This is a genomic window from Paenibacillus sp. SJS-P3, assembly GCF_056711585.1.
Window position 1 is genome coordinate 1318209 of the sequence record NZ_CM160043.1, and the last position, 57115, is coordinate 1375323.

A 57115-nucleotide genomic window follows, 5' to 3' on the forward strand; every position below is an offset into this window, starting at 1 on the left:
TGCGCTCGATCTCGAAGCGGAAGCTGGCCCGCTTGAGATCGCCCGCGGGGCGGTCGATCCTTTCCATGCGGTCAAGCGCCTTGCGGCGGCTCTGCGCGCGCTTGGTCGTGGATGCCCGCACGATGTTGCGGCGGACGAATTCTTCCATGCGGGAGATCTCGTCCTGCTGCTTCTCGTACTGCTTCATGGCCGATTCGTATTCCGCCGCCTTGAGATCGATATAGCGGGAGTAATTGCCCGCATAGCGCCGGGCTTGGTGCCGCTCGATCTCGATGATCGTGCCGACCGTAGCATCCAGGAAGTAGCGGTCATGGGAGACGATGAGAATGGCGCCCGAATAGCTGCGCAAATAATCCTCCAGCCAGGTCAGCGTCGCGATGTCCAGATGGTTGGTCGGCTCGTCCAGCAGCAGCAGGTCGGGGGCTTGAAGCAGGATCCGGGCCAGCGCGAGACGGGTTTTCTGTCCTCCGCTCAGCGTCGAGACCGGCGTAGCGGGATCCGTGTCCCCGAAACCCATGCCGTGCAGCACGCTTTTGATGCGGGTCTCCATCTCGAAGCCGCCTTGATCCCGGTACCAGTCGGATCTGCGGGCGTAGCGCTCGAGGGTGTCGTTGTATTTTTTTTCATCCCCCTGAAGGGAAGGATCGGCGATTTCATGCTCAAGCCTGCGCAGCTCCTGCTCGGCTTCCACCAGATGGGCGAAGACCAGACGCATCTCCTCGCCGATGCTATTGCCCGACTGCAGGCCGCTGTTCTGGGCGAGGTAGCCGATGCGGGTTTCCTTGGCGCGATGAATGACGCCGCTGTCGGCCGATTGGACACCGGCCAGAATCTGGAGCAGCGTCGACTTGCCGGCGCCGTTCACCCCGACAAGTCCGATGCGCTCGCGCTCCTGGATCTGCAGGGAGATGCGGGAGAGTATGGTTGTGATGCCGTAGCTTTTGGTCAGATCGTTTACTTGCAGCAGCATAGAACCCTAGTTCCTTTCAATCGTTCTTCTTCTATTAAGAATACCGCAATTGATTGCCATAATCGACCCTTATTGGCGAAACAAAGGTCTCGGTGGTAAACTATAGACAATTATGACCAAGAGCCTGCGAGGGGTTACTTCGAACGATGGGCAATAATCCAGACGACAAATCATCGGTAAGAGCACGGCTTCTTCACATTCGGGATTCCGCCTCTCCCGAAGCAAGAATGGCCGCATCGGCGGCTGCATGCTCGCGGGCGGCGGAATGGCTGCAGGGACGGAGCTGCACAAGCTTGGCGGCCTATGCGGCTTTCCGCTCCGAGCTGGACCTGTCGCCGCTGATCGAATGGGCTTGGCGAGCCGGAATCGATGTCCTCGTTCCTCGCGCCTCGGTGTCCGATCGGTCGATGACGCTGCATCGCCTTGCCTCCTGGAAAGAGCTGAAGCCCGGCGCCTATGGGATCATGGAGCCCGACCCGCTCGCAACGCCGGCACTGCCGGATGGGTTCGTGCCGGATGCGGTGCTGGTGCCGGGATCCGGCTTCGACGGCAAGGGAGGCCGGCTCGGGTACGGCGGCGGTTATTACGACCGCTACCGGGTCAAGCTTCAGCATGCTGCCCGGTCGGCCGGGAGGGAGCCTCCTCCATGGATCGGCATCGGGTTCGCGTTCCAGATTGTCGATGCCATACCGATGGAGCCGCATGACGCCAAGCTTGACGGCCTCATTACGGAAGAGGGCATTCAATGGTTCGCTCGGCAGGCTTGACGGCGGATATCGGTCAGTTGAAGGGAGTTGGGGGAGCGGATGACGACTGCAGATGACAGGTCGCCGGCTGGCGAGGATGGCGGCAAGGCGGACAGCCTGAGCCATTTCAATGGACAGGGACGGGCCCGGATGGTGGATGTGACGGACAAGGAGACGACGTCAAGAACGGCTGCGGCGCGGACAACCGTGCAGATGGCGGAGGATACGCTGGCCAGGATCAAATCCGGCGGCATCTCCAAGGGGGATGTGCTGGCCGTGGCTCAAGTGGCCGGAATCATGGCGGCCAAGAACACGTCGTCATGGATTCCGATGTGCCATCCGCTCCCGCTCACGGGCATTGACATCGCCTTCTCGGATAATGGCGAGGACAAGCTCTACATCGAAGCCACAGTGAAGACCAAAGGCGTGACCGGAGTGGAAATGGAAGCTCTTACGGCGGTATCCGCCGCTGCGCTTACCGTGTACGACATGTGCAAGGCGATGCAAAAGGATATGGTGATCGGTCCGACCGAGCTTGTATCCAAGTCAGGCGGCAAAAACGGGGATTTCATGCGAGGATAAGAACGGCGACAGGGGACGGGAGGAACGTCAATGCGTTGGAAGGTAGCGGTTCTCACAGCAAGCGACAAGGGCTTCAGGGGAGAGCGGGAGGACACGAGCGCGCAAGTCATCCGCGAGCTGGTCGAGGAGGAGCTGCACGGGGATATCGTGGATTACCGGATCGTGCCCGACGAGCAGGACGAAATCATGGCGGCCATGATCGAAATGACGGATTATTATCAGGCCGACCTGGTGCTTACGACCGGAGGCACAGGGCTTGGACCGCGGGATGTGACGCCGGAGGCGACGCTCAAAGTCGTCGAGAGGCTGGTTCCCGGCATATCGGAAGTGATGCGCAGCAGCACGATGTCGCGTACCCGCAAGGCGATGCTGTCTCGGGGCGTCAGCGGCATCCGTGGCCGGACGCTGGTCATCAATCTGCCGGGCAACCCCAAAGGCGTCCATGAATGCCTGATGGCGGTCATCGACCAGCTGCCTCATGCTCTCGGCATCGTATCGGGCCGGGAAGGGGAGCATGAAGGGTGACCATGAAAACCAAGCTGCGCGAAGTGCCTGTTGAGCATGCGCTCGGCCTCCGGCTCGCCCATGATTTGACGCGGATCGTTCCCGGAAGCTTCAAGGGCAGGCTGTTCAAGAAAGGCCATGTCATTGAAGCGACCGATATACCGGCCTTGCTGGATATCGGCAAAGCCCATATCTATGTCATGGAGCTGGCCGAGGACGAGCTGCACGAGGACGATGCGGCTCTGAGGATGGCCAAGGCTCTTCAAGGAGAAGGAACGCGGATCGGCGAGCCGCACGAGGGCAAGGTTGCGGTCAAGTCCTTGATGCAGGGCCTTGCCAAGATCGATTCCGAATATGTGAACGCCGTCAATGCACTCGGGGACATCGCCCTTGCCACGATCCGCAGCAACAGCCTTGTCGAGGCGGGCGGACAGCTCGCGGCGACGCGCGTCATTCCGCTCGTGGTATCCCGATGCAAGATCGAGGCCGTGGAAAGCCTCGCTGCCGACTATCGTTCCGCTACCGGCAGGGCTCCGATCGAGGTGAAGCCGCTTCGTCCGATGCGGGCCGGCCTCATCACGACGGGCGGAGAAGTGCACAGCGGACGGATCCAGGACCGGTTCGGGCCGGCGGTCCGGGCGAAGCTCGAGGCGCTCGGCTCGGCGGTCGCCGAGCAGGCGATCATGCCGGATGACAAGGACGCCATCGCAAGGAAAATCCTTGAGTACAAAAATAAAGAGTATGATATGATACTGCTTACAGGCGGCATGTCCGTCGACCCCGACGACCGCACGCCAGGCGCCATCAGCTCGGCCGGCACCGACATCGTCAGCTACGGAACGCCGATGCTGCCGGGATCGATGCTGCTCATCGGCTATCTCGGAGGGACGCCTGTGCTGGGCCTTCCGGGCTGCGTCATGCACGACCCCTATACGTCATTCGATGTGCTGCTTCCCCGGATATTGGCCGGGGATAAGATCGTCAAGGAAGATATTACCGCGATGGGCTACGGCGGCCTGCACGGCTGCTGAAGCTTCCGCGGCGCGCAATACCGATCGTCTTCAGCATCCTTCCCTTCAGGCATGATGGCTCCTGGAAGGAAGGATGGCTGGAGACGCCAGACATCCAGCGAGATTCTCGCGAAATCCAGAGGAGGAATCATTCATCATGTTTAGTGGAATTGGAGCTACAGGCTTCCTGCTGCTCGCCGTTATCGCTCTCCTGCTGTTCGGACCCAACAAGCTCCCGGAGCTCGGCCGCGCTTTCGGCCGCACGCTGAAGGAATTCAAGGCCGGCGCCCGCGATCTGATGGAAGACGACAATCAGCAGCAGCCTGCGCGCCGCGACGCTGCGTCGCGCATCGAAGTAGACGGGGAAGTATCCGGCAGCGAGCCTGTCCGCGCGGATTCGAAGCGTCTTCCGGAATAACCGGCGGACAGCCGGAATGATTCAACATGTACATGTAAGGAGGATCACGTATGGCCAGCCCCACAGGGAATAAGGCAGGGCAGCGCACGCGGCTGCGGGAAGAAGGCCTGATGTCCCTCATGGACCATCTGGGAGAGCTGCGCAAGCGGATCTTCGTGATTTTGCTGGTGCTCATAGCGGGATTGATACTGGGCCTCTTTTTCGCCGAACCGATGTACAACTACTTGACGTCCACGGAACAGGCCAAGGAGATCGGAGGCTTCCATACCTTCTCCCTCTGGGACGGCATCGGAATCTACATGAAGTTCGCTTTCATCATCGCGCTCGTTCCGGCGGTTCCGGTCGCTTTCTTCCAGCTTTGGTCCTTTGTCAAGCCGGCTCTTCGCGTGCCTGAGCAGCGGGCCGCGCTCCGGTACGTTCCTTATGCGCTGTTCATGCTGCTGCTCGGCTTGGCGTTCTCCTATTACGTCGTGTTCCCGATGGCTTTCCACTTCACCTCCAAGGTCGCCCGAAGCCTGGGACTTGAAGAAACGTACGGCATCGTGCAGTATCTGACGTTCATGGTCAACATCATCGTGCCGATCTCGCTTCTGTTCGAGCTGCCGCTCCTGCTCATGTTCCTGACCGCGATCCGGATTCTGACGCCGGGCGGTCTGCGGAAGATGAGAAGAGTCGCCTACTTCATCATGGTGTTCATCGGCGTCACGGTCACTCCGCCCGATGTCGTCTCGGATACGCTGGTGGCGATTCCTCTCATCCTGCTCTACGAGCTGAGCATCCTGATGTGCGCTCGGATCTACAAGCGCCAGCAGGAGAAGGACGCGCGCTTCGAACAGGAATACGCTGTCGCTGCAAGCAAATAGATCGCCTGCATCAAGCCTGCCCATGCGGCAGGCTTTTTTTGTTGCCTGCTTTCCAGAACGTCATGAAACGGACATGAATTGGACAAAATGGAGAGGAATCGATGATTGACTTTGGCTTCGTCAAGCAGCGCAGCAAAGTCTTTTAAGCCATATGAGACAGATACATGTCCAATATTTGATCAAAAAGTGAAAAATATTTGAACATATTTGGGCGAAACGTGGTATAGTATAGATATGAAACCACTTACAACTTTGAACGGGATGTGACATTCATGGCCAAGATGATTTCTGTCAAGCCAATCGAGCAAAGCAAGACCGCGGTCGATCGTCTCTTCCAATTCATGAATATAATGGCTTGGACCTGCTTGTTGATCGGCGTTGTAGCTTGCCTGTGGGATATCACCCACTTCAGCGACACGAATATGACCCTTATGGTCGGCATCGGATTCCTTATCGGCAGCGTCTTCATCTACACTTCCGGAGCGGCGCTTCATCTCGTCTCGGAGAAGCTTGAAGCTCTCGACGATTCCTCCAACAAATGACGTTCATTCTCTTCTGTCAGCCGTCGGCCCCAGCCGGCGGCTATTTTGTTTGGGTGGAAAGGGGTGTGATGTAAACTTCTCATAAAATCGATGCCTCCCACTTGAAATCCTGTCTCAAGTTGAGTATCATAAAAACATGTTGTTAGCACTAAGGGCTTACGAGTGCTAACAAAATACGACAAATTTAATTAAGGAGGCTATTTTTTCATGATCAGACCTTTGGGTGAACGCGTATTGGTAGAACCGATCGCTAAGGAAGAGACTACCGCCAGCGGCATCGTGCTGCCGGACACGGCGAAAGAAAAGCCGCAAGAAGGCAAAATCATCGCTGTAGGAAGCGGAGCGCTGAAGGACGGCGTGCGCGTTGAGCTGGAAGTGAAAGTCGGCGACCGCGTGCTCTTCTCCAAATATGCAGGAACGGAGATCAAATACGAGGGCAAAGAGTATTTGATTATGAAAGAAAGCGACATCCACGCGATCTTCGGCTAAGCCCTTCTGGCTGCGAAGTTTCGCCATACATCGGATTTTCATACTTAGAGCATTCCATCCACAACTATATACCGGGAGGTAATGGACGATGGCAAAAGAAATCAAGTTCAGTGAAGACGCACGCCGCGGCATGCTGCGCGGAGTCGACGCTCTTGCAAATGCAGTTAAAGTAACGCTCGGTCCTAAAGGCCGCAATGTGGTGCTCGAGAAGAAATTCGGCAGCCCGCTGATCACGAATGACGGCGTATCCATCGCCAAAGAAATCGAACTGGAAGACCCGTTCGAAAATGCCGGCGCCCAGCTGGTCAAAGAAGTCGCAACGAAAACGAACGACGTTGCCGGCGACGGCACGACGACCGCTACGGTTCTGGCTCAAGCGATCATCCGCGAAGGCCTCAAAAACGTAACGGCCGGCGCGAACCCGATCGTTCTCCGCAAAGGCATCGAGAAAGCTGTCCGCGCTGCCGTGGAAGAGCTGAAGAATATCTCCAAACCGATCGAAGGCAAGCATTCCATCGCGCAGGTTGCGGCCATCTCCTCCGGCGACGACGAAGTCGGCCAGCTGATCGCTGAAGCGATGGAAAAAGTCGGCAACGACGGCGTCATCACGGTTGAAGAATCCAAAGGCTTCTATACGGAGCTTGAAGTGGTTGAAGGCATGCAGTTCGACCGCGGCTACGTATCTCCGTACATGATCACGGATACGGACAAGATGGAAGCTGTCCTCGACAGCCCGTACATCCTGATCACCGACAAAAAAATCTCCAACATCCAGGAGATCCTGCCTGTTCTGGAGAAAGTCGTCCAATCCGGCAAGCAGCTGCTGATCATCGCTGAAGACGTTGAAGGCGAAGCTCAAGCAACGCTGATCGTCAACCGCCTGCGCGGCACCTTCACTTGCGTAGCCGTCAAAGCTCCTGGCTTCGGCGACCGCCGCAAAGCGATGCTGGGCGATATCGCCGCTCTGACGGGCGGCCAAGTGATCACCGAAGAGCTCGGTCTGGACCTCAAGTCCACGACGGTCGAGCAGCTCGGCTCCGCTCGCCAAATCCGCGTAACCAAAGAAAACACGATCATCGTTGACGGCGCCGGCGACAAAACCGACATCGATGTGCGCGTGAAGCAGATCCGCACGCAGCTGGAAGAAACGACTTCCGACTTCGACCGCGAGAAGCTGCAAGAGCGTCTGGCCAAACTGTCCGGCGGCGTAGCCGTCATCAAAGTCGGCGCAGCGACCGAAACGGAACTCAAAGAGCGCAAGCTGCGCATTGAGGACGCCCTGAACTCCACGCGTGCAGCTGTGGAAGAAGGCATCGTATCCGGCGGGGGCACGGCACTCGTGAACGTATACGGAGCTGTTGCGGCTCTGAACGTGACGGGCGAAGAGAAAACCGGCGTCAACATCATCCTGCGCGCTCTGGAAGAGCCGGTTCGCACGATCGCGACCAACGCAGGCGTTGAAGGCTCCGTCATCGTCGAGCGTCTGAAAAAAGAATCCATCGGCATCGGCTACAATGCCGCTACCGGCGACTGGGTGAACATGTTCGAAGCCGGAATCGTCGACCCGACGAAGGTAACGCGCTCCGCGCTGCAGAACGCCGCTTCCGTAGCGGCTGTCGTTCTGACGACCGAAGCGGTTGTCGTCGACAAACCGGAAAAAGACAAACCGGCTATGCCTGACATGGGCGGAATGGGCGGAATGGGCGGCATGATGTAATAGGGTTGCCCAAAACCCTTATATAGCAAGGAAAACGGGACCTTTAGGGGTCCCGTTTTCCTTTAAAACTCACGAAAAACTCACATTTTCGGCAGAGCAAGCCTGCTGAGGATGTCGGCGAAGGAGGCACTAACCTTCTGACCGGCATCCTTTTTCATTTTATCCGTGACGTGCGTATAGATCTTCAGTGTGGTATCAGGATCATCATGGCCGACACGCTGCATAATCGTGCTGAGCGGAACCTCGGACTCCGTGAGCATGCTGATATGGGTGTGGCGGAAGATGTGCGGATTTTTGCCGAGGTATTAAAACGCGGTTTAACGAAAGTTTAACGGGAGCCTTTCATGAGTTCACTGAACTTGTGGGAGGCTTCTTTCTTATATATAGCCGAGTTCGTTCCAAAGGTCGTGCGCCTGGCGGACAACAAGCTGCTGGCGACCGGTAATCGAGGTATTAGACTGACCCAAGAAACAAAACAGCAACAGCCATGGACGTGAAATAAGTCCTAGACTGCTGCTGTTTTATTGAACAAACATTCTCAGTCAGCCTGTTCACTATCTTTATCCCTAGTTGAAGTGCATCTTTATTCCGGCACAGCATTTATGAAATCCTTATCTGCAATCATTTCCGATATTTTATCCAGCATTGATGAATGACCTGACCGTCCCGCACGTGCCGATCTGCGTGCAAAAGAATCGGTATATCATGCCCATTCGCGGCTTTCAGAAATAGGCTCATCTGTTCAACCCTGCCTTGCAATTTCATTAGCGGTTGAAAATGTAAATGAAGAAAAGTCGAGCTGGCTTGGGTAAGAATCGATTCAAACTGACATCCGAGCAAGCCTTTAAGATCATAGCCGAGCAAACAAAGAAGCGTGTCATCGGCATCCAAAATAATATGATCTTCACTAAGGCAAAATGTTGCGTTCAACTCTACTTTCACTTGTCCGTTGATTGTCATGCATCGTTCCTTCCGTGCCAGGATTTACGCTGTAGTCTCCAGGTATTCCTCAATCAGTCGTATCGTCTCCTCCGGATGGCTCATATGCGGGCAATGTCCAGTAGCCTCCATGAATCGCAGGGTGCTATTAGGGGTCTGGTAATGCACATAGGTGCCCACTTCAAGCGGAGCGATAATATCCTGCGAGCATTGAAGAATGAGGGATGGAACGGTGACCTGCTTCAAGTCTTTTCGATTATCGGCCAAAAAAGTAGTCCTGGCGAATTGCCGAGCGATCTCCGGGTTCATTGCGCAGAAGCTTTGTTCCAACTCATGAGCGAGCTGGGGGCGATCCGAATTCCCCATGATCGCTGGAGCAAGGTAGTTTGCCCAGCCGGCATAGTTTATTTCCATCAAAAGCAGCAATTCTTCTAGATCTTTCCGCTCAAATCCTCCAATATAATCGGGAAAGTCGTTCAGATAGCGAGGGGAAGGTCCGATCAGCACCACCTTGTCGAACAAGTCCACTTCCCTTATTGAAGCCAGAAGCCCGATAATGGCGCTGACGGAATGACCGACAAAGATGGCGTTTTTCAATTCAAGCGCATGGCAAATGTCGATTACATCTTGCGCATAGCCGTTCAAGTTTCCGTATCGGTCGGCGTCATACGCCTGAATTTCAGATTTCCCCGAACCGACATAATCAAACAATACTATGCGATAGTTTTCTTCAAAGGCCGGCGTTAAGTAACGCCATATAATTTGATCGCAGCCGAAGCCGTGAGCAAAAATGATTGTCTGCGTTCCGTTGCCCAATATGTTGACGTTATTACGGGCAATTATACTTCCTTTCATGGCAACCTCCTTATGGTGCGCCAACGCTCATCTAAGTTTTGAGTGAATTAAATCGCATGATTCAAGTTTATCACAACTTCTTTGAATACCAACATGAAGGTAAAAGTTAGCTGAGCTGTCCCAAGCTTCAAGGAGGATACCGAGACCATTCCAAAGAGCTTTTTAGTGGTTTCGACTGTCAGTAAGCTGCACGCTCGAACGGCGTGAAGCGGGTGAATCGGGAGCAGTTGATCGAAATGGCGCTGAAGCTCATCCTGGCTCAGCTCCTTCGGCAGCTGCGTTTGAGAATCCAAGGCCATTCCTGTACTATTCATAGTAATCCATTGAATCTGAACAAAAGGAAGATGCCAATGCCTCCTAGAATCGTAAATTCCGTCACGGAGCTGATCGGAGATACGCCGGCAGTCAGACTGAACCGGCTCGTCGGTCCCGAGGACGCCGAGGTATATGTAAAGCTGGAGAAGTTCAATCCGAGCGGCAGCGTGAAGGACAGGGCCGCCGCCAATATGATGCTGCAAGCGGAGAGGGACGGTCTACTGAAGCCGGGGGGAACGATCATCGAGCCGACAAGCGGCAATACGGGCATCGGCATCGCCATGAATGCGGCGGCGAGAGGATACAAGTCGATTCTTGTCATGCCGGACAATATGAGCAAGGAAAGGATCGGAATCTTGCGGGCTTACGGAGCCGAAGTTGTCCTGACGCCGGCCGCGGAGAGAATGCCTGGAGCGATTCAAAAGGCGAAGGAGCTGGCTGCAGGAATTGAAGGCAGCTATATTCCGCTTCAATTCGAAAATCCCGCGAATCCAGATGCGCATCGGGGAACGACGGCGCTGGAGATCATGGAGCAGATGGAGGGCCGGCTGGATGTATTCGTCGCTTCCAGCGGCACCGGAGGGACGATTACCGGCACAGGCGAAGAGCTTCGCAAGCTCCTGCCGGAAGTGCGCATTCTTGTCGTGGAGCCGCAGGGCTCCCCTGTCCTCTCTGGCGGCCAGCCCGGACCCCATAAGCTGGTCGGTACGAGTCCAGGCTTCGTGCCTCCGATCCTGAATGCAGATGTCTACGACGACATCGTGCAGGTCAAGGACGATGCGGCCATCACCGCTTGTCGGGAGCTCGCCGCCAAGGAAGGCCTCCTGCTCGGCCCATCGGGTGGAGCCTCTGTCTGGGCCGCCGTTCAGGAAGCTCGCCGCATCGGCAAGGGCAAGCGCATTCTGTGCATTGCGCCTGATAGCGGAGAGAGATATCTCAGCATGGATATTTTTTGATGCCGACAACAAAAAGTCTGCCCGTAAAAGGCAGACTTTTTTGCATCGTTTAAAATCATGAGCCGGTCCGTACATCTCCCAGCATCGCTGCAGGGCGGGTTCTGCGGAGCGGGGAGCGGCTGTAGCGGAATTCGCCGGCGCCGATGACGGTCAGGTTGTCATCGCTGCCCTCGATGAAGGAGCCGTCCGCGACATAAGCGCCTTCGCCGATGATGGCGCGGTGGATGCTCACGTTGTTGCCGATTCTTGCCCCCGGCATGATGATGCTATCCGTTACGGTGCTGCCCTCTCCGATCTGGACGCTGTGGAAGAGGATGGACCCTTCCACGTCTCCTTGAATCCGGCAGCCCCGCTGGACGATGGAATTGCTCACTTTCCCTTTGTCTTCCACGTAGATTGCTGGGCTGACCGAAAGGGAAGGGGTATACATCGGCCATTCGGGACGATTGAGGTCGATTGTGCCTTGGAGCAGATCCATATGGGCTTCCCACAGACTGCCCGGCGTGCCGACATCTTTCCAGTAGCCTTTGAATGGGAAGGCGATGACTTTCTCCTGCGAGGCCAGAAGGGAAGGGATGATGTCCTTGCCGAAATCATGGGAAGAATCGGCGCGCATGGCATCGAGAATGAGCGCTTCGCGCAGGTCGGCCCACCGGAAAATGTAAACGCCCATCGAGGCCAGATTGCTCTGAGGCTTGGCCGGCTTTTCTTCAAAAGCGGTGATGTTCAGCCGGTCATCCGTATTCATGAGGCCAAAGCGGGAAGCCTCTGTCCAAGGCACCTCTTTGACGGCGATCGTGGCGGCCGCGCCGCGGGCTTTATGGAAGCCGAGCATTTCTTTATAGTCCATTTGGTAGATATGGTCGCCGGAGATGACGAGCAGATGCTCCGGATGATGGGAATCGATAAAACCGATATGCTGGAAAATGGCGTCTGCCGTTCCCTTGTAGCCGGTCGTTTTATCTTCGGAATTGAGGATCGTAATGTTCGTGTTGTCCCAAGCAGAGCCATCGCCTACATGGCTGCTGATGGATTGCTTCATGTATTGGGCGAGAATGCCCACGCTGCCGATTCCGGAGTTAACGCAATTGCTCAACGGGAAATCGATGATGCGGTAGCGGCCGCCAAAATGAACAGCCGGCTTCGCCAACCGGTTCGTCAGCGGCGCCAGCCGTTTACCTTCTCCTCCCGCGAGGAGCATTGCCATGCATTCGTTGTTCTGGTTCATCTGTGTTACCTCCGTTGTCTCGATCGTATTTCGTTATACGGTATAAGTAAACGGCCTGAAAATCTTTGAAACCGAGATGAGAGAATTCCAATGATATCCTTTTTCCGTGTTTTTCCGCCGACATTTAAATCTGTAAAAAGTCCGAATGGCCTCCTCAGCGGCGTCAAGCGGAATGTTTCATCAGCATCGGGGCAGGGGTACTAATCTGTAAGCTTGAACGCCCTGCCACGGCGGGGCCGAACCGACAACAATGCCATTGGAGGGATAGTCACATGAAACCAAGCATTCAAGTTGTAGAAAGCGGAATGGACGCTATGTCGGCAGTACGCGAGCTTAACCGCCGCGGATATGGCAAGGACGAGATTTATGTGCTTGCCCACGATAAAGACCAGACGGATCGCCTGGCCGAAAATTCCGATGCGAACAGCATCGGCATGCAGGAGGAAGGCGTGTTCGACTCCATGGCGAATATGTTCCGCTCCCGCGGCGATGCGCTGCGCTCCAAGCTGGAGTCGGTAGGCTTGACCGATATGGAAGCCGAGCGCTATGAGGAAGTTCTTGACCAAGGCAAAATCCTGGTCATCGCCAAGCCTCACTGAGCCGCCCGCGAAGCTGGGACGTCCGGTTGGATCGATTCGATCCGGCCGGACGTTTTTTTTGTGCCGCCGGAACGGAATCCGGTATACTGGAAAGGTTCAAAGACGATTAGCGGAAGAGGATGGGAAAGCAAATGGAAGAACAAGTCACTCCTGTACCGGTCATCGTTCTGGCCGGATTTCTGGGCAGCGGCAAGACGAGCTTGCTGACACGCCTGCTGGATGGCTGCCGGGAAGCCGGCATGAAGCCGGCAGTCGTTCTGAACGAGCTGGGAGACCTTCATCTGGAGGGGGCGAGATTCGATTCCGGCATTCCGCTCAAGGAAATGCTGAACGGCTGCATCTGCTGCACGATGAAGGGCGATCTGGCCGGAGAGCTGGTCCTGCTGGCGAGGAAGGAGAGGCCCGGAGTCATTCTGATCGAAGCTACCGGAGCTGCGAATCCGCTGGAGCTGGTGGAAGGCGTAATGGACGCCGCCTTGCATGAATCTCTCTGCCTGTCCGCTGTCGTGACTGTCGTCGACGGCCCGGGCATGCTTCGCCTCAAGGGGAGCCGGCGTACGATGAAGCTGATGGAGGACGGAATCCGCTGCGCGACGAGGCTGGTGCTGAACAAAGCCGATCTGCTCCATCCCGAGGAGCTGGTCGAGGTTCAGCAGCGGATCCGGGAGCTCAATTCCCATGCTTCGCTCGTCACCGTCCGGCATGGCGGCGCAGATGCGGAATGGATCGAGGGCGTGCTGTCTGCTGGTCCTGGAGCTCCCCTGAGGCCGGAGGAGTTCGCCCCGAGAACCGACGAAGGGACAGGGTCTGCTTCCGCTGCCAAGAAGGAAGAAAGCCATGTGCATGCCCACGAACATCTGATGGCAGTGACTTATTATCCGCAGCGGCCCTACGACAGCATGGACTTCGAAAGCATGCTTCAGTCGCTGCCGGACAATGTGTACCGGGCAAAAGGAATCGTCACATTCGCCGACACGGCCAGCCGGTACCATTTTCAATTCGCATACAGGGAGACGGATTTCATTCCTCTTTCTCCGGCCGAAAGCATGCGCGACGCCATCGTGTTCATCGGAGAGCATTTCTCGCGCGGCGAAGTGCTGGAGCGGCTTGCCGCTCTGGAGGCAGGATATACAGGGAAAGCCGAATAAGACGACCTCCAGCCTGCCGGCTTCCGGCAGGCTTATTTGCTGTTTCGCGCGCGGAGCCGGTTGGTTAATGGATACTATTGGATCAGCAGCTTGTGGAAAGGGAGGAAGCAATGTGAAAAAGACGATCATTCTGGCCTCGATTGCATGCATATTCCTAGTTATGGCCATGGCGATTTCCTTGACCCGCTCCGTCGTATCCCTGCCGTCCGCCGCCGCGCCGGCCAAAGGTACGGAGACGGCTGCCGGTCAGCCTGCTCCTCCCGCTGTCATTGCTTTGCTGAAAGAGGATTCGGCATCCTCGAATAATGCCGTTCCAGAGACGATGGATTTCGGCACGATCAATGGAGTCCGCTTGACGGACGACAAGGAGCAGATCGTCTCCGAGCTTGGACTTCCGCTCGAAGCGGCTCAGGATGAGTTGCTTGTCGATCAGACGCGCTGGATTTATCCCGACATGAATATCGCTTTCACCGGCACGGAAGTCGATTATGTGAGCGTGCCTTCCTCGAATGGAACCGTTCAGGTCGGGGAGGAAGTGCTTCCCGTCACGCTGGAAGGCTGGGCAAGCCGCTACGGCGAGCCTCAGTACAGGGCGGAGGATGGAGTCGGGTATGTGGATGCCAACGGTTTTGCCGCCAAGCTGTTCCTGGATGAAAAGACGGGCCGTGTTTTATCGGTCGATTTCTTCTGGGCGGACATGGAATAGAAGAATAACCGATAATGAAAAAAACATAGATTTCTGTCGAACGCAATGTTTCAATCCGATTTCGATAGGGTAACAAAAAGAAAAGATTCACTTGTGATCCGGTCGCAACCCTTGAGGGAGGCGGCCGATTCGTGTGTTGACCAGGAAATGTTCCCCATACGTCGAGAGAAAATGAATCCCGGCTCTATTATTTGTGCAATTGTATTCATAGAGTGAATGATTAAGGTTCTCCGCATATACAGCTCATCCACTATTACTCAGAGAGGATCCGGTGATCGGCCAACATGAAAATAAGGACAAAAGTTCAACTGGGGTTCATCATCATGTTTGCCATCATGATTGTCCTCAGCAGCGCGGGAATACGCAATCTGTCCAATCTCAGCAAACAGCTGAACGAGATCTACGATCAGAGATACACCAAGGTGGCCACGACGACTGACATGCGCGGCAACGTGAACAACCTTGCCAAGTACATGGTCAATATTCTGACTGTTCCCACCAAGGAATCGGTAGACCGCAACATCGACGACATCGAGAAAAATAAAGAAATGGCACAAACCGCCCTTAAAAAGCTGGAAGGCATATCCTCTTCCGAATCCGAATATCAGATGCTCGACAAGATGGAGTCCGGGATGTCGGACTATTTCTCCTATATTGACCGGTCCATTAAGCTCGTCGAATCGAACAACGGAGCGGGAGCCGTCGCCCTGCGGGAAAGCGAAGGTCTCCGCTACCAGGAGACGCTTGTCAACAATGCCGACGAAATGGTTGCCTATCATCAGCGCGCCTTGGATCAGCTGGTCGAACAGACGAGAAATGACAACAAGGCGACAGTCAATATCATGATTGCCGTTGCGATTGCCGGCGAGCTGCTCGGACTCTTCGTTATGATTTGGAATACGAAGAGGCTCAACCGCGGCTTCCGGTTCATCTCCTCCGCAATCGTCGGGTTCTCTCGAGGAGAATCCACCCGGGAGACGCGTCTGGATGCGCTCGCCCAAGAGGGAGAGTTCAAGGAGGTCGCCGATTCCTTCTACAAGCTTGCGGACGATCTGGAAGAAAAGACGCGGGCCGAGAAAATATACAATCAGACGATGCAGGATCAGACCTGGCTTAAAACGAGCCTGGCCAACGTCATTGTTGGCGTGCAGAACATCACAGAGCTTGAAATCCTGGCGGAGAAATTCATCTCCGCCGTCGCCCCGCTTACGGGAGCGACCTATGGAGCCATCTATATCCGCGATCATTTGGGAGAAGGCAGGACCTTCACGCTGCGTGCTTCTTATGCAGGGACGGAGGGTCTTGAAGCGGCTTCTTCCTTCCGGTTCGGAGAAGGGCTCGTAGGCCAGAGCGCAGCGGACAACAAGTCGATGCATCTGACGGAGGTGCCGGAAGGCTACCTCAACATCCGCTCGGGCATCGGGCAGGCCCAGATCCGGGAGCTCTATCTGCTGCCGATCCATTATCAGCATTCCGTCGTGGCTGTGCTTGAGCTCGGCAGCCTGCAGTCGTTCACCGGCCTGCACCACGAGCTGCTGGAGCAGATGGGCGAATCTGCAGGGATGGTGCTCTACAATCTGTTCGGAAGGATCCGGATCGAGGAGCTGCTGCGCGAATCGCAGACGATGAGCGAGGAGCTCCAATCCCAGTCCGAAGAGCTGATGAGCCAGCAGGAAGAGCTGCGCAGCTCCAACGAGCGTCTCGAAGAGCAGACGAGAGCGCTCAAGGCTTCCGAAGAGCAGCTGCAGAGCCAGCAGGAAGTGCTGGAGCAGACGAACGAGGAGCTGCTGCAGAAAACCCATTTGCTGGAGCTTCAGATGAAGGAGACGAAAAGGCACAGCCAGCAGATCGAGCAGACGAGGGATGCGCTCGAGAAGCAGACGGTCCAGCTTGGCCTCGCTTCCAAGTACAAGTCCGAGTTCCTGGCCAACATGTCGCATGAGCTGCGGACTCCGCTCAACAGCCTGCTTATTCTGTCCCAAATGCTGTCGGACAACAAGGACGGAAATCTCACTCAGAAGCAGATTGAATTCGCGACGACCATTCATACTTCGGGCAGCGATCTGCTCAAGCTGATCGACGAAATTCTCGACCTGTCGAAGATCGGCGCTGGCAAGATGGATGTCGTAACCGAGCATGTGCCTCTGCGGGATCTCGAGCAATACGCCGTACGCAGCTTCCAGCCGCTCAGCATCCAGAAGGAGCTGCCGTTCCATACGAACACCGAGGAGGACGTGCCCGCGGAAATGTTTACGGACAGCCACCGCGTCAAGCAGATCTTGCGCAATCTGCTGTCCAACGCGTTCAAGTTCACGACCCAAGGCTCCATCAGCATGCTGATCCGCAAATCCACTCAGGCCGAGATGCCGGAAGGCGCTCAGGGAAGCTGGATTTCCTTTGAAGTCAAGGATACGGGCATCGGAATTCCCGAAGACAAGCAAGCGATCATCTTTGAAGCTTTCCAGCAGGTCGACGGGACGACGAGCCGCAAATACGGCGGTACCGGACTTGGCCTGGCGATCAGCCGCGATCTGGCCAGACTGCTGGGCGGAGACATCCATCTGACGAGCAAGCCGGGAGAGGGAAGCATCTTCGTGCTCGCGCTGCCGGAATTCCATCTCGTCAAAACGAACGAGGGGACCGATTTCGAAGTCTCAAGAAGCTCGTTCAGCGGCATGGACGAAGCGGCGGCGGCCCTTCCGTCGCCTGTCATCCCGGCGGTACGGCAGCCGATGAAGCCGGAGCTTGCCCGCCATGCGTTCGATGTGGAAGACGACCTCAAGGAATTGAAGGAGGAGGACAAAGTCGTCCTCATCGTCGAGGATGACGTCGCTTTCGCTAAAGTTCTCGTCGATATCGCCCGCTCGCGAGGCTTCAAGGCCATCGTGGCCGGACAGGGAGACAAAGGCTTGTCTTATGCAAGAACGTATCTGCCGGATGCGATTCTTCTGGATATCCAAATGCCGGTCATGGACGGCTGGTCCGTCCTCCATCATCTGAAGAACGATTCCAACACTCGCCATATCCCGGTCCATCTGATCTCGGTTATCGACGAGGTCCAGCAGGGCCTCGCGCTCGGAGCGATCGCCTATCTCAAGAAACCGGTCTCCAAGGAGCATCTCGACAATCTGTTTACGCAGATCGGATTGTTCATGGAGCGCAATATGAAGCGCCTGCTCGTGGTGGAAGACGACGAGATCCAGCGCCACGCCATCGAAGAGCTTATCGGCCACGACGATCTGGTCATTACGGGAGTATCGTCCGGACGCGACGCGCTCAAGGAGCTGAGCGAGCATCACTACGACTGCATGGTCCTCGATCTCGGCCTGCCGGACATTACCGGCTTCGAGCTGTTGGACCAGATCAGGCGCAACGAAGAGCTGCATGATCTGCCGATCATCATCTACACCGGCCGCGATCTCGAGAAGCGCGAGGAAATGATGCTCAAGAAATACGCCGAGACGATCATCGTCAAGGACGTCAAGTCGCCGGAGCGGCTGCTTGACGAGACGACGCTCTTCCTGCACCGGGTCGAAGCCGAGCTGCCGGAAGACAAGCGCAGCGTGCTGCGCAAGCTTCACAGCGTGGAGACCATTTTCGAAGACCGGAACGTTCTCATTGTCGACGACGATATCCGCAACGTATTCGCCTTGTCCAATGTCCTTGAAGGGTATAAGATGAACATTACGTACGCCGAGAATGGCCGGGAGGCGATCGAGCAGATCGAGAAAAATCCCGATCTTGATCTCGTTCTCATGGACATCATGATGCCGGAAATGGACGGGTACGAAGCGATGAGGCTCATCCGCGCCGACTCCCGGTACGACAAGCTGCCGATCATTGCCGTCACCGCCAAGGCGATGAAAGGCGATCGCGACAAATGCATTGAAGCTGGTGCCAGCGATTACATCGCCAAGCCGGTCAACGTGGATCAACTTCTTTCATTAATGAGGGTGTGGTTGTATAAATAACGTCAAGCCTCGTCCGAGCGATTCGGACGAAAGAGAACAGCTGGAGATCGAGATGCTGCTCGTGGCCATGTTCAGGCTCTATGGTTATGATTTCAGGAACTATGCCTATGCCTCGATCCGCAGGAGAGTATGGCATCGGGTGCATGCGGAACGGCTGACGACGATCACGGCGCTGACGGACCGGGTGATCCACGACCGCGGCTGCATGGAAAGGCTTCTGTCCGATCTCACGATCCATGTCACCGAGATGTTCCGCGATCCGGAAGTATTCAAGTCGTTCCGCAAAAATGTCGTTCCGCTGCTCAAGACGTATCCGTTCATTCGGATCTGGCATGCCGGCTGCTCGACCGGAGAAGAAGTCTACTCGATGGCGATCCTGCTTCATGAGGAAGGGCTCTACGATCGTACGAGAATCTACGCCACGGATATGAGTTCAACCGTTCTCGACGTGGCGAGGCAGGGCGTATTCCCGATCGAGCGGATGCAGCAGTATACGCGCAATTATCAGGACGGCGGCGGCAAGGAGTCCTTCTCGGACTACTACACGGCCAAGTACGAATCGGTTATTTTCCATAGCTTTCTGAAGAAAAATATCGTGTTTGCCCAGCACAATCTGGTCACGGACGGCTCCTTCAATGAATTTCATGTCATCCTGTGCCGCAATGTCATGATCTATTTCAACAAGGATCTCCAGAATCATGTGCATGGGCTGCTCTACGACAGCCTCAGCATGTTCGGCGTGCTGCTGCTGGGCACCAAGGAAAGCATCAACTTCACCCGGCATGCGGACCAGTTCGTTGAGCTGGACCTGTTCAACCGGATCTACCGCAAAGTGAAGTAAAGCCACAGACAAGGGAGGGGGGAAACCATGATCTCTTATGAGGGGCCAATCAACATCCTGCTGGTCGATGACTACCCCGAAAATTTGCTGGCCATAGAAGCCGTCCTTGGCGATCTCAACTACAATCTCGTCAAATGCCTTTCCGGCGAGGAGGCGCTGCGGGCGCTTCTCAAGGATGATTTTGCCGTCATCGTCATGGATGTCCAGATGCCCGGCATGGATGGTTTCGAAACCGCACGAATGATCAAATCCAGGGATAAGACCAAGGAGATACCGATCATTTTCGTGTCGGCGACGAGCAAGGAAGCCCAGCATATGTTCGCCGGCTACGCCGTCGGAGCGATCGATTATATGCTGAAGCCCTTCGTTCCCCAGATTTTCCGTTCCAAGATCGAAGGCTTTGTCCGGATGTACATCAGCAACAAGACCTTGCAGCAGCAAGCCGTCCTGCTCCAGCAGCAGACGCAGGAGCTTGAGCGCATGAACAAGGAACTGATGCGCACGGCCTACCAGCTGACCAAGTCGGAAGCCGTCAAGAGCGTCATCAGCTCGACTTCCATGGACACGATGATCACGTTCGACAAGAACGGGACCATTCTGACGGTGAATCCGTCCGTCTTTCCGATGTTCAGGTATCAGGAAAGGGAAGTGATCGGCAAGCAGATCGACGAGCTCATCCCGGGTATATGCGTCCGGCAGCTGGATATCATGGGCGAAGCCGCGATGGACGGCACCTCTTCCGGACGCCTGATCGAAGTCATGCCGCGCCGCAAGGACGCCACCGTCTTCCATGCGGAGATCAAGCTGGGCAGCACGCTGGTGGACGAGGAAGTCATCTTCGCCTGCACGGTCAGCGACATCAGCGAGCGCAAGAAGTCGGAGGCGGATATTCTTGCGGCCAAGGAAGCGGCGGAAGTGGCCGACAGAGCCAAAACGGAGTTCCTGGCCATGGTCAGCCACGAGATCCGCACGCCTATGAACGGAATTCTCGGCATGACCAATCTTCTCATGGAGACGGAGATGAACGAGGAGCAGAAGGATTTCGCCGAAATCATCCTGAAGAGCGGCGACAGCCTGCTCAGTGTCATCAACGACATTCTGGACTACGCCAAGATCGAAGCCGGCAAGCTGGAACTCGAAATGGTTCCTTTCGATCTGAAGAGCTGCGTGGACGAATCGCTGGATCTGTTCATCGCCAAGTCGCGCGAGAGCAACCTCGATATTCTTTGTTCGATATCCCCGGATTTGCCGGAGTATCTGTACGGAGACGTCACCAAGCTGCGCCAGATTCTGATGAACCTGATCAGCAATGCGATCAAATTCACGCATGAAGGGCATATTGATCTCGACGTCCGCCTTGCCGAGAAGCCGCTCGATGCTGCCGACCGCCAAGAAGAGGGCATCGTTGTCCAGTTCAGAGTGAGCGATACCGGGGTAGGCATTTCGGAGGATAAGCTCCCCCTCCTGTTCCAGCCGTTCTCCCAGCTGGATTCCTCCATGACCCGCAAGTACGGAGGAACCGGACTGGGGTTAGCCATCTGCAAAAACCTGGTGGAGCTGATGGGTGGAACGATCGAAGCCTGCGCCAATGAGCCCAAAGGAACCAGCTTCACCTTTACCGTCCGTCTCAAGCAAATGGAGGAATGTTGTCCGGCTCTGGAGGAAGATCAAGCCGACGACAATCCGCTGCCCGGCTCCCGTCCATGGGAAACCCCTCCGCATTCGGATTCCTTTTCTTTCTCCGCCATGCTGAGCCAGACCTATACCGAGACTACGGCGGCCAGCGAGACGGGCGTCGACAGCCAGCTTGTCTTGAAGGCCAACGTCCTGCCGTTCTCGCTCGGCACTGGAGATCGCGGCGTGCAGCCGCTGAGCGAGCGTTCCCGGGTTCTCGTCGCCGAGGACAACGACGTGAACCAGAAGCTGATCCTCAAGCTGCTCGACCGGCTCGGCATCGAAGCGGATGTGGCGGAGAACGGGGAAGCGGCTGTGGCGATGGCAAAAAACCGATTCTATGATATGATCTTCATGGATATGAAAATGCCGGTCATGGACGGACTTGAGGCAACAAGGCTGATCAACGGGGATGCGCGTGCCGGCAAGCAGCCGGTCATCGTCGCGATGACGGCCAACGTGCTGCCGGGAGACAGGCAGCGCTGCCTGGAAGCCGGAATGACCGATTATATCAGCAAGCCGATCCGGCTGGAAATGCTTGAAGCGATGATCGGCCGGTATTTGGGTTTTGACTGGACCATGGGCAGGCAGTCCACGCATTGATGTGGGCTGCTTTTTGCATGCCCTGGCCGGGAAGGCTTGCGAAGGAGCGAGTATTGGAAACGTGGTGAAAAAGTGACCGGAGGGTCGGAATGGAGTCGGAAAAGCGTCAGCGTTCGCCTTTGTCGTCTGAAATCAGAACGACAATAGCGATTGGAGACCCGTTCCGACCGCAGGTCATCTATTTTTCACCACGCTTTTAGAAATGAAGCGGAAAGGGGCTTCGAGCCGTGCTGTCCAATCGTTATATCCGCTCTACCTACCTGACCCCTCCGAGGGTGCTTGCGGGCGGATTCCTCTCCCTGATCGTGCTTGGCACGATTCTTCTCGCTACCCCTGCCGCTTCGGCTGACGGGGTGCGGATCCCTGTTCTGGATGCGCTGTTCACGGCGACTTCGGCTACATGCGTGACGGGACTCACCATTATGAACACAGGCACCGAATACTCTTTGTTCGGACAAATCGTGCTGCTCGTGCTGTTCCAGCTAGGAGGGACGGGCTTCATGACGGCCGCTACCTGGTTCGCCCTGGCGTTCGGCCGCAAAATATCGCTCCGTGACCGTCTCGTGCTCAAGGAGTCCCTCAATCAGACGGAAATGAGCGGAATCGTTCAGCTCGTAATCAGGATCTTTTTGTTCTCCGCCGCTATCGAAGGTATCGGAGCGCTGCTGTACACGCTCATCTGGATGGAGTCCATGCCGCTGTCCAAAGCGGCCTACTTCGGCGTATTCCATGCCGTATCCGTGTTCAACAATGCCGGCTTTGAAATTATCGGGGGCTGGAGCCAGTTCGTCAGCGATCCCGCCATCAACCTGATTACGATGACGCTTATCTTCTTCGGCAGCATCGGCTTCATTGTCATGGCGGATCTGATCCGATTTCCCGAGAAGCGCAAAATATCCCTGCACAGCAAGGTCGTGTTATGGGCTTCTGTCGTCCTCACATTGGGCGGCGCCATTCTTTTCTTCATCTTTGAATTTACGAATACAAGGAGCTTCGGTCATCTGGGGCTGAACGGCAAGATCTGGGCCAGCTTCTTCCAATCGTTCAGCTTGCGCTCGGCAGGAATCAACACGGTGCCGATCGAGGAGCTGCGTCAGGCGACCCAGCTTCTGATGATCATCCTCATGTTCATCGGAGCCGCGCCGGGCTCTACAGGGGGAGGGATCAAGCTGACCACCTTCGTCGTGTTGCTTGCCGGCATCCACGCGATCTTGCGCGGCCGCGAGGATGCGGTTATCTTCCGGTACCGGATTGCAGCCAAGGAGCTGTATCGGGCCATCACGGTCACGCTCATGGGGGTCATCATTATCGTCGCCTCCACGATGATCCTGACGACCGTAGAGGATTCTTCCTTCCTCGTTCTTCTCTTCGAGGCCGTGTCGGCGTTCGGCACTGTCGGGTTCAGCCTCGGAGCTACCTTGGACCTGACCGCTGTCGGCAAGGGAGTGATCATCTTCCTGATGTTTGCCGGTAGGCTCGGGCTGCTTACCTTGGCGTTCGCGGTCCGCTCCAAATCCAAAAAAGAACCGTTCCGATATCCGGAAGGCCGGATCATTATCGGCTGAGAGTCGAAGCCCCGCTTGCGGGGTTTTTTTTCAATCATTGCCATCCCTTCAACTGATTCCTGGAACGGTCGGGCAGGGTAAAGATAGGGTAGTCAGGTCAAGATGCAGCTAGTCAGGAGTGGGATCAGGATGGGGAACGAGGAGGAGCGCTCGGAAGCGGCAGGCGAGGGCTGGACGTGGCATCAGAGCGACGACAGCGGGCAAGCTGTGCAGATGTGGCGGCAGGACGAGGCTGTGCGGAAATGGATCGACAGGAGCAAGGATCGGGATGTGAACCATCTTGCGGCGGTTTCCTTTCAAGGGAAACGCAATGCGGTGTTCGGGACGCTCGTCGTTGGAAAAGCGGATGACGATCAGGGAAGCAATTGCACGATGCATTTCTACTTGGGGCATCGCAATCTGTATACGATCGGCTTTCAAGAAGAGGATATTATCGACGGCTGCGAAGGAGCGGCTCATTTTTTTGCGGAAATCGAGCAGTCGGAGACGGCTCTGGACGGATTCATCAAGCTGCTCGCCGGCATCATGGAGCCGTTCTTCGACGGGATGGACAAGTTCGAGCAGAAGCTGCGCGAGATGGAGGAGAATATCCGTGACCGCAATGGCGGATACATGTTCCACCGCATTCTGGAGCTCCGATACGGCCTGCTCCACTGGACCGGACTGACGAGGCCGGTCCGCGAAATCCGGTTCGCTCTTGAAGAGGCGTTTCCCGAGGAGATGAAGGAAAGCCTCATCCACCAGGCGTTCAACTCGCGTCTGGAGAGAATGATCATGCTGCAGGAAGAGTACCGGCAGGAGGTGGAGTCGCTGCTTCTGCTCGAGGACAATATCTCGAACTACCGCGGCAACGAAATCATGAAGACGCTCACCGTGTTCACGATTCTTTGCACGCCCATGATGGCGATCGGCGCGATCTGGGGGATGAATTTCGAGCAGATGCCGGAGCTGAAGTGGAAGCTCGGATACGTATTCGGGCTTGCCGTCATTCTGGTGGCGACGGTCGGCGTATATTTCTGGATGAGGACGAAAGGCTGGATGGGGGACCTTCTCCGGGAGGACAACCGCCGGGAGCGGCTGTGAAGGCATGCGGCTGCAAATGTTTGCGGGGAGGCTTGGGCACGCTGTTTAACAGATGCCTGAGCCGTGTAATAGCTAGTACGGCAGCGCTGGAATGCACTGACCGAATCTACCTCGAACGAGGTCTTAACAGGCGGTGTTGATGATGACCATCAAATATCGTAATACTTGCTCCGACATCGAGATTCTGGTCAAGCATGAAGAGTCGGACTCTGTTGCTCCGTACCGTGTCAATATTCAGAGCTCCAAAAATCCGCTCAGCTTCGGCAACAATCTGGCCAGCTCCACTTCGGAAGAAGAAGCGGTCAAGATTGCGGATCAGCTGTGCAGCTTCTACTCCATTGCGAGGAAGAGCGGTTATTATCTCAAAGGCAAGTCGTTCACGAAAGCGGATTGTCCGGAAATTCCCGTGACGGAAGTGCTGGATGACGATCTGACGGAGCAGCAGTTCAGCGAACTGCTCCAAAGCCAGTCCGTATAAGTCCATTCCTTTTCATACAGCAGCTGGCGTCCCTCCGGGGACGCTTTTTTGATTTCTCGAAAGGTTGGAATAATTAAACAATAATAGGGGAGTATACGAAAGGAAGGAATACAAGACCGAAAGGATGACAGCATCGATGAGATCAACATGGACAGCGGCCGCCTTGCTGCTTGCCGCCCTTGCCCTGCCAGCCGCCGCTTACGCCGCGCCGCAGGCATCTCCGGCAGTTCCGCAGGCATCTCCGCATGCATCGCAGGATATGGGCGCTCCGGATCGCTACAACCATCAAGGAGATCTGCGGAATCCGAAGGGCCATCCGCATCATGACCGATATCGTGAAGCCCGGAAGCTCGCCATGCTGAAGGAAGCCGCCGCTTATTTCGGCATCAAGGCCGACGGCAAGACGGAGGATCAGCTTCGCCAGGAAGTTCATGCCGCCAAGGAAAAGCAGCCGGAGAAATGGATGGCCTTCAAAGCGAGCATGAAAGAAAAGCGCTTCGCGAGAATGAAGGAATTCGCCGCCAAGCAAGGCATCAAAGTCGAGGGCAAGTCCGAGGAGCAGCTTCGCGACGAGCTGAAAAGCCTGCATGAGCAGGGCAAGCTGAAGTCTCCTGCGCCGAAGGATCCGGCTCATCAGACGGACGGTACACAGCCCTCTTGATGAAAGAGGGGCGATGGAAGCAGCATCAGATCCCTTCGCTGGTGCGATAAAAATCCTTCCGCTGGTGCGATAAAAATCCTTCCGATATGGAAGGATTTTTTTATTTCCATTTTAAAGAAAAAGTGATATCATAATTATATCAAGTTGATATGGAGTGTGATGGGGATGAAGGAACATCAGGCTTGGCATGCGAACGGTTTCCTGGCGACGCTGGCTGCTATCGCAGCGCTTGCGGCAGCAATCTGGTGCTTTGTGTCGGGCAATGCCGAGGATGGATCGACGGGCATGAATGTGCTGGGCGTCGTCCTGCTGCTGCTGGTGCTCGTGGCGTTCAGCTCGCTTACGGTCGTTCAGCCGAATCAGGCGAAGATCATCACGTTTTTCGGACGTTACAAAGGAACGGTGTCGGATAGCGGGCTGTGGATCGTCGTTCCGTTCACGGTCAAATCCAGGATGTCGCTCAAAGTCAGGAACTTCAACAGCCAGAAGCTCAAGGTTAACGATGCATCCGGCAACCCGGTCGAGATCGCCGCGGTGGTCGTGTTCAAGGTGACGGATACGGCCAGAGCGGCATTCGACGTCGACGATTACGAGACGTTCGTGGAAATCCAGAGCGAGACGGCGATCCGCCATATCGCGGCGCAATATCCGTATGACACGTACGAGGACAACTCCGTCATCTCGCTCCGGGGCAATGCGGACGAAATCTCCAGCAGGCTGCTCTCCGAGCTGCAGGACCGCCTCAGCGTTGCCGGCGTGGAGGTGCTGGAAACCCGTCTCTCCCACCTCGCTTACGCAGCCGAGATTGCCGGGGCGATGCTTCAGCGCCAGCAGGCGGAAGCCATCGTAGCAGCCCGGCAAAAAATCGTAGATGGTGCTGTCGGCATGGTGGAGTCGGCCCTGCAGCAGCTGAAGCACCACGGAATCGTACTGGATGACGAACGGCGTGCGGCGATGATCAACAATCTTATGGTTGCCATCGTCTCCGAACGGGGAACGACGCCGGTCATCAATACCGGTACGCTCTACAATTAAGGCCGCCTAATGGCCAAAGAACGCAAGGCGTTTCCGCTGCGCCTGGACCTGGAGCTGTACCAGGCCGTGGAGAAATGGGCCGGCGACGAATTCCGCAGCGTAAACGCGCATATCGAATATCTGCTTCGCGAATCGCTGAAGAAGAACGGCAGGCTCAAGGGCCTCCCTCCGCAGGCTGCGGAGGATCAACCGAAGTCCGCTCCTTCCGGGGACGATGAGGCCGCGGAAGACGGATCGAGCTAGCAGCAAGCCCTATGAAGGACATGAAGACGAAATAACCTCGCGGTCGAGACCGCGAGGTTATTTGTTTTTGCGATGGAATCAGCCTTTGATCGCGCCTTCGGTCATTCCTTTTTCAATGTACTTCTGAATGAAGAGGTACACGATCAGAACGGGAATGACGGTGAGCACGACTGCGGCAGCCATGAGGCCGAAGTCGGTGCCGTACTGGGAGCTGATCTGGGCGAGCAGCGCCACGATCGGCCTCACCGACTCCTTGTTGACGAAGATGATGGCGGAGAACAGGTCATTGTAGGACCACAGGAAGACGAAGATGCTCGTCGAAGCGAAGACCGGCCTTCCTACGGGCAGGAAGATTTTCGTGAACATGTTGAACCGGTTGCAGCCGTCGATGAAGGCGGCTTCCTCGAGCTCCTTCGGGATCGTAGCCAGATACCCTGCGATGACGAGGATGGCGAAGGACAGATTTCCTGCCGTCTGAGGCAGGATGAGGCCGAAGTAGGTGTTGACCACCTTCCACTTGATCAGCAGCTCGTATACGGGCACGACGGTAGCGAAGGTCGGAATGAGCAGCGTCGCGACCAGCAGCGAGTTGATGAGATTGCGTCCGCGGAACTTGAAGCGGGCTAGAATATAGGCCGCGAGCCCGGCGACAATCAAGACGAGCAGGACGACGGAAACGGACATGATCAAGCTGTTGGCATACGCCCGGCCGATGCTGATGCTCTCGAAAGCGTTCGTGTAATTCAGCTTATCCGGAGGAATCGCCAGCTTGAACGAATTGTCCATGACCTCGTCGGACGACTTGAACGAATTGTTGATGATCCAGATGAGCGGATAGATCGTCGTGAGCGCCCATAGGGAAAGACAGAGATAAACGAAGGCCATCCCGAACGGGAATCGCTTGCCGTCGCGGCCTCTCGTTACAGGTACGGTATTGGCAGGATTGACTTGCTGCATTCACTTTCCACCCCATTGCAACTTAATATGTGACTTCTTCTCTTTTGAGGAGACGGTTCGTGATCAAGGACAGGATGACCCCGAAAATGACGATGTAGATCGCAATAGTGGAACCGTAACCGAAGTTCTGGTCCACGAGGGCCTTCTTGTACATGTACGTGCCGAGCAGTTCCGTCCCGTTCCCGCCGCGGGTCAAAATAAAGACGAAGTCGAAAATTTTGAGCGTGCCGGTGATGGCAAGGATCATGACGACCTTGATGTCGCTCAAAATAAGCGGGATGGTCAGCATGGTTGTTTTTTTGATGCCGCCGATTCCTTCCAGCTTGGCTGCTTCATAGAAATCGGAAGGAATTTTGGACATGGCGGTAAGGAAGAGCACGAAGTAAAAGCCGACGTAATGCCATACGGTCGGAACCGCGACAGCTTTCAAGGAGCCCGTCTCGCTCATCCACAGGATCGGCTCGAGGCCCAGCTTGGCAATGATGCCGTTGAGCAGGCCGAACTGATAGTTGTAGATCAGCACGAACAGCAGGGATATTGCGGCTCCGGAAATGACGATCGGGAAGAAGAACACGGTGCGGAAAAACTGCTTGCCCTTGGAGATGCTGTCGACCATGACGGCCAGTACAAGGGCGATCCCGACCTGGAAGAGCAGGACGTAGAGCATGATTTCCAGCGTATGCAAGGTAGCGGCGCCGAGCAGGTTATCGGAGAACAGGCGCTCGTAATTGTCCAGGCCGACGAATTTCTTGTTGAAGAAGCCGTTCGTACGGTAGAAGCTGAGGTAGAAGCTCTTCAGGAACGGATAGTACACAAAGGTGCCGAGCAGCAGGAAAGCCGGCAGCAGGAAAGCCAAAATATAGTTCTTATCGCCCTTCATCAAATCACCTTTTTGCGGTTTATCGTCGAGCCTCATTCTTTTAAAGAAACTCGCCGCCCTTCAAGCAAGCGGGCGGCGAGTCGGGTTGGCTATCGCCTGGATATGAACGCCTTACTTCTTGTTCGCGACTTCGATCTTCTGCGCGGCTTCCAGGGCTGCTTTCGCCGTATCTTTGCCGGACACGATGCCTTGGACATGCTGGCGGATCGTCGTGAACGTTTCCTGAGCGACTTGGGAGTCGATCGGAGCGTTGATGGATGGAGCTTCGCTGGCCATTTTGAAGCCGTCCAGCGCGAGCTGCGGCAGGCCTTCCACTTGCACGTTGGCAGCGGCTGGAGTTCCGGAGTTGGCTTGCGCGATCGCTTTGATCGTGTCAGGCGAAGTCAGGTACTTGAGCAGTTGGACAGCTGCATCCTTCTTGTCCGCGTTGTCGTACGTGCTCTTCGACAGGTAGAAGCCGGAGCCGAAGCCGCCGATGATGGATTTGCCGTCGCCTTTGCCGCCTGGAATAGCTGGGAAAGGAAGAACGGTCGATGCTGCTTTGACTTCGTCGGAGAAGCCGCCCTGGGCCCACGAGCCTTCGATGACCATGGCTGCCTTGCCTTGGGAGTAATACTTGGCAGCCATGTTCAGGTCGATCGTCGCGGCGTCTTTAGGGAAGGCGCCCAGCTTGCCGATCTCGTTCAGCTTGGAGAGACCGAGCTCCCAATCCGGATTGATGGCGTCCAGGATGCCGGAGTTGTGGCCTGGACCGCCGGCGGCTCCGAGGACGAAGTGCTCGATCAGATAGTGGGATTGATCGTATGGAGCGGCGAGCGGGATGACCTTGTTCTCGTTCAGCGTTTTGATTGCCGTCGTGAACTTATCCCAGTCGGTAGGAAGCTCCAGATTGTATTTCTTGAAGATGTCCTTGTTGACATACAGGCCTTCGTAGTAGCCCGTCAGCGGAGCGGCATAGATGTTGCCGTCCGGCTGCTTGACGGCGTCGAGAGCCGCAGAGTTGAAGCCGGCTTTCCAGTCCGCGTCCTCGTCGAGCAGGGCGTTCAGCGGCACGACTTTGCCTGCATCGACGAAGCCTTTGGCGTCGGCGCCTACGAAGTAGAAGAGCAGGTCCGGCTCGTTGCCGCTGGACATGTCGGTGTTGACCTTCGTGCGGAAGCTGTCGTCGTTCGCGGACATCGCGTCGTTCGTGATTTTGATATTAGGGAATTTGGCGGAGAAATCGTCAAGCGCTTTCTGGAAAGCAGGCTTGGCTGCGTCCGTTCCGGCGAAGGTGGAGAATACGCGGAGCGTGACGTCTTTGGCTTCCGGAGCCTTGGACGCTTCCGGGCTCGGCGCGGCGCTCGCAGCCGGGCTTGGTGCCGGACTCGCGTCTCCGCCGGTATTCCCGGAGTTGTTGTTGCCGCCGCATGCGGACAGGAGCAGCACAGTCGCCACGGAAAGGGCGCATAGAGCTTGGGACTTCTTCTTCATAGACGATGATCCCCCTTAGTTTAGCTAAGTCTTATCGTACAGATCGTTGATCTGCTTAAGTAAAGTCTAGAAGGTTTCCACCAGCCCGCCAAGGCAAGATTGGTTCTAAAGGAGGGGGATATTCCTACGGGCATGGGGGATTATTTTATGGCCAATAGGGGAAAATCATCTTTTTATTTCCAGATGCTGCAGAGGAAGGGAAGATGGGATGAAATCAATGGGCCGCAAGTCGCGTTGCCGATTGAAGCGCGGCGGCGATTGCGCTCTGGAGTTTCTGGGATCATGGGGGTTCAGGAGTTCTGGAGTCTCTATTACTCCGGAGCTCGGATCTCGGGGCGCATTCCCGCATGGCAAGCATGCGGAGAGCCCGGTTCGGCTCAGCTATGGAGATTTTCGACCAAAAGAAAACCGCCTATTTAATAGGCGGTTATTTTAACTATCGTTTTCCTGGGGAGTTCAATGGGGGTTAATTTAGATAAGCTTAATTAAAATGTAGGACAATGTACCTCGTTTCCACTTTAACCATAAGATAATGGGCGAACGTGTATATGAAGGGAGATAATTAATTTTGTATTACAGTAATCAATATTTTGTGCGTTCTTCAGCAGATGTTGGTTTAGTTAACGATATCGCCAAAGCAATTAACGGTCAATACACAGCAATAGCTTGTTACGAACATTTGTCGAAACTCGCACCGAATGAGGAAGCAAAAAAACAGATACTTGAAATTCGAAAAGATGAGATAAGCCACTATCGAGTGTTTTCAGAAATTTATATGTCTTTAACAGGTAGACAACCAACACCACAATTTAATGAACAGTGTGCGACAGATTATGAGGCTGGTTTAAAAGCCGCCTTTAAAGATGAACAAGAGACCGTGGACTTTTACCTTGATATTTCAGAAAAAACTAATAACGCATACATCAAAGAGAAATTCCGTCGTGCTTCTGCTGATGAACAAAATCACGCTGTTTGGTTTTTGTACTTTATGACAGCTAAAACATCATAAACCATTTAAGAGACACTGATTCAAGTGTCTCTTTCAACATTACTGCCAGTTAGTTTAGGAAGAAAATGATATTCTGCGAAGATTGGTGTTTGTCTCATTTACAGTAAACAGGCATGAGGTGACCAGCATATTTTTCTTATTCGACGTTGTGTTCTCATATTCCTTGCTGTCTAAGTAACGGAACCAAGCCAGGTAATGTTGTAAATACTTGGTTGCTACACCATTAAAGCGGTCAATCCACCGTTTCAACCGACTATGATAGTTGTTTACATTCTGAATGTGGTAGATTCCTTTAACACGTTGCTTCCCATCCGACTTGAAGCGGTAATGGGCTAATTCTTTCGTTTTCGCATAGGAACTAAATGCCCTCCATGAATCGGTACAAAGTACGTTTAATTCAGTTAAATGACAGCCGATAGCCTCATCCAATTTAGCTGTCCGAATACGTCCACGTCCAAGAACGCCAGAGAAAGTCATCTTCTGACGGTCTCGAGCAACCAATACACATATTTGGTCGTTACTGATTCCACGGTATTTAGATTTGCCGCCACGCTTAAGGGACTTGCGTTCAGCTATTTTCCGTTTACCTTTCATTAAAGCGGATTTGATTGGCACAAGCAGCATCAAGCGGCCCCCCGCCCGGTAAAGTCTTGCACATGCAGGAATCACTGAATTATAGGCCTTCTGCGGGTTTGCTTCCGACAAAAACTCGGCCAAGCTGAAACCCGTCCGCATAATTGGCCAAGACCCCTCATAGACATGTTATCAGCTTAGGAAAACCAATGTGCAGAGGGGATGATTACATGCGTCGCATCACATGGATCGCGGCTTTGATTGCCTGCATTACGCTGGTGCTGGCCGGATGCGGCAGCAAGGACGCCGGCTCCGTGGTGAAGGAGCTGGGCAAGCTGCAGGACAAGACCGAGACTTACCAAGGAACGGGGACGATGACGCTCCATACCGCCACGCAGCCGCTGGAGTACAAGGTGGACGTGAAGTTCCAGAAGCCCAACTATTACCGGATCGCGCTTACCAACGAGAAGAAAGACCTGACGCAGATCGTGCTTCGCAACGACGAGGGCGTGTTCGTCCTGACCCCGAGCTTGAACAAGGTATTCCGCTTCCAAAGCAACTGGCCGGAAGACCAAGGTCAAGTCTATCTGTATCAGACGCTGGTGAAGAGCATCCTGCTCGACAACTCGCGCCAGTTCGCCTCCGAAAAGGACAGCTATGTGTTCGATGTGATGGCTAATTATCAGAATGCTTCCCTCGCCCGGCAGAAAATCTGGCTGAATAAATCGGACTATGCGCCGAAGCAGGTCGAAGTAAGCGATTCGAATGCTTCCGTGCTGGTCGACGTGAAGTTCGATTCCTTCAAATTCAATGAAAAGCTGGACAAAAGCGTGTTCGATACGAAGACGAATCTCCAATCCTCTCCTGCGGCGGGCTCGCAGCCAACGACTGCCGTTCCGGAGTCGGATGCGACGGACGGCAAGGCTGCCGACCCGGCCGGCAAAGACGGGGATGCAGGCAAAGGCGGAGCGGTATCTGCAGGCGATGATCAGCAAGGCGCCGGCTCGGCGGATCCATCCGGAGCGCAGGATGAGGACGGGCAGCAGGATGCCGCAGCCGATCCGACGAGCTTCGTGCCGATGGAGCCCTCCTATCTTGGCGGCGACGGCATCGCGCTGAAGGATTCCAGCGAGATCGTATTCGGCGGAGAGCCTGGATACATCCAGCGTTACACGGGCACCTACAATTACACGCTGATCGAAACCCAGCCGGAAGATACGGCGGTGGCCATGGGCACCGGACGGATGGTGGACCTCGGCTATACGTGGGCCCAGCTTAACGAAGGCGACCAGACGACGCTCACCTGGACCTACGGAGGCAAGGAATTCCGCTTGACTAGCGGCGATCTTCCGCAGGACCAAATGATTGCGGTAGCACAGTCTGTAGTGGATGAAATGGGCAAATAAATCAAAGTGCAAGAGGCGTTCGCGGGCATTAGGCGGCGCCTCTTTTTCCTACCTGCCGATGCTGGATTGGCAACAGGTGCCAGTGCCGAATCGGCCCCGTTTCATTGACAGTCCGGGGGTCAGCGTATAACATTAGAGGCACTGGGTTCAAAAGAAAAGGACTGAAATACGATGGATGAAGCGGCATTTTATCGGCCGACCGCAGCTCATATTTCCCTGGATGCCCTGGCTCACAATATCGCAGCCTTCCGCTCCACGCTGCCGGCACGCATGAAGATGATGGCATCCGTCAAGGCGAATGCCTACGGACACGGCCTCATCCAGGTCGCCCGCGAAGCCGAGGCTCGCGGAATTGACTATCTGGGTGTGGCTTTTCTTGACGAAGCTCTCTCGATCCGCAGAGCGGGCATTGCCGCGCCGATTCTCGTGCTGGGATACGTTCCGCCGGAGGGACTGCCGGCGGCGCGCCGGCATGATGTATCGATCGCCCTGTTCCGGGAGGATGTATTAGAGGCGGCGGCATCGCTGCCCGAGGATGAAGGGCGCAGGCTTAAGGTTCATATCAAAGTGGATACCGGAATGGGCAGGCTCGGGACGCTCGCCGACGGCAGCGGAGCGGCCGAACGGTTCATCGAGAAGGCGCTCGCGATCCCGCAGCTCCAGGTCGACGGCGTGTTCACCCACTTCGCCAAAGCGGATGAGGCAGACAAGAGCTACACGCTGCTGCAATACGAGCGGTTTGCCGAGATCATGCATTACGTACGCAGCCGCAGCCTTCCGATTCCGATCCTGCACAGCGCGAATACGGCGGCAGGCATGGATACTCCGGAGCTGGGCGGCGACATGCTCCGTCTCGGCATCGGCATGTACGGCCTCTATCCTTCGGATGAAGTGGACGTCGGAAGTGTCGGCCTGCGGCCGGTCATGTCCCTGAAGACCGAAGTCGTGCACGTGAAGACGGTGCCCCCTGGCTGGGGAGTGAGCTATGGCACCCGCTTCGTTGCCGCGACGGATACCCGCATCGGCACGCTGCCGGTCGGGTATGCCGACGGCTTCAGCCGGATGCTCACCGGCAAGGCGGAAGTGCTGCTGCGAGGGCGCAGAGTACCGGTCGTCGGCACGATCTGCATGGATCAGTGCATGATTGCGCTTGCAGCCGCAGATCAGGCGGATTGTTCGGCGGTGCGCCCGGGCGAGGAAGTCGTGCTCATCGGTTCCCAAGGGAAGGAGACGATCTCGGCCGAAGAAGTGGCCGGCATGCTCGGCACGATCAATTACGAGCTTACATGCATGCTGGCTGCGCGCGTGCCGCGCATCTATACGCGCGGCGGTGCAGTCGTCGAAGTGTCGAATCCGCTTCTCGGCGGAGGGATGTGAGGCTTCTTGTCATTTTTTGAAGAAGTCAAGCAGGAATCGCGTCGCTATGCGGCGAATAGCCTTTTAACGACTATTGAAGGATCTTGCCGTTCTAACGAAAAGTGCCCTTTCATAGGTATGGTTGAGTATAGCTCGATACCAACGGAGACATAATGGTAATAGGCTTTGACAAGTTTTGGAGGTGCGAGTTGGTGGCCAATCTGCAGAATACCAAACGAATCATGATCAGTATCCCGGACCAGCTCCTTGAAGAAGTGGACGGAATCGTGGCCAAAGAGAACTCCAACCGCAGCGAGTTCATCCGGCAGGCGATGAAACTTTACCTGGTGGAGCGCAAAAAACGTCAGATCCGTGAATTGATGCAGCGCGGTTATCTGGAAATGGCTAAGATCAACTTGAACATGGCCTCGGAAGCTTTCCACGCGGAGGAAGACGCAGACCGTGCGCTGGGCCGCCTCGTCAGCGGGGTGTAGCTCTTGATCGTCAAACGCGGCGACGTATTCTTTGCAGACTTATCTCCCGTCGTAGGCTCCGAGCAAGGCGGCGTGCGCCCGGTGCTTGTCCTTCAGAACGATATCGGCAACCGCTTCAGCCCGACGGTCATCGTAGCGGCCATTACGGCCCAGATCCAGAAGGCGAAGCTTCCTACCCATGTTGAGATCGATGCCAAGGCTCATGGCTTCGATCGCGATTCGGTCATCCTGCTCGAGCAGATCCGCACGATCGACAAGCAGCGTCTGACAGACAAGATCACGCATCTCGACGACGAGATGATGAGACATGTCGACGACGCGCTGCAGATCAGCGTTGGTCTGATCGACTTCTAAGCCGGCAGGAATCGGTTCCGCCATTTTCTGCCTGGCGACTGTGTCTGATGAGGCAAATATGGAAAAAAATGCTGGACAGGTATTTATTCTGTTGATACTATAGACTCAAACATAACCGTATACGATGCATGGCATCGTTTTGCTCGCGAAGAACGCAAGCAGTTGAACCGGATCACCGGTTCCTGCTTGCGTTTTTTGTTTTTCCTGGGCAGAGAAGGGAGCGACATGTTCAAAAGAAATCAGAAATCCACCGCTTTTCTGGCAGCTGCGCTATCAGCCGTACTTGTATACGGTCTTTATCAAGTCCAATCCAAGATGCTGGAGAGGCAGCAGTCGGTGCAGATCGTCGCTCCCAAGCGCTTCATTGCGGCCGGGGAGAGGATATCGGCGGAAGATCTCCGTTACATGGCGATTCCGGAGATGGCGTTCAATTCCGACATGATGACGGATATGGGTTTGGCGGCAGGCAAGGAGGCCGTCGTTCCGCTTGGGGAAGGAGAGCCGCTTCGAAGCTGGAAGATGGATGGATACCGGCTGATGCCGGCCAAGAACGAATCCACCTTCCAGCTGCCCCGAAGCTATGTGCTTTCGGTATCCAACGGCATCCGCGCCGGCGATCGGGTGCAGCTGTATGTCTCGGGAGCGGCTGAGCTGTCGGAAAGGCTGTTCCCGGAACCCGTCATCGTCGCTTCGGTGAAGACCGGAGGAAACCAGGAGATCGACGACATGGACAATCCCAATCTGCTGTCGCTTGCCGCTGGCGACCGCGAGAAGATGTATGCTTCCCGCCGGGATGCGAACGGAAGGATCGAGGACATCAACCTGAATCTGACGGAAGAGCAGTGGCTCCGGATCGATTCGCTTTGCAAGTCGGGAGAGAGCAAGCTCGTCGTGGCCTATAGCCCAGACTCGCTCAATGCTGTGGCGGCTGCTGCCGCGGGAGGCAGGCCATGACGGCACCTCTGATCGCCTTTATCGGGACGACGCCCAACATCGGGACGACGGCGGCGGCGTATGCGGCGGCCTGCCGAATCGCGGAGCAGACCGGCGGAGAGGTCGGCTTCCTATGCCTGAACTTGAAGAGCGCCAAGATTCATCGTTACCTTGGGAGCGATGCTCCTGCGCATACTCTGGATGCGATCCGTCCCGAGCTGAAATCCCGCTCCCTGACACCGCGGATGCTGAGGCGAGCTTGCTGGCCATCCCCGGATGAGCCTGGCGTGCATGCTCTCTTTGGCAATCTGCTCAGGGACCAGGCCGAATATTTCACGCCGGAGGAAGCAGAGCATTTGCTGGAGACAGCTGCCCTGACCTTCTCGGCGGTCGTGGCGGATGCCGGCTGCTACTGGGACAATGCCGCGACAATCAGCGCGGCTCGGCGCGCCGATTCCCGGGTATTGTGCACGACCGGAGCGCTCTCGCATTTCCAGGAGGATTGCAGCCGCTGGATTCGCCAGGTGTCCCCTTTGTTCGGAGTCGATCCAAGCCGATATGAGCTGCTTCCCATTCACTCTCCATGGAGAACAGGAGGATACAAGATGAAGGAAATCGGAAAAGAGACAGGATTGCCGCTGATCGGAAGTTTCCAAACGAACGAAGCCTTTTATGATTCCCTTGACCATGGCCGATACGGGCATTGGCTCAAGAAGGATGCTGCCGGTACCCAGGTCATGAGCGGTCCAGCAGAGACGCTTGTGAATCGGCATGGCCTGAGGCAGCGGCCGGCTGTGGAATCGCAGCCTTGGTATCGCCGGCTGCGCGCTCATCGGGGAGAGCTGGGAGTATGAGCGGAGAGAAGAGATTCTCCCCCTCCGCCTATTCCGCGAAGCTCAAAAACGAGGACGCGAACGAAAGCTTGCCGAAGCAAGCCGGAACTGTTCCGGTCGTCCGGATGATGATGAAAGACGTCGGTGAAGCTGACGAGGATCAGGCTCGGAAGCCATCCGACTTTGCCAAAGCGGCCGATGACATGAGGGCATATCTAGCTTCGCCGCGCGGCTTGACGGAGGAAGAGCGGCGAGAATACGGCGAGAAGCTGAATCGGGCCGTTCTCGGTTATTCGGGAGAGCGCAAGGAGATTCTGGCTCTCATCACGGACAGGCTGTTGAGGCTTCGCATTCACGAGCTGCCCGGAACGGCTGGCGGGTACCCTTCCTTGGCGGAGGCGCTGTTCGCAGAAGTCATCGGGCTGGGGGCGCTGGAGCTTGTCCTTCAGGAGCGGACCGGCTTGGAAGAAATCCAGGTCGTAGGAACAAGAATTTATGTGATGCGGGAAGGTCAGGTCTCGCGATCTCCGTGCCGCTTCCAGTCATTGAAGGAGGTGGAGCGGATCCAGCAAAATCTTGTTCTCTACAATAATGACCGCATCAATCCCCGCAAAAGATGGGCCGAAGTCATGATGCGGGACGGCACCCGCGTTACGATGACGGGATTCGGATTCACGTCCCAGCCGACGCTTACGCTTCGTTTTTACGCTTCAAGGGCTTTTCGCCTGGAAGAGCTGATCTCTCCCGAGTGCGGCACGATGAACGCCGCCATGGCAACCATGCTGAGAGCCGCGCTTGAGTGCCGGTACAATCTGATCATTATCGGACCGACGGGATCAGGCAAAACCCATCTGCTTAAGGCTCTCATCGCGGAACTGCCCGACGACGAGCGTCTCGTCACGCTGGAAAGCCGGCTGGAGATGATGCTGAGCCGCGATTTTCCAAATAAGAACGCGGTGGAATACGAAATGGACGAGGATGATCCCCTCCACCGTTCCGGACAAGCATTCAAGCTGGCGCTCAGACAATCCCCCGATAGGATCATCCATGCCGAGATTCGGGATGACGATGCGAACATCTACGTAAGGGCCTGCACCCGGGGGCACTCGGGCAGCATGACGACCGTTCATGCGAACCGTCTTGAAGATATACCGGATACGATCTGCGACATGTGCATGCTTGATGGAAGAGCCATGAATCCGGAACGATTGTCCAAGCGGATTGCAGGTTATGTGACCCAGATCGGCATCCAGATGCAAGTCTTGGACGGCAAGCGAAGAATCGTAAGAATAGGCCGGATACGCTGGGATCGTGGACAAGCAAGCGTGCTCGACTGGGCCGTGTATGAACGCGGATCAGGCAGATGGCATATGGCAGCTTCTCCTGATCCGGATGATTGCAGGCGCTTTGCCGAAGCAGGCTATTCGATGTCTTCTGCCGGTTTTGATGTCTCCGAGGCTGAAGCTGGCGAATATAGGACGGAGATTCCGATGAAGGCGTTGCAGCTGTGACCGGAGGGGTCCTTGCCGCAGCGGCCTCCCTGCTTCTCGGACTATGCCTCTTCATCCTGGTGATGACGATGCTTCGTCACGGGGAGAGGGCCTATTATTCGGCTGCCAGACTTCACTACCGCCGCGACCGCAGCTTCAAGGCAAGGCTTGCTTCCTTGTTGGCCAAGCAGGAGCGTATGTACAGTCATCTCTCTCTCTTGCTTGAATCGGTGCAGTCTAGAATCAAACCCGAAGGCTTTTTGCTTTTATCCTTCTTTCTTTTATCTGCAGGATCAACGGGAGGGGCGCTGCTGTTTTTAAGCATCAAAGGAAGTCTGCTTTCCGGAGCCATGGGAGGGCTGATCCCTTACGTTTTCCTTAGAAGCCTGCTGCTGCATCGCCAGATGCAGGCGAGAATGGACTTCCTTCCGGCGGTGGAACTCTTTTACCAATGTTATATGATTACGGGCGAACGGCAGATCCGCAGGGCATTGCAGCGGGTTGTCGAGGAACAGCGGCTTCTTGGACCGATGCAGCCCGTTTTCGAGCAGCTGTACCGCAACCTGTCCGTCCGAGGGGATGACGAAGCCAGCCTTCGGATCTTCGCTTCGTCGCTCGGTCATATGTGGGGCGATTATCTGGTCGAAATTCTCCGAATCGCCCTCATTGAAGGCAATTCAGTATCCGAAAATCTGCGGGAACTGGTGGGAGACATGCGCAAGTCGAGGCGGATTGCAGAACAGGAACGCCATAAGCTTTTGGAGATTCGAATCGCGAACTTTACGCCGATCCTCTTTCTTGCCATCTTCATGGGAATCAATATCCGGTACAACGCAGACAATTCCTACCGGTATTATCTGCAGGACGCCGCAGGCAGGGACATGCTTCTGAATGCGCTGCTGCTTATATTCATGTCTTTCTTGATGGGGCTTTGGCTCTCACGCAAAAAAATGTAAAGGACACAGGTGTTTATGATCATGATGGAAGGCTGGGCCACTGCCATATTCTATGCATCTGCTTTGGGACAGTTCGTGCTTATCGCGGTTTCAATCATTTTCTTAGGGAGGTTGCTTCCGGCGAGGCGCAAGCGCTGGCTCCATCTTCCCGAACGTCCTTGGAAGCATGTTCGGGTGACGGATGAACGGCTTGCATTTTGGAAGCTTTCTAAGGACAGCCTCGATTATAAATCAAGGGCGGCGCTGCTGGCCGGATGCGGTCTGGAATACGATCCGGGGCTTTATCTGCTTGTACGGAGGATATCAATGCTGGCTTGCATGCTCGCGGTGACGGGATTTGGAGCCTGGATGGCACTAGGAGCGGCGCGACCCGTTCAAGCAGCAATCATGGCTGTATCCGCGGCTGTATTTGTCTGCGCCTATGCCGACAAATCCATTCTCGGTGCCTGGAAGAAAGCCCGATCGAGGCGTGTCATCCAGGAAGTGCATGCCATCAGCGTACAGCTGCTGTATCTGCAAGGCTCCAGCCTGCATATTCACGCCAAACTCATGAGATGCGTGCCCTATACACGATCCATTCGGAGCGACCTTCAGCGGCTGCTCGGCGAATGGTATCACGATGCCGAAGGATCCATCCGCCAGTTCAAGCAACGGATCGGGACGGAGGAGGGAATGAGCTTCGCCGAGACGATCGAATCGCTGCGGGTGCATGATCATGAGGCTTATTACGTCCTCTTAAGGGAGCGTATCCGCGATTATAAGGACAAGCTGGAGCTTTTGAAGGAAAGCCGCAAGGAGTCGAGCTCATACATGTTGTTCGTTCTCGCGGGTATTCCGATTCTTTATACCTTTCAGGTCTTTATCTATCCATGGGTGAGGGAGAGCCAAGTTCTATTCAATTCGCTCAATTAGCGCAACCACTCTGAGCTGAACAAGTACCTGATTCAGCTCATCCAACTTGACAGCTCATCCGACTCGACAGCTCATCCGACTGGACAGCTAAAGCAACTCACTAGATCGACTCCCGCTTGACTCCATTGATCCATGATCCGGGTTATGGCAAATACTATTCAAGGAGGTGAGATGATGCGCAATATTTTAGTCACGGTCATGATGCTGGTTGTCGTCATGCTGCTGTTCAACTCCATTATCGCGGATAACGGCACCGGTACGCGGGTACAGATTCAGAATCACGGAACGGCTGCAAACGGCCAAATCAGCAGTCTGTTGCCCTAAAATACTAAGTGTCCAATCGACTGGCTGAAAGCAAGGGGGATCCATGAAGGAACTGCTCGTATCCATGCTTTTATTGGTAACGGTCATCGCCATTTATCTATCCGTCGTGGACGGAGCGGAAGGGTCCCAAGGCCGATTGGCCTCGATGGGCAGCCGGATGGCGGAGGAAATCCGGAGCACCGATCCATGAAGCAGATTCTGGTGTTCGTCCTGTTTGCCGGAATGCTGTGCTGGATGATGTTTTCGCCGCTTTACAAGCATGTCTTCATCGTCAGGGAAGCTCTCCTGCAGAAAGAAGTGGATTTCCTTCTCGAGACGGGGGCGAGCGGCAGCCGCGGCTATATCGACGATGCCATGGTCGAAGCCTCCCGCAGCAGGCTGGAGCAGGCTGGAATGAGGCGGGATCAGATCCGGTATCGCATATCGGCTTCGGATGGAGGCGACGCCACTTCTTCGGCCAGACCTTTGCTGAGAGGAACGGGGCTGCTTCTTACGATCAGCTATCCCTACGAAAGGCTGTTCCAGATCGACAGCCTGATAGGGGTTGCTGTGCCTGATCCGGAGGAAAGGATGTCCGCATCGGGCATTAAAATGAGCGAATACGTGCCATAATGCCTGAACCTAATCATACAAGGGGAAAAACATGTCCAAACTGCTGCTTATCATGCTCATGCTGACCGTCTGGGCTTCCGCCCATGCGCTGCAGATCGACGAGGAAAGATCGATCCGCACCTTGTTCGAGAGCAAGCATTCCGTCAGCAGAGCCGTCCATGCGGCCGCCCAGCAGCTGAACAAGGAGGATTTGGCCGAAGGCCGGTTCACGATCAATGAAGAGGCGGCGTACGAAACGGCAATGGAGTACTTGCAGCTCAATCTGCTACTGGATGCTTCGGGCCAGCCGCTTCCCGGCTCCAGGCTGCGCCAGCGCGTCGTGCTGGAAGACTGGGCGGTCATCAACGCCGGCCAGCCGTTTCCTTTCACGTACCGCAATTCCCGATACAATTACGAAGTGACTCTCGATCGGCCCGGCGTCGTCATGATCATAGCCGTCTCTTACCCGCGGTTATTTTCCATGATGGAGCCGATTGTCTGGCATGTGAAAGGAACGGCTGAGCTGGCCGGGCCGATGAATGCCGTCTATTCGAGCGTTAGCCCCTAATCGAGAACCGCAGCGGATGGTTGATGCCGGACAGGAAAATTCCGTGTCAAGGCTATTGATTTCCTTACCTCCAGCTCGGCTTATTCTCTTAATCTACCAGCTCTTGAACACATCAGTTTGCACTTACCCCGCTACTTCTAGTAAACTTTTTAAAAGAGCTGTCCGCGAGCCCTTCATTTCTGTATATTTCAATGGGCCGCGGCAAAGAGCAGGGGGGCGAGTGACAATGCTGAAGCTCGGAGACAAGGTCGTTATCATCGCTGATCAATATGAGCAGAATCTTCCTGTCGGGGAGTATGGATATATTATTGCTTATGACCGCAATGCGGATAATGTATTTGATTATGTCGTCCGCATACCTGCGGAAAACCGCAATTTTCTCGTTCCGGGAGATGACGTGGAGCTGGAGGAGATCCTCCTTCGTATGGAGGCTGACCGCGTGGAGCGGGAGGCTCTGATCGATTATGCCTTGGCGACCCGCAACGAAGAGCTGTTCAACCGGATCATGAACGGCGAAGAAGCCGAAGAGCCTGCCGAAGATCCCGGATCCAAAGAGCTGCAGAGCCGCGACGACTTTATCCGGCAAGTCAATCTCAAGGCCTGGATTTAAGAAGGCGCGGACTTTAGTTGATACAGGAGGATGATGAGGATGGAAATCATTTTTCACGGCCAATCTTGCATTCAAATTACGGCGGATAACGGGAAGTCCCTGCTGGTCGATCCATTCATAAGCGGCAATCCGCTGTCCAAGAGCAATCCGTCCGATATCCGCACGGATTACGTTCTCCTTACTCATGCGCATCAGGATCATATTCTGGACGCCGCAGACATTTCCAAGGCCAACGGAGCTCCGATCGTCGCTATTCCCGAACTGGCTGCCTATATGTCCTGGCAAGGAGCCGAGACGATCGACATGAACATGGGTGGAACGGTCGACCTCGGATTCGCCAAGGCGACGATGATACCGGCCTTCCACAGTTCGGGCATCGTGCTCGATGACGAGCAGAGAATCGTATACGGCGGCATGCCGGCCGGATTTGTCATTGAGGTGGACGGCAAGCGGATTCTGCATGCCGGCGATACTTGCCTGTTCTCTGACATGGCTCTGATCGGCAAGCGCAGCAAGCCGGATATCGCCTTCATCCCGATCGGAGGCCATTACACGATGGGGCCTGAGGATGCCTTGCAGGCGGCCGAATGGTATGGAGCGGAGCATGTCGTGCCGATCCACTACGATACGTTTCCGCCGATCCGTCAGGATGCCGGCGCTTTCGTCGAGAGCCTGAGAGGGCTCGGCCTGAAGGGCCAGGTCGTCGAGCCGGGCTCCAAGGTCGATCTCTCTGCCTGGAAGTGATATTCCGGCACAGCAAGCAAGTAGCGCAGAAGGCGCCGCCAACTTGGCGGACGCCTTCTTTTTTTGCATATGCAGCTCATTGAGAATGTTGTCGAACTCAAGGTATAATACAAGGAATGACGAACAGGCAAGGGGGAACAGCGCGATGAATATAACGATTCGGGATGTGGAGCATGTGGCGGGACTGGCCCGGCTGGAGTTCACGGAATCGGAGAAGGAGCAATTTGCCCAGCAGCTCAGCGCCATACTCGCTTATGCAGATAAGCTCGGAGAGCTGGATACGACGGATGTGGAGCCTACGAGTCATGTATTGCCGGTGACGAACGTCATGCGGAAAGATCAGGTACGCGAATCGGTGTCCAACGAGACCGCTCTGCTGAACGCGCCGGATGAAGAGGACGGGCAGTTCAAAGTGCCTGCCGTGCTGGAATAGGATCCCTAGCTGAAAGGAGGAACAACGCTTGGCTTTATTTGACAAGAGACTTCAGGATGTACATAACGAGCTCGCTGCCGGCAAGCTTTCGGCTGCTGAACTGACGGATGCTTCCTTCAAGCGCATCGCGGAGACGGACGGCAAGATAGGGGCTTTCCTGACGCTGAACGAGGAATCCGCGCGTGCCAGGGCTGCAGGGCTGGACCGCGACGCAGGAGCGGAGAAGGGGCTGCTGCACGCGCTTCCCGCAGGCATCAAGGACAATATTGTCACAAAGGGGCTTCGCACGACTTGCGCCAGCCAGTTCCTGAGCAATTACGATCCGATCTACGACTCGACCGCGGCTTCCAGGCTGCGCGATGCCGGAGCGGTTACGATCGGCAAGCTCAACATGGATGAATTCGCGATGGGCGGTTCCAATGAGAACTCCAGCTTCCACCCCGTCCGCAATCCTTGGAATACGGACTATGTCCCTGGAGGATCCAGCGGCGGCTCGGCTGCCTCGGTTGCAGCCGGCCAAGTGTATTTCGCTCTAGGATCCGACACCGGCGGCTCCATCCGCCAGCCAGCATCCTATTGCGGTGTCGTCGGCTTGAAGCCGACCTACGGCCTCGTATCCCGCTTCGGTCTGGTCGCATTCGCTTCCTCGCTGGACGCGATCGGGCCGCTGACCAAAAACGTCGAGGATTCCGCCTATGTGCTGCAAGCCATTGCGGGACATGACGGCATGGATTCGACATCGGCGAACGTTTCCATTCCGGATTACGTCAGCGCTTTGACAGGAGATGTCAAAGGGCTTCGCATCGGCGTTCCGAAGGAATATATGGGTCAAGGCATCGACCCTAAAGTCAAGGAATCCGTCCTGGCCGCGCTCAAAGTGTACGAGAGCCTCGGAGCGACATGGGAAGAAGTATCGCTGCCCCATACGGAGTATGCGGTCGCGACCTACTACCTGCTCGCTTCCTCTGAAGCTTCCTCCAACCTGGCCCGGTTCGACGGAGTCCGGTTCGGCGTGCGCGCCGACAATCCGGACAATCTCATCGACTTGTACCGCAAGTCCCGCAGCCAAGGCTTCGGCGACGAGGTAAAACGCCGCATCATGCTCGGCACGTATGCGCTCAGCTCCGGCTACTACGACGCTTACTATTTGAAGGCGCAAAAGGTCCGCACCTTGATCAAGCGCGACTTCGACCAGGCATTCGAGAACTTCGACCTGCTGCTCGGACCGACGGCTCCGACGCCTGCATTCCGCATCGGCGAGCAGATCGGCGACCCGCTGACGATGTATCTCAACGACATCGTCACCATCCCGGTCAGCCTGGCCGGCGTGCCAGCCATCAGCGTGCCATGCGGCTTCGCGGACGGCCTTCCTGTCGGCTTGCAGCTGATCGGCAAGGCGTTCGATGAAGCGACTGTGCTGCGCGCAGCCCATGCATTCGAGCAGCATACCGACCACCACAAGGCGCGCCCGCAGCTGTAAGCGCCCGTATCTTGCAAGCAGGAGGAACGTTATCCATGACGGAATACAATTCGTATGAAACGGTGATCGGGCTTGAAGTGCATGTGGAGCTGCATACCGCCAGCAAAATTTTCTGCGGCTGCTCGACATCGTTCGGCGCGCCGCCGAATACCCATACATGCCCGATCTGCCTCGGCCATCCCGGCGTATTGCCGGTGCTGAACCGGCAGGCGGTCGAGTACGCGATGAAGGCAGCCATGGCGCTTAACTGCACCGTTGCCGATATCAGCAAGTTCGACCGTAAAAACTATTTCTATCCCGATTCTCCGAAGGCGTATCAGATTTCCCAATTCGATCAGCCGATCGGCGAGAACGGCTGGATCGACATCGAAGTGAACGGCGAGACGAAGCGGATCGGCATTACCCGCCTCCATCTGGAGGAGGACGCCGGCAAGCTGACCCACGTTGAAGGCGGCTTCGCCTCCCTCGTGGACTTCAACCGTGTCGGCACTCCGCTCGTGGAGATCGTATCCGAGCCGGATCTCCGTACCCCGGAGGAAGCGAAGGCCTATTTGGAAAAGCTCCGCGCCATCATGCAGTATTGCGACGTGTCCGACGTGAAGATGGAAGAAGGCAGCCTGCGCTGCGACGCCAACATCAGCCTGCGCCCATGGAGACAGGAGAAACTCGGAACCCGAGCCGAGCTCAAGAACATGAACTCTTTCCGCGGCGTGCAGCGCGGACTCGAGTACGAGCAGATGCGGCAGGCCGACATTCTGGACGGCGGCGGTACCGTCGTGCAGGAGACGCGCCGCTGGGACGATTCCCAGGGCAAAACCTTCTCCATGCGCGGCAAGGAAGAGTCGCATGACTATCGGTATTTCCCCGATCCTGACCTGGTTCGGCTGCTGATCGACAGCGAGTGGAAGGAGCGCGTCCGCGCTTCCATTCCGGAGCTTCCGGATGCACGGCAAGCTCGCTACACCTCTCAGTACGGTCTGCCTGCTTATGATGCCGGCGTCATTACCTCTTCCAAGAAGCTGGCTGATTTCTTTGAAGAAAGCCTGGCGTATACGAACGATGCCAAATCCGTGTCCAACTGGATCATGGGCGATCTTCTCGCTTATCTGAATCAGACGGGCAAGGAGATCGACGGCGTCGCGATCACGGGCCAAGGCTTGGGAGAAATGATCGGCCTCCTCGAAAAAGGAACGATCAGCGGCAAGATCGCCAAGACGGTATTCAAGGAAATGCTCGAGAGCGGCAAGCTTCCGCAGCAGATCGTGGAAGAGCAGGGACTCGTCCAGATCAGCGACGAAGGAGCCATTCAAGGCATTGTCGAAAAGGTCGTCGCAGCGAACCCGCAGTCGGTGGAGGACTACCGCGCGGGCAAGGAAAAAGCAATCGGCTTCCTCGTCGGCCAAGTGATGAAGGAATCCCGCGGCAAAGCGAACCCGGGACTCGTCAACAAGCTTTTGACCGACTATCTCAACCGTTGATTTCACAGCCGTTCCCTATCGGGAGCGGCTTTTTTCAATATGCCATGTGAGCACGAAGTTTATCGCTCCTGCTCGTCTTGACCGTTACGGAACCTTGCATCCGTGTTAAAGTATGAGGAAGCGAAGAATGCTTCATTTCGACGCATGCAGTAAGGTACAATAGCCTGAAAAGGCGCGCAGCAACGAAGAGAAAGGATGGGATGACATCATGAGCGCATCCTTGGCTGCGAGCAGCCCGTGGTATATCAGCGAATGGGAGATGCTGCTCCGGCTGCTGATGGCTGTTCTGCTCGGCGGGCTTGTCGGTTTCGAGCGGGAGCAGTCGAATCATGCGGCGGGGCTTCGAACCAATATATTAGTTTGCCTTGGCTCCTGTCTGCTGATGCTTTTGTCGGCATATGGATTTTCAGCCTTCATCAACGAGACGAATGTCCGTCTCGACCCGGCGCGTCTGGCTGCGCAAGTCATTACGGGCATAGGTTTTCTGGGAGCGGGCACCATCTTATTTACCGGGAAATCCATTACGGGCCTTACGACGGCCGCTACGCTATGGGTCGTGTCCGCCATCGGACTTGCGGTCGGGGCTGGATTTCTGTTTCCTGCCGTGTCCGTCACGGTGATCGTCCTTATCGTCCTTATCGTCCTTAATAAAGTCGAACGCAAATTCAGCAACGGAAAAAAAGAACATCACCTGCAGATTCTGGCTGACGAAACGAACGCTCTTCTTCAGGCGATCAGCGCTCTTCTCCAGCAGCAAGGCATCGTCATGCGCAAGATGTCGCTGCAGGAGCACGGGGACTGGGAAATGGAAGGGCCGAGGGTGATGCTGCTGCTGTATGTCAATTTCCCCCGATCGTGCAATATGATCAAGTTGCTTGAAGAAATCAAATCGCTGGATGGTGTGCATGCCGTGAGCGCGGAATGAACAATACCCGATCCCAACCGAAACGTCGCTGGCTTGCCGGGCTGCTTGCTTTTTTGCTCCCCGGCGGAGGCCATCTCTATATCGGTCGCTATGGACGCGGCCTGGTCATTTTGCTTGCGGTGCTGCTGGATCTGGCGGCTCTCGTCCGATTTTCCGATGCAACGAGCGGCAGCCGAGCCCTTTTGCTCGTTTATTTGGGAATGGCGCTGCCGGCGCTGTATTTCGTCAGCGTGTTCGATGCCCTGCAGATTGCCAGCCGCACGCGTCTGTCTGAAGACGAAGCGCGCCTTCAGCCGGAGCATGCAGGCTTCGCGATGACTCATAGCATGATTCTTGTCGCCGGTGGAATCATTCTGTTTTTCCTTATCCGTCCGACAAGAGCTGTCCAGCCAAGACTGGATTGGCTTGGGGATATGGCATCGGGAGTCATTCTCCTGATCATCGCCGGATGGATGGCTTTTCGGATCAAGCCGGGCTTCTTCCGCTTCGGCAGGCTCAGCAGCGCCGCTTTGCTGGCCGCATGCGGAGTTCTGCTGTTGTGGGATCAGGTTGCGGGACGCAATGACATCGGGCTGTTAGCCGACTGGTGGCCGCTCTTGTTCGTCCTTGCCGGGATCGAAATGCTGGTCTACCAGCTGCTGGAGAGGAAAAAAGCTGGCCGCCGGCTGTCGGCAGGCGCGGGCTCGCTTCTTGCAGCGCTTCTGCTTGCAGGATCAGCCTACTCGATTACCCAATATGGAGGGCTTCCTTTCCGCTGGCTGGACCAATACGGAACGGGTGCGAGGATGGAAAATCTTTCGGAGGAAAAGGGGTATAGCTACAGCTTGAAGCCAGTATCCGCCGTAATTACGGAACCGCTGAACGATGTCGTGGTCGATAACCCCAACGGAGACGTGTCGGTCGTACCTTCGACAGACCCGTACAGCCGGGAAGTAACCGTTGAAGCGATGCTCTGGGTCGATTCCGACAACAAGCAGGAAGCGGATCTGGTGGAGCAAAAATCAGCCGTCACCCTTTCTGCGGAAGGAAAGCTGCATATCGAGACGAAGGGGATGCCTTACGGCGCCAACGGGGCGCGGATGCCGCGTTTCAATCTTCGGATTACGATTCCAGCCGATTTGGAGACGCTGCTGTCCGTTCCGAGAGCATTCCCTTCGCCTGATCCTATATCGACGGCAACGGCCCTGCCAGGAGAGAATGTTCCTGATGGTACGGAGCCATCCCCATCTCCAGAGGCGGACGCTGCGAGTCCCGCTCCTCCTCCCGCCGCTCCTGAGCAAACGGTCAAATTCCTGCTCAATGCGGGCAACGGCTCCGTCAAGCTAAGCGGCATCCGCGCAACCGGCGGGTTTGTCGTACGCAATCGCAGCGGTTCCATCGAAGCGATGGATTTGACCGGACCGCTGGAAGCAGGCACTAGCAACGGCGAGGTGAAGGCCCGGAGAATTACCGGAGACGCGGCGTTGTCGGCCAAGGAAGGAGCGATCTCAGCCTCGTCGATCCATGGCAAGCTGACCGCTTCCACGGCCAATGGCAATCTGGACATCAACGATGTCCGTGGTGAAGCGCTGCTCGAGACGAGGAACGGATTCATCCATGTCCGTGAAGTCAGCGGGAGCGTGCAGGCGGATACGCTGAATGGAGAAATCAGCCTGGCAAGCTCTGTCGTCGGGGGCACTTGGGACATCAACAGCTCCATTGGCGAAATTCTCTTATCCTTGCCGGCGGACGGCTCTTATACGGTAGATGGATCGGTTACCTTCGGGACGATCCGTGCCGAGCTTCCTCTCCAAATCGAGAAAAAGACGGTTAAAGGCCAAATCGGGCTCGGTACGTACCGGATCCGGGTCGATGCCAACAGCGACATTCGGATTACCTCTTATCCTGGTCCCGGATGAAACCGCATAGGCCCATCGAAAGAGAAAACTTGGATGGAAGCCTCTTCATTGACAAAACGTAAAATCCAGGCTTACAATAGAACTACTACAAAGTAAATACAACTATAAACTACGAAGGACGTGATCGGGAATGGGAGCCAGCGTTGAGCAAGCTCTGGAGCAGCTGAAGGCAAGCGGCGTCCGCATGACCCCGCAGCGTCACGCGATACTTGGGTTTCTGATGAATTCCATGACTCATCCGACTGCGGACGAGATCTATAAAGCTTTGTCACCCGACTTCCCGAGCATGAGCGTCGCTACGATCTACAACAACCTGCGTTTGTTCGTCGAGGCAGGCTTGGTCAGGGAGCTGACCTATGGGGATGACTCCAGCCGGTTTGATGCCGACTTGTCCGACCACTATCACGCCATATGCAAAGTATGCGGAGATATCGTCGACTTTGAGCATCCCCCTCTCATGGAGGTGGAGCAAGCCGCTTCCAGAGAGACCGGATTCCGTGTCGAAGGACATCGAATGGAAATTTACGGGGTATGCACGCAATGCGCTAAAACGACCGTGAATTGAAACCGTTTGGAAGCGATGCTTCCAAACGGTTTTTTTTATTTGCATGAATATAGCCCTCTCTTAATAGACTCATAGAGAGGAGTCGATCAACTTTTTGCGTTCCGTATTCGTCTAATCTTTGTATACGCAAGGAGTGTGGGCAATGAGAAGGGGCATGACCTCTGCGGGCAGGCGCAAGGGAAGAGGATTTCGCCGCTTGCTGGGATTTTGTGTATGTATTGGTATCATGGCAGGAGCATGGGCAGGATATCAGCTTCTTATGCCCAGCAACGAGCAGGAGACGCCGGTGTTCTCGGTCGAGCATCCGCTGTTTTATAAAGGCCATTTCATGGAAGCGGGAGCTCTGCTGGAAGGCGATGAGATCAAGCTGCCGATCGAAGCCGTCACTTCCATGCTCGGAAGCGAGATTCCGATTCGCTATGAAGCCGATTCGGAATCCATCATTTTAACCAATGGCAGTCAAGTGCTGAGGATGAAAACGGATACTCTCACCGCCAAGCTTGGCAGCAAGCCGTTCAAGCTGGCTGTCGCACCGGAAACCCGGAAGGGCATCGTCTATGTGCCTTTGACTCCGCTGAACACGCTGTACGGCGTCCAAGCGCAAGTATCGCCGGCGACTGGAGCCGTGACGCTTGCCAAGGGAGGCGACAGCGTCCAGTATGCGATTCCTGGCAAAAAGGAGATGGCTGTCCGCAACGAGCCGAGCATCCATAGCGCTTATATTGAAAAGGTTCCATTGGAGGGCAAGCTCGCGGTCTGGAAGGAAGAAGGAGACTGGTACTCCGTCCAAGGGCCAAGCGGGTACAGCGGTTATGCCCGCAAATCGGAGCTGCAGCTGTCGGACAAGCAGACGACCCAGGAGCCTGTCGAGCAGCAGCCTGAATTGGCGTGGAAATCGACCGGACAAAAAATCAATATGACTTGGGAAGCGGTGTACAACGCGGCTCCCGATCCGGCCAAGTTCCCCGCCATGGAAGGGGTCAACGTCGTCAGCCCCACCTGGTTCGAATTAATGGACGGAGCCGGGCAAATCCGCAGCAAGGCGGATGCCAACTATGCGAAATGGGCGAGAAGCAAGGGTATCCAGGTGTGGGCGCTGTTCAGCAACGGCTTTGATCCGGAACGGACGACTCAAGCTTTGGCCAATGTCGAGACCCGCTTTTCCATGATCCAACAGCTTTTGGCCTACGCCAAAATGTACCAGCTTCAAGGCATCAACATCGATTTCGAAAATGTACGGACTTCCGACAAAGGTGCACTCGTTCAATTCATGCGCGAGCTGACGCCGATGCTGCATGAGCAGGGTCTTGTCGTTTCCATTGATGTGACGCCGAAGTCCAACAGCGAAATGTGGTCCTTGTTCCTGGACCGGGCCGAATTGATTCAAAGCGTCGACTACATGATGCTCATGGCCTATGACGAGCATTGGGCATCCAGTCCCGAGTCGGGCTCGGTCGCATCGCTGCCTTGGGTGGAAAATTCGATTTTGAGGCTGCTGGAAGAAGATAAGATTCCTGGCTCCAAGCTTATTTTGAGCATGCCTCTATACACGCGGATCTGGACGGAGAAAACCGCTTCGGACGGGTCGGTGAAAGTATCGTCGAAGGCTGTCGGAATGAACAAGATCAGAGAGCTGATCGCTACGAATAAGCTGAAGCCGGAATTTGATCCGTCAACGGGCCAGAATTACGTTCAGTACCCCATAGAAGGAGGGCTGAGCCGGATATGGATCGAAGACAAAGTCTCCCTGGAGGCGCGCATCGCCTTGGTCCATAAATACGGATTGGCAGGCGTGGCCACATGGAGCCGCTCCTTCCAGGCGGATGATGTCTGGTCTGTCATCCACAACGGCCTCAGCAATCCATCTTGATTCAAGGACGCTTTAATCACGATCAAAAAAGCCCTCGGCGCCATGACTTCCAAGCGAAGTCGCTGCGCGGAGGGCTTTTATGAAATTCAGGCCTGGGACGAAGGCGGAGCGGCTGCCGCCGGTCCCGAATCGGTCTTGCCTGCAGCGGCAGGAAGCTCCTCTTCGCTGTCCAGACCGTGCGTCGCCATATCTTTGTCCAGCGTGAGGATCGTCTTGCAGTACATGCAGCGGTCGGTGCGTCCAAGAATTTTGGTCTGGCGTCCGCATTCCGGACAGATGAGCATGACCGCGCTGGTCGAGAGCATGCCTGCCCAAAAGTAGATGCCGACGCTGACGAGCAGGGCGATCATGCCGATAACCATGAATACGGCGGCAATCACTTTGCCGGTCTGGCCCCAGAAAACGATGCCAGCTGTACCAAGAATCATAACCCCCATGCCGACAAGGATGAGGACAAGCCCCCAGAGGCGGAACTCGTTGATCTTGCTGGATTTAAGTAGCACTCGAATTCATTCCCTTTCATTGGCTCGGGCATAGCGGCCCGATTTCTTGTAAGCAAGGCAGGAAACCGCCTGTTTTTGTCGAATCATACCCTACAGACTAATATTATAGCGGAAACTTCTGGTGGAAGCTATATGGGGGATAACCGTTTGGAACTTATGAAAAAACACGTTTCGAGTATGCTCCAGTTTGAAGAAGGAGTGATCGGGCTTGTGTCTGTCTCTCATCCCTATCCGTTTCATCCGCAGATCGACGGGTTGGACCTGCTGCTGCTCGTCATCACGAGCTCGGCATGCAATCAGCCATCGATCGAACATTTGCGAATGGAAGGGCAGCGCGTCATGATCCGCCGGACAACCTGCGTGGGCTTGGAGCAATGGGTTTCCAACGGGAGTGACAGCAAGATCATCGAATGGCTGCTTCGAGGAGACGTTGTCTTCGACAAGGAAAGCTTCCTCGTACAGATCAAGGCACGCATCAGCCAATTCCCGGATGAGCTCTTGAAGCGGAAGCTGCTTGTGGAGTATGAGGCTTTTTTGAAATCATGCCTTCAAGCCAAGCAAAACCTTTCGGACGGGTTTCAATTCGATGCTCATAACGATATCATCAAAACACTGAATCATTATGCCCATATGGAGCTGATTGAAGCGGGACTTCATCCGGAGCCTTCCGTTTGGCGGCAGATGAGAAGATTCCATCCGGGTATTTATAAGCTGTATGAGGAGCTTACGTCGAGTCCGGAGACGCTTGAACAGCGCATTCAGCTCGTGCTTCTCGCTTGCGAGTTTTCGATCATGAGCAAAATGCGGTCCTGCTCCGCTCTGATCTTTCATATTCTGGAGACGAGGGAGGAGCCTTGGAGCATCATGGAGCTGACGAGCCATCCTTCCATGAACGGGCTTCATGTGGATCTTTCAATCATCCTGCAGAAGCTCGTTCAGCGAGGGTATGTTCGGGAAGTCGCTGTCATGGCCGATTCTAGTGAATCCGATGAGCTTGAGTTGAGATACAAGCTCCCGAGTTAAATTTGTTGTTGATTAATGATTCCACATGGATATAATAGGAAGAAATGAATGATTTGGAATCGGGAAGCACCCGTCCGCAGCTGATGCTGGGACGGGTGTTTTTTTTGTTCTGGATATGGAAGAAATCATTAAAATTCCCGATATAAGGCAAAAAGACGTTTTTGGAGGAATGCAACATGGTTCGGTTAGTGTTTATTACTTTGTCGGCTATGGTTATGCTCGCCGGTTCGGGTTTGATCATGTATGAATCCATCAGCTCGACCAGATCGATGGTTATTGCGGAGCAGGCTCGGGATAAGAGTTGAGCTTTTTAGGTTTTAATAGTAGGAAGGGAAAGGAACGGATGGGGCACTTGTCTTTCAATCAAAAATAAATTCGGGGGTTTAACATGATGATTATAAACAAGTGGATGCTTGCAACAGCAATGACTGTGGGGTTGATGTCAATAAGTGTTCCAGCAAAGACAGACGCTGCCACTGGAATTAAAATTGTTCCTACGACACTACCTATTGAGGTATTGGTCGATGCTCGAAAGGTACAATTCCCGGATACTAAACCAAAAATGGTCAACAACTCAATCCTTATTCCTCTCCGTTTTGTTTCGGAAAAGCTTCGCGTCAAGCTATCTCTCAGTGGGAAGAATATCACAATGACCAAAGGTGGCAAGACAGTAAAGCTCACTATTGGAGCGAAACAAGCGACCGTAGACGGGAAAGTAATTGCTCTAAATGCGGCAGCCGTAGCTAGTGGTGGTCGGACAATGGTTCCTCTGCGATTCATCAGCGAAGCATTCGGAGAGAGCGTTGAATGGGATAATTATAACCAGTTTGTCTGGATTGGTAGTAAAGAGGTGCAGGAATTAAAGGAATTCATCAAACCCAAAGCAATAAATAATGAAGTTAAAAATCTCCTTAAAGGAAGTGATTTTTTCCTTAAAGATGACTATGGAAAAGATCGAGACTCAATGTTTCTTCTGGATGACTTAGACCTTCCTATTAAAGTGAATGGAGACATTATCTATAGAGTTAGTCAAGCTAAAGATAATCTTAATAGGAGTTACATGAAGGTGCAGTCAAGCCATGTAGGTAATATGGCTATACCTCTATTGCTTCTTAATAAGGCGAAAAAAGCAAAACTTAGAAATGATATTACTCCAATTAGGGAAAAGTCAGGAGACGTTCTGAGAACAAATTATTATATTGTCCGCAGTAGTGCTGATGCAGATGCTGGGGATAATAATTGGGAAGATTTTTCAGTATCAGATATTATGTATGTAGATTTTCTTACCTCCTATGAAAGTCTCATACTATTGAAGCCTTCATGGAGGTGATAGAATGAACCGTCTTCGCTCTTTTTTAGTATCGACACTTGTACTCTCCATAATTGTTTCGTTACTTCAAGGATTATCATTATTTCTTCCTTCGGAAGCTAAAGCAGCGTCTTTAGGAGACAATGCCAGTATTCAGCCATATGCCGAAAACAATATGAGATATGCAGTTGGATTTATGTACTATGACATTTGGAGTGACTCTGCGGGGAATTGGAAACCTGGAGAAGCACCGAATGCCAAAGTAACTGTAACTGCACCATACAGCTTCTACTTTCCAGGTAGAACAGTAAGAAATGCTCAAATTCTATCTTTTGATCCTTCCAACAAGAAACACATGGACTATTTCAAAGCTTCTAGAGTTGATGGGGACACATGGAACGTATACAGTCCTTATATTGGGACGGAGATGTCTAAACCGCAGTACACCATTAATGGAATTGGAACTAGTAGAGTTTCATTTACTGTTTCTTTAAGTGGAAGACTGACAACAGAATCCGGGCAAAATTATAGCATCAAGGAAGATGCTTGCCCTAATTGTGCTCCTGGAACCAAGGCTTATCGTTATTTTTTTCCAGTCCTATACATCTATGAATTAGATGGTTATCTGGAAGTTCACCATTTCGCTACAGATGGAACTAACATTGATGGGATCTTTTCGAACCAAAATAAAAGTATCAGGACCGGGGAGAAGATTACTTTATCTCCTGCAACGAACACCGATTATGAATATGTTGGTTATAAGGAAAGTAAGTCCTCTGTTCCAAGTGGAGGAACTATTCTTTCAGGAGATCCTTTATCATTTACTTATGATGGTACTTACGACACACAGTTCATTAACTTGTATTATTCAAAAAAAGCAGATGGAACCGCTTATATTCTGCATGTAACCAAAGATGGCCAAAGTCTAGATTCTGTTATTCCTAATCAAACGAAGCAGCTTACTAAAGGACAAGCGTTTACTCCAATACATCCGAATGCGGATGGTTACACTTATGCAGGCTATGTTTTTACCAAAACAGGAACTACTCCGAGTAATTTCAGCAATCTCACGAAAGGAGAATACGCTTTAACCCCTTACGATGGATCGTTCAAGACCCTCTACTTGTATTACGTCTATGATCTCGTAGGTGGGCAGATAAACGTTCGACATATGGTCAGCTCGAGCTCGGGTGGCAGCTATACTTTAAAGGATCAACAAGTTAGCTCTGTGAATTCTCTTCCAGCTACAAAAACAGTACAAGCGGATAGCAAATGGGGAACAATCATAGGGAAAAGCCTTTCCTACAGCAATTACTCCGATACCATTACGTCAGGTGACGCGGTTTCTGCAAATCTGACGTCAACTCAAAGAAAGGCATATGTTTCATTTTTCTATGAGGCACCAAACAAGAACATTACGGCCGATTTTGACGTTATTCCGACATCAATTGATTACGGAGACAATTTTACGGTTCATCCGAGGGACTTGCAACTCGGCAACTGTAAGTATATCGGTCACATGTATAAATTTGTCCGTGGCAATAACGAAAGCGTAACAGGATGGTACAACAGTTATTCCGATACGACCTATACCCGGTCCGACTATCCAAGAGCAATCGGGCAAGGCAATCATCAGGTCTACATGAAAGTATCAACCGATTGCGGAGCAACCGATTGGATTGGACCGAAGCCTCTTGAAGTCAAAGGACCAAAGGACAACTATCCGCCGAAATTCCAAATCGCATGGGTGAAGCGAGGCGAACCGACAAAGCCTATTCGTCAAGCAATGGAAGGCGATATTCTTGATCTCGTCGTCATTCAGGATCCATCGGTACCGACTCCGACTGACCCAGACGGAGATGACTTTATCTTTGATGGGTTTGATTACACCCGAGGCACGCCCTGGATCAAAAGCTTAAAAGGCAAATACCCGACAAACGAATACGGTATGTATGAAGTCACCATGGAAAAAGGCACTCATACCGTCTATGGAACCGGCCGTGACCAATGGGGAGCGACAGCAGAGGCCAGCACCTTTATAAATGTCCTCTCCCGCAGCCCGATTCCAATTATAAAATGTCCGGCCGCCGTAATTGAAAATCACTACATACCTGCCAACGAGTTCGACTCAAGCAGCAGTTACAGTCCAGTTGGGACACCGATCGATCATTCCCGCGACGAATGGCAGAACAAGTTAACCAGTTATGCGAATGGGACCGGTCAGGATATCATCGTGCAGGTCCGACTGGCTGTCTATGATACAAAAGGACGGAGATCCGATGCCCCGGCAGTCTGCGATATTACGGTGAAGCCAGATATACCGCCGGTGGCCAAGCTAGATGTGCCGACACTTGGAATCCGAAACGAACCCAATATCATTCTGAATAAGTCATACAGCCCTGACGGCGATGAGATTGTGACAGCAAA

The 57115-nt window shown here is 54.7% G+C and carries 55 protein-coding genes and 4 pseudogenes (2 of these 59 only partly in view); 49 read left to right on the plus strand and 10 right to left on the minus strand.

Annotation, left to right across the window (positions count from 1 at the left end; all coding sequences use genetic code 11):
* A protein-coding gene (locus AC06G8_RS05910) for an ABC-F family ATP-binding cassette domain-containing protein (RefSeq protein WP_480284717.1) crosses the window boundary here: on the minus strand, nucleotides 1-970 show its 5' end (the start). 980 nt of this gene lie to the left of the window's left edge; only the first 970 of its 1950 coding nucleotides appear in the window; the start codon lies at nucleotides 968-970; its stop codon lies beyond the left edge, outside the window.
* A 146-nt stretch (nucleotides 971-1116) separates the two neighbouring features.
* Between AC06G8_RS05910 and AC06G8_RS05915 the strand changes: the two genes are divergently transcribed.
* From AC06G8_RS05915 to groL, 9 genes are all read left to right on the plus strand, one after another.
* On the plus strand, nucleotides 1117-1737 hold the full coding sequence (locus AC06G8_RS05915; protein WP_480284718.1) for a 5-formyltetrahydrofolate cyclo-ligase: 621 nt from the start codon (nucleotides 1117-1119) through the stop codon (nucleotides 1735-1737).
* Between the two features lie 39 nt (nucleotides 1738-1776).
* Entirely contained in the window at nucleotides 1777-2298 is a 522-nt protein-coding gene (gene moaC / locus AC06G8_RS05920) for a cyclic pyranopterin monophosphate synthase MoaC (protein WP_480284719.1), read from the plus strand.
* A gap of 30 nt (nucleotides 2299-2328) precedes the next feature.
* On the plus strand, nucleotides 2329-2823 hold the full coding sequence (locus AC06G8_RS05925; RefSeq protein ID WP_480284720.1) for a MogA/MoaB family molybdenum cofactor biosynthesis protein: 495 nt from the start codon (nucleotides 2329-2331) through the stop codon (nucleotides 2821-2823).
* Between the two features lie 2 nt (nucleotides 2824-2825).
* Complete coding sequence (locus tag AC06G8_RS05930) at nucleotides 2826-3833, plus strand: molybdopterin-binding protein (RefSeq protein ID WP_480285394.1); 1008 nt, start codon at nucleotides 2826-2828, stop codon at nucleotides 3831-3833.
* Between the two features lie 136 nt (nucleotides 3834-3969).
* A complete protein-coding gene (locus tag AC06G8_RS05935) occupies nucleotides 3970-4230 on the plus strand; it encodes a twin-arginine translocase TatA/TatE family subunit (RefSeq protein WP_076359460.1) in 261 nt (86 codons plus the stop codon).
* A 50-nt stretch (nucleotides 4231-4280) separates the two neighbouring features.
* Nucleotides 4281-5093, plus strand: a complete 813-nt coding sequence (gene tatC, locus AC06G8_RS05940) for a twin-arginine translocase subunit TatC (RefSeq protein WP_447664805.1) — start codon at nucleotides 4281-4283, stop codon at nucleotides 5091-5093.
* A gap of 272 nt (nucleotides 5094-5365) precedes the next feature.
* Entirely contained in the window at nucleotides 5366-5635 is a 270-nt protein-coding gene (locus tag AC06G8_RS05945) for a hypothetical protein (protein WP_021878820.1), read from the plus strand.
* Between the two features lie 207 nt (nucleotides 5636-5842).
* A complete protein-coding gene (gene groES / locus AC06G8_RS05950; RefSeq protein WP_447664803.1) occupies nucleotides 5843-6124 on the plus strand; it encodes a co-chaperone GroES in 282 nt (93 codons plus the stop codon).
* Nucleotides 6125-6212: 88 nt separating this feature from the next.
* Nucleotides 6213-7841, plus strand: a complete 1629-nt coding sequence (gene groL, locus AC06G8_RS05955; RefSeq protein WP_480284721.1) for a chaperonin GroEL — start codon at nucleotides 6213-6215, stop codon at nucleotides 7839-7841.
* Between the two features lie 80 nt (nucleotides 7842-7921).
* Here the strand turns inward: groL and AC06G8_RS05960 are convergent.
* The 3 genes and pseudogenes from AC06G8_RS05960 to AC06G8_RS05970 form a co-directional block, all read right to left on the minus strand.
* Nucleotides 7922-8131 (minus strand): annotated as a pseudogene (locus AC06G8_RS05960) (tyrosine-type recombinase/integrase); the annotation flags it as partial.
* 331 nt (nucleotides 8132-8462) lie between these two features.
* Nucleotides 8463-8801, minus strand: a complete 339-nt coding sequence (locus tag AC06G8_RS05965) for a hypothetical protein (protein ID WP_480284722.1) — start codon at nucleotides 8799-8801, stop codon at nucleotides 8463-8465.
* A gap of 24 nt (nucleotides 8802-8825) precedes the next feature.
* The gene (locus AC06G8_RS05970) at nucleotides 8826-9635 is read right to left on the minus strand and encodes an alpha/beta fold hydrolase (protein WP_480284723.1); all 810 of its coding nucleotides are present in this window, start codon (nucleotides 9633-9635) and stop codon (nucleotides 8826-8828) included.
* 350 nt (nucleotides 9636-9985) lie between these two features.
* On the opposite strand from AC06G8_RS05970, the gene cysK reads away from it, so the two are divergent.
* Entirely contained in the window at nucleotides 9986-10906 is a 921-nt protein-coding gene (gene cysK / locus AC06G8_RS05975) for a cysteine synthase A (RefSeq protein WP_480284724.1), read from the plus strand.
* Nucleotides 10907-10961: 55 nt separating this feature from the next.
* On the opposite strand, the gene AC06G8_RS05980 is transcribed toward cysK, so the two are convergent.
* A complete protein-coding gene (locus AC06G8_RS05980) occupies nucleotides 10962-12134 on the minus strand; it encodes a glucose-1-phosphate adenylyltransferase (RefSeq protein WP_480284725.1) in 1173 nt (390 codons plus the stop codon).
* Between the two features lie 272 nt (nucleotides 12135-12406).
* Between AC06G8_RS05980 and AC06G8_RS05985 the strand changes: the two genes are divergently transcribed.
* The 13 genes and pseudogenes from AC06G8_RS05985 (at nucleotide 12407) to AC06G8_RS06045 (ending at nucleotide 26741) form a co-directional block, all read left to right on the plus strand.
* Nucleotides 12407-12733: a YflT domain-containing protein gene (locus AC06G8_RS05985; RefSeq protein WP_447664796.1), complete on the plus strand. Its 327-nt coding sequence runs from the start codon at nucleotides 12407-12409 to the stop codon at nucleotides 12731-12733.
* A 131-nt stretch (nucleotides 12734-12864) separates the two neighbouring features.
* Complete coding sequence (locus tag AC06G8_RS05990; protein WP_480284726.1) at nucleotides 12865-13881, plus strand: CobW family GTP-binding protein; 1017 nt, start codon at nucleotides 12865-12867, stop codon at nucleotides 13879-13881.
* 112 nt (nucleotides 13882-13993) lie between these two features.
* On the plus strand, nucleotides 13994-14587 hold the full coding sequence (locus AC06G8_RS05995; RefSeq protein WP_480284727.1) for a hypothetical protein: 594 nt from the start codon (nucleotides 13994-13996) through the stop codon (nucleotides 14585-14587).
* 284 nt (nucleotides 14588-14871) lie between these two features.
* Nucleotides 14872-18558 carry a response regulator gene (locus AC06G8_RS06000; RefSeq protein ID WP_480284728.1) on the plus strand — a complete coding sequence of 1229 codons (3687 nt, stop codon included), beginning with the start codon at nucleotides 14872-14874 and terminating at the stop codon, nucleotides 18556-18558.
* Between the two features lie 52 nt (nucleotides 18559-18610).
* The gene (locus AC06G8_RS06005; protein ID WP_480284729.1) at nucleotides 18611-19399 is read left to right on the plus strand and encodes a CheR family methyltransferase; all 789 of its coding nucleotides are present in this window, start codon (nucleotides 18611-18613) and stop codon (nucleotides 19397-19399) included.
* Between the two features lie 27 nt (nucleotides 19400-19426).
* Nucleotides 19427-20272, plus strand: a pseudogene (locus tag AC06G8_RS06010) (response regulator); the annotation flags it as partial.
* Between the two features lie 114 nt (nucleotides 20273-20386).
* Nucleotides 20387-21676: pseudogene (locus AC06G8_RS06015) on the plus strand (ATP-binding protein); the annotation flags it as partial.
* Between the two features lie 227 nt (nucleotides 21677-21903).
* A complete protein-coding gene (locus AC06G8_RS06020) occupies nucleotides 21904-23241 on the plus strand; it encodes a TrkH family potassium uptake protein (RefSeq protein WP_447664791.1) in 1338 nt (445 codons plus the stop codon).
* Between the two features lie 129 nt (nucleotides 23242-23370).
* Entirely contained in the window at nucleotides 23371-24324 is a 954-nt protein-coding gene (locus AC06G8_RS06025; protein WP_480284730.1) for a magnesium transporter CorA family protein, read from the plus strand.
* A 139-nt stretch (nucleotides 24325-24463) separates the two neighbouring features.
* Entirely contained in the window at nucleotides 24464-24802 is a 339-nt protein-coding gene (locus tag AC06G8_RS06030; protein WP_447664789.1) for a hypothetical protein, read from the plus strand.
* 136 nt (nucleotides 24803-24938) lie between these two features.
* On the plus strand, nucleotides 24939-25463 hold the full coding sequence (locus AC06G8_RS06035; RefSeq protein WP_447664788.1) for a hypothetical protein: 525 nt from the start codon (nucleotides 24939-24941) through the stop codon (nucleotides 25461-25463).
* Between the two features lie 165 nt (nucleotides 25464-25628).
* Nucleotides 25629-26498, plus strand: a complete 870-nt coding sequence (locus tag AC06G8_RS06040; RefSeq protein ID WP_480284731.1) for an SPFH domain-containing protein — start codon at nucleotides 25629-25631, stop codon at nucleotides 26496-26498.
* Nucleotides 26499-26507: 9 nt separating this feature from the next.
* The gene (locus AC06G8_RS06045; protein WP_447664786.1) at nucleotides 26508-26741 is read left to right on the plus strand and encodes a type II toxin-antitoxin system antitoxin; all 234 of its coding nucleotides are present in this window, start codon (nucleotides 26508-26510) and stop codon (nucleotides 26739-26741) included.
* Between the two features lie 78 nt (nucleotides 26742-26819).
* Here AC06G8_RS06045 and AC06G8_RS06050 read toward each other — a convergent pair whose 3' ends face one another.
* The 3 genes from AC06G8_RS06050 to AC06G8_RS06060 all read right to left on the minus strand — a co-directional run bounded on the left by AC06G8_RS06050 (nucleotide 26820) and on the right by AC06G8_RS06060 (nucleotide 30051).
* Nucleotides 26820-27698, minus strand: coding sequence for a carbohydrate ABC transporter permease (locus AC06G8_RS06050; RefSeq protein ID WP_447664785.1), 879 nt, complete (start codon nucleotides 27696-27698; stop codon nucleotides 26820-26822).
* 22 nt (nucleotides 27699-27720) lie between these two features.
* The gene (locus AC06G8_RS06055; protein ID WP_447664784.1) at nucleotides 27721-28578 is read right to left on the minus strand and encodes a carbohydrate ABC transporter permease; all 858 of its coding nucleotides are present in this window, start codon (nucleotides 28576-28578) and stop codon (nucleotides 27721-27723) included.
* A 111-nt stretch (nucleotides 28579-28689) separates the two neighbouring features.
* Nucleotides 28690-30051 carry an ABC transporter substrate-binding protein gene (locus AC06G8_RS06060; RefSeq protein ID WP_480284732.1) on the minus strand — a complete coding sequence of 454 codons (1362 nt, stop codon included), beginning with the start codon at nucleotides 30049-30051 and terminating at the stop codon, nucleotides 28690-28692.
* 568 nt (nucleotides 30052-30619) lie between these two features.
* On the opposite strand from AC06G8_RS06060, the gene AC06G8_RS06065 reads away from it, so the two are divergent.
* Entirely contained in the window at nucleotides 30620-31060 is a 441-nt protein-coding gene (locus tag AC06G8_RS06065) for a ferritin-like domain-containing protein (RefSeq protein ID WP_480284733.1), read from the plus strand.
* Between the two features lie 54 nt (nucleotides 31061-31114).
* Here the strand turns inward: AC06G8_RS06065 and AC06G8_RS06070 are convergent.
* Nucleotides 31115-31651: pseudogene (locus AC06G8_RS06070) on the minus strand (IS1595 family transposase); the annotation flags it as partial.
* A gap of 212 nt (nucleotides 31652-31863) precedes the next feature.
* Between AC06G8_RS06070 and AC06G8_RS06075 the strand changes: the two are divergent.
* The 22 genes from AC06G8_RS06075 (at nucleotide 31864) to AC06G8_RS06180 (ending at nucleotide 51853) form a co-directional block, all read left to right on the plus strand.
* Nucleotides 31864-33039: a LolA family protein gene (locus AC06G8_RS06075; RefSeq protein WP_447664782.1), complete on the plus strand. Its 1176-nt coding sequence runs from the start codon at nucleotides 31864-31866 to the stop codon at nucleotides 33037-33039.
* A gap of 171 nt (nucleotides 33040-33210) precedes the next feature.
* A complete protein-coding gene (gene alr / locus AC06G8_RS06080) occupies nucleotides 33211-34416 on the plus strand; it encodes an alanine racemase (RefSeq protein ID WP_480284734.1) in 1206 nt (401 codons plus the stop codon).
* Nucleotides 34417-34607: 191 nt separating this feature from the next.
* Entirely contained in the window at nucleotides 34608-34889 is a 282-nt protein-coding gene (locus AC06G8_RS06085; RefSeq protein WP_048745833.1) for a CopG family ribbon-helix-helix protein, read from the plus strand.
* Between the two features lie 3 nt (nucleotides 34890-34892).
* Complete coding sequence (locus AC06G8_RS06090) at nucleotides 34893-35243, plus strand: type II toxin-antitoxin system PemK/MazF family toxin (protein WP_021877237.1); 351 nt, start codon at nucleotides 34893-34895, stop codon at nucleotides 35241-35243.
* Between the two features lie 225 nt (nucleotides 35244-35468).
* The gene (locus tag AC06G8_RS06095; RefSeq protein ID WP_447664780.1) at nucleotides 35469-36197 is read left to right on the plus strand and encodes an SAF domain-containing protein; all 729 of its coding nucleotides are present in this window, start codon (nucleotides 35469-35471) and stop codon (nucleotides 36195-36197) included.
* Nucleotides 36194-37030, plus strand: a complete 837-nt coding sequence (locus AC06G8_RS06100) for a CpaE/TadZ family protein (protein WP_447664779.1) — start codon at nucleotides 36194-36196, stop codon at nucleotides 37028-37030. The genes AC06G8_RS06095 and AC06G8_RS06100 overlap by 4 nt, the downstream gene beginning before the upstream one ends.
* The gene (locus tag AC06G8_RS06105; protein WP_480284735.1) at nucleotides 37027-38520 is read left to right on the plus strand and encodes an ATPase, T2SS/T4P/T4SS family; all 1494 of its coding nucleotides are present in this window, start codon (nucleotides 37027-37029) and stop codon (nucleotides 38518-38520) included. The genes AC06G8_RS06100 and AC06G8_RS06105 overlap by 4 nt, the downstream gene beginning before the upstream one ends.
* Nucleotides 38517-39455, plus strand: a complete 939-nt coding sequence (locus tag AC06G8_RS06110) for a type II secretion system F family protein (protein ID WP_480284736.1) — start codon at nucleotides 38517-38519, stop codon at nucleotides 39453-39455. Before AC06G8_RS06105 ends, AC06G8_RS06110 begins: the two co-directional genes overlap by 4 nt.
* A 174-nt stretch (nucleotides 39456-39629) precedes the next feature.
* Nucleotides 39630-40367, plus strand: coding sequence for a hypothetical protein (locus tag AC06G8_RS06115; protein WP_480284737.1), 738 nt, complete (start codon nucleotides 39630-39632; stop codon nucleotides 40365-40367).
* Between the two features lie 174 nt (nucleotides 40368-40541).
* Nucleotides 40542-40691 carry a hypothetical protein gene (locus AC06G8_RS06120; protein WP_021877242.1) on the plus strand — a complete coding sequence of 50 codons (150 nt, stop codon included), beginning with the start codon at nucleotides 40542-40544 and terminating at the stop codon, nucleotides 40689-40691.
* Between the two features lie 43 nt (nucleotides 40692-40734).
* A complete protein-coding gene (locus AC06G8_RS06125; RefSeq protein ID WP_447664775.1) occupies nucleotides 40735-40881 on the plus strand; it encodes a hypothetical protein in 147 nt (48 codons plus the stop codon).
* Nucleotides 40878-41303, plus strand: coding sequence for a hypothetical protein (locus tag AC06G8_RS06130; protein ID WP_447664774.1), 426 nt, complete (start codon nucleotides 40878-40880; stop codon nucleotides 41301-41303). Before AC06G8_RS06125 ends, AC06G8_RS06130 begins: the two co-directional genes overlap by 4 nt.
* 31 nt (nucleotides 41304-41334) lie before the next feature.
* Nucleotides 41335-41850, plus strand: a complete 516-nt coding sequence (locus AC06G8_RS06135; protein WP_480284738.1) for a hypothetical protein — start codon at nucleotides 41335-41337, stop codon at nucleotides 41848-41850.
* Nucleotides 41851-42076: 226 nt separating this feature from the next.
* Nucleotides 42077-42460, plus strand: a complete 384-nt coding sequence (locus AC06G8_RS06140; RefSeq protein WP_480284739.1) for an ATPase — start codon at nucleotides 42077-42079, stop codon at nucleotides 42458-42460.
* Nucleotides 42461-42499: 39 nt separating this feature from the next.
* Nucleotides 42500-43204 (plus strand): metal-dependent hydrolase, encoded by a 705-nt coding sequence (locus AC06G8_RS06145; RefSeq protein ID WP_447664771.1) that lies wholly within the window; start codon nucleotides 42500-42502, stop codon nucleotides 43202-43204.
* A 145-nt stretch (nucleotides 43205-43349) separates the two neighbouring features.
* A complete protein-coding gene (gene gatC / locus AC06G8_RS06150; RefSeq protein ID WP_447664770.1) occupies nucleotides 43350-43637 on the plus strand; it encodes an Asp-tRNA(Asn)/Glu-tRNA(Gln) amidotransferase subunit GatC in 288 nt (95 codons plus the stop codon).
* Nucleotides 43638-43665: 28 nt separating this feature from the next.
* Nucleotides 43666-45117, plus strand: coding sequence for an Asp-tRNA(Asn)/Glu-tRNA(Gln) amidotransferase subunit GatA (gene gatA, locus AC06G8_RS06155; RefSeq protein WP_480284740.1), 1452 nt, complete (start codon nucleotides 43666-43668; stop codon nucleotides 45115-45117).
* A 35-nt stretch (nucleotides 45118-45152) separates the two neighbouring features.
* The gene (gene gatB / locus AC06G8_RS06160) at nucleotides 45153-46595 is read left to right on the plus strand and encodes an Asp-tRNA(Asn)/Glu-tRNA(Gln) amidotransferase subunit GatB (protein WP_480284741.1); all 1443 of its coding nucleotides are present in this window, start codon (nucleotides 45153-45155) and stop codon (nucleotides 46593-46595) included.
* A 208-nt stretch (nucleotides 46596-46803) separates the two neighbouring features.
* A complete protein-coding gene (locus tag AC06G8_RS06165) occupies nucleotides 46804-47520 on the plus strand; it encodes an MgtC/SapB family protein (RefSeq protein WP_447664767.1) in 717 nt (238 codons plus the stop codon).
* Nucleotides 47517-49418: a DUF4097 family beta strand repeat-containing protein gene (locus tag AC06G8_RS06170; RefSeq protein ID WP_480284742.1), complete on the plus strand. Its 1902-nt coding sequence runs from the start codon at nucleotides 47517-47519 to the stop codon at nucleotides 49416-49418. Before AC06G8_RS06165 ends, AC06G8_RS06170 begins: the two co-directional genes overlap by 4 nt.
* Nucleotides 49419-49548: 130 nt before the next feature.
* Entirely contained in the window at nucleotides 49549-49983 is a 435-nt protein-coding gene (perR, locus tag AC06G8_RS06175) for a peroxide-responsive transcriptional repressor PerR (protein ID WP_447664765.1), read from the plus strand.
* A 259-nt stretch (nucleotides 49984-50242) separates the two neighbouring features.
* A complete protein-coding gene (locus tag AC06G8_RS06180; protein ID WP_480284743.1) occupies nucleotides 50243-51853 on the plus strand; it encodes a glycosyl hydrolase family 18 protein in 1611 nt (536 codons plus the stop codon).
* Nucleotides 51854-51939: 86 nt separating this feature from the next.
* On the opposite strand, the gene AC06G8_RS06185 is transcribed toward AC06G8_RS06180, so the two are convergent.
* Nucleotides 51940-52356, minus strand: a complete 417-nt coding sequence (locus AC06G8_RS06185) for a YgzB family protein (RefSeq protein WP_447664763.1) — start codon at nucleotides 52354-52356, stop codon at nucleotides 51940-51942.
* 177 nt (nucleotides 52357-52533) lie between these two features.
* Between AC06G8_RS06185 and AC06G8_RS06190 the strand changes: the two genes are divergently transcribed.
* The 3 genes from AC06G8_RS06190 to AC06G8_RS06200 all read left to right on the plus strand — a co-directional run.
* Nucleotides 52534-53379 carry a nucleotidyltransferase-like protein gene (locus AC06G8_RS06190; RefSeq protein WP_480285395.1) on the plus strand — a complete coding sequence of 282 codons (846 nt, stop codon included), beginning with the start codon at nucleotides 52534-52536 and terminating at the stop codon, nucleotides 53377-53379.
* Between the two features lie 388 nt (nucleotides 53380-53767).
* Complete coding sequence (locus tag AC06G8_RS06195; RefSeq protein WP_480284744.1) at nucleotides 53768-54709, plus strand: copper amine oxidase N-terminal domain-containing protein; 942 nt, start codon at nucleotides 53768-53770, stop codon at nucleotides 54707-54709.
* Between the two features lie 4 nt (nucleotides 54710-54713).
* Nucleotides 54714-57115, plus strand: the beginning of a protein-coding gene (locus tag AC06G8_RS06200) for a hypothetical protein (protein WP_480284745.1). Its footprint extends 4156 nt past the window's final position; 2402 of the gene's 6558 nt are visible here — the first part of the coding sequence; the start codon lies at nucleotides 54714-54716; its stop codon lies off the right edge, out of view.

What these genes read in the sequence shown, in the direction of transcription:
- AC06G8_RS05915 (WP_480284718.1), top strand. Translation starts at nt 1,117, where the DNA reads ATGGGCAATAATCCAGACGACAAATCATCGGTAAGAGCACGGCTTCTT.
- moaC (WP_480284719.1), top strand. Translation starts at nt 1,777, where the DNA reads ATGACGACTGCAGATGACAGGTCGCCGGCTGGCGAGGATGGCGGCAAG.
- AC06G8_RS05925 (WP_480284720.1), top strand. Translation starts at nt 2,329, where the DNA reads ATGCGTTGGAAGGTAGCGGTTCTCACAGCAAGCGACAAGGGCTTCAGG.
- AC06G8_RS05930 (WP_480285394.1), top strand. Translation starts at nt 2,826, where the DNA reads ATGAAAACCAAGCTGCGCGAAGTGCCTGTTGAGCATGCGCTCGGCCTC.
- AC06G8_RS05935 (WP_076359460.1), top strand. Translation starts at nt 3,970, where the DNA reads ATGTTTAGTGGAATTGGAGCTACAGGCTTCCTGCTGCTCGCCGTTATC.
- tatC (WP_447664805.1), top strand. Translation starts at nt 4,281, where the DNA reads ATGGCCAGCCCCACAGGGAATAAGGCAGGGCAGCGCACGCGGCTGCGG.
- AC06G8_RS05945 (WP_021878820.1), top strand. Translation starts at nt 5,366, where the DNA reads ATGGCCAAGATGATTTCTGTCAAGCCAATCGAGCAAAGCAAGACCGCG.
- groES (WP_447664803.1), top strand. Translation starts at nt 5,843, where the DNA reads ATGATCAGACCTTTGGGTGAACGCGTATTGGTAGAACCGATCGCTAAG.
- groL (WP_480284721.1), top strand. Translation starts at nt 6,213, where the DNA reads ATGGCAAAAGAAATCAAGTTCAGTGAAGACGCACGCCGCGGCATGCTG.
- AC06G8_RS05965 (WP_480284722.1), bottom strand. Translation starts at nt 8,801, where the DNA reads ATGACAATCAACGGACAAGTGAAAGTAGAGTTGAACGCAACATTTTGC.
- AC06G8_RS05970 (WP_480284723.1), bottom strand. Translation starts at nt 9,635, where the DNA reads ATGAAAGGAAGTATAATTGCCCGTAATAACGTCAACATATTGGGCAAC.
- cysK (WP_480284724.1), top strand. Translation starts at nt 9,986, where the DNA reads ATGCCTCCTAGAATCGTAAATTCCGTCACGGAGCTGATCGGAGATACG.
- AC06G8_RS05980 (WP_480284725.1), bottom strand. Translation starts at nt 12,134, where the DNA reads ATGAACCAGAACAACGAATGCATGGCAATGCTCCTCGCGGGAGGAGAA.
- AC06G8_RS05985 (WP_447664796.1), top strand. Translation starts at nt 12,407, where the DNA reads ATGAAACCAAGCATTCAAGTTGTAGAAAGCGGAATGGACGCTATGTCG.
- AC06G8_RS05990 (WP_480284726.1), top strand. Translation starts at nt 12,865, where the DNA reads ATGGAAGAACAAGTCACTCCTGTACCGGTCATCGTTCTGGCCGGATTT.
- AC06G8_RS06000 (WP_480284728.1), top strand. Translation starts at nt 14,872, where the DNA reads ATGAAAATAAGGACAAAAGTTCAACTGGGGTTCATCATCATGTTTGCC.
- AC06G8_RS06005 (WP_480284729.1), top strand. Translation starts at nt 18,611, where the DNA reads ATGCTGCTCGTGGCCATGTTCAGGCTCTATGGTTATGATTTCAGGAAC.
- AC06G8_RS06025 (WP_480284730.1), top strand. Translation starts at nt 23,371, where the DNA reads ATGGGGAACGAGGAGGAGCGCTCGGAAGCGGCAGGCGAGGGCTGGACG.
- AC06G8_RS06030 (WP_447664789.1), top strand. Translation starts at nt 24,464, where the DNA reads ATGATGACCATCAAATATCGTAATACTTGCTCCGACATCGAGATTCTG.
- AC06G8_RS06035 (WP_447664788.1), top strand. Translation starts at nt 24,939, where the DNA reads ATGAGATCAACATGGACAGCGGCCGCCTTGCTGCTTGCCGCCCTTGCC.
- AC06G8_RS06040 (WP_480284731.1), top strand. Translation starts at nt 25,629, where the DNA reads ATGAAGGAACATCAGGCTTGGCATGCGAACGGTTTCCTGGCGACGCTG.
- AC06G8_RS06045 (WP_447664786.1), top strand. Translation starts at nt 26,508, where the DNA reads ATGGCCAAAGAACGCAAGGCGTTTCCGCTGCGCCTGGACCTGGAGCTG.
- AC06G8_RS06050 (WP_447664785.1), bottom strand. Translation starts at nt 27,698, where the DNA reads ATGCAGCAAGTCAATCCTGCCAATACCGTACCTGTAACGAGAGGCCGC.
- AC06G8_RS06055 (WP_447664784.1), bottom strand. Translation starts at nt 28,578, where the DNA reads ATGAAGGGCGATAAGAACTATATTTTGGCTTTCCTGCTGCCGGCTTTC.
- AC06G8_RS06060 (WP_480284732.1), bottom strand. Translation starts at nt 30,051, where the DNA reads ATGAAGAAGAAGTCCCAAGCTCTATGCGCCCTTTCCGTGGCGACTGTG.
- AC06G8_RS06075 (WP_447664782.1), top strand. Translation starts at nt 31,864, where the DNA reads ATGCGTCGCATCACATGGATCGCGGCTTTGATTGCCTGCATTACGCTG.
- alr (WP_480284734.1), top strand. Translation starts at nt 33,211, where the DNA reads ATGGATGAAGCGGCATTTTATCGGCCGACCGCAGCTCATATTTCCCTG.
- AC06G8_RS06095 (WP_447664780.1), top strand. Translation starts at nt 35,469, where the DNA reads ATGTTCAAAAGAAATCAGAAATCCACCGCTTTTCTGGCAGCTGCGCTA.
- AC06G8_RS06100 (WP_447664779.1), top strand. Translation starts at nt 36,194, where the DNA reads ATGACGGCACCTCTGATCGCCTTTATCGGGACGACGCCCAACATCGGG.
- AC06G8_RS06105 (WP_480284735.1), top strand. Translation starts at nt 37,027, where the DNA reads ATGAGCGGAGAGAAGAGATTCTCCCCCTCCGCCTATTCCGCGAAGCTC.
- AC06G8_RS06120 (WP_021877242.1), top strand. Translation starts at nt 40,542, where the DNA reads ATGCGCAATATTTTAGTCACGGTCATGATGCTGGTTGTCGTCATGCTG.
- AC06G8_RS06125 (WP_447664775.1), top strand. Translation starts at nt 40,735, where the DNA reads ATGAAGGAACTGCTCGTATCCATGCTTTTATTGGTAACGGTCATCGCC.
- AC06G8_RS06130 (WP_447664774.1), top strand. Translation starts at nt 40,878, where the DNA reads ATGAAGCAGATTCTGGTGTTCGTCCTGTTTGCCGGAATGCTGTGCTGG.
- AC06G8_RS06135 (WP_480284738.1), top strand. Translation starts at nt 41,335, where the DNA reads ATGTCCAAACTGCTGCTTATCATGCTCATGCTGACCGTCTGGGCTTCC.
- AC06G8_RS06140 (WP_480284739.1), top strand. Translation starts at nt 42,077, where the DNA reads ATGCTGAAGCTCGGAGACAAGGTCGTTATCATCGCTGATCAATATGAG.
- AC06G8_RS06145 (WP_447664771.1), top strand. Translation starts at nt 42,500, where the DNA reads ATGGAAATCATTTTTCACGGCCAATCTTGCATTCAAATTACGGCGGAT.
- gatC (WP_447664770.1), top strand. Translation starts at nt 43,350, where the DNA reads ATGAATATAACGATTCGGGATGTGGAGCATGTGGCGGGACTGGCCCGG.
- gatB (WP_480284741.1), top strand. Translation starts at nt 45,153, where the DNA reads ATGACGGAATACAATTCGTATGAAACGGTGATCGGGCTTGAAGTGCAT.
- AC06G8_RS06165 (WP_447664767.1), top strand. Translation starts at nt 46,804, where the DNA reads ATGAGCGCATCCTTGGCTGCGAGCAGCCCGTGGTATATCAGCGAATGG.
- AC06G8_RS06170 (WP_480284742.1), top strand. Translation starts at nt 47,517, where the DNA reads ATGAACAATACCCGATCCCAACCGAAACGTCGCTGGCTTGCCGGGCTG.
- perR (WP_447664765.1), top strand. Translation starts at nt 49,549, where the DNA reads ATGGGAGCCAGCGTTGAGCAAGCTCTGGAGCAGCTGAAGGCAAGCGGC.
- AC06G8_RS06180 (WP_480284743.1), top strand. Translation starts at nt 50,243, where the DNA reads ATGCCCAGCAACGAGCAGGAGACGCCGGTGTTCTCGGTCGAGCATCCG.
- AC06G8_RS06190 (WP_480285395.1), top strand. Translation starts at nt 52,534, where the DNA reads ATGCTCCAGTTTGAAGAAGGAGTGATCGGGCTTGTGTCTGTCTCTCAT.
- AC06G8_RS06195 (WP_480284744.1), top strand. Translation starts at nt 53,768, where the DNA reads ATGATGATTATAAACAAGTGGATGCTTGCAACAGCAATGACTGTGGGG.